General features: G+C 35.7%; 54 protein-coding genes and 1 pseudogene (1 of these 55 running past the window's edge). 11 read left to right on the forward strand and 44 right to left on the reverse strand.

What is annotated here, in order from left to right:
- Positions 1–224: 224 nt before the first annotated feature.
- The 4 genes from D8M03_RS08215 to ku form a co-directional block, all read right to left on the reverse strand.
- Positions 225–1,394 (reverse strand): endonuclease Q family protein, encoded by a 1,170-nt coding sequence (locus tag D8M03_RS08215; protein ID WP_121214346.1) that lies wholly within the window; start codon positions 1,392–1,394, stop codon positions 225–227.
- Between the two features lie 64 nt (positions 1,395–1,458).
- Entirely contained in the window at positions 1,459–1,833 is a 375-nt protein-coding gene (locus D8M03_RS08220) for a DUF423 domain-containing protein (RefSeq protein ID WP_121214288.1), read from the reverse strand.
- Between the two features lie 121 nt (positions 1,834–1,954).
- On the reverse strand, positions 1,955–2,455 hold the full coding sequence (locus D8M03_RS08225) for a YusW family protein (protein ID WP_121214289.1): 501 nt from the start codon (positions 2,453–2,455) through the stop codon (positions 1,955–1,957).
- A 125-nt stretch (positions 2,456–2,580) separates the two neighbouring features.
- A complete protein-coding gene (gene ku, locus D8M03_RS08230) occupies positions 2,581–3,420 on the reverse strand; it encodes a non-homologous end joining protein Ku (RefSeq protein ID WP_121214290.1) in 840 nt (279 codons plus the stop codon).
- Positions 3,421–3,523: 103 nt separating this feature from the next.
- Here ku and D8M03_RS08235 point away from each other — a divergent pair, with 103 nt between their 5' ends.
- Positions 3,524–5,347, forward strand: a complete 1,824-nt coding sequence (locus D8M03_RS08235) for a DNA ligase D (RefSeq protein WP_121214291.1) — start codon at positions 3,524–3,526, stop codon at positions 5,345–5,347.
- Between the two features lie 154 nt (positions 5,348–5,501).
- On the opposite strand, the gene D8M03_RS08240 is transcribed toward D8M03_RS08235, so the two are convergent.
- From D8M03_RS08240 to D8M03_RS08275, 8 genes are all read right to left on the reverse strand, one after another.
- Positions 5,502–6,296, reverse strand: a complete 795-nt coding sequence (locus tag D8M03_RS08240) for a cytochrome c oxidase assembly protein (RefSeq protein WP_121214292.1) — start codon at positions 6,294–6,296, stop codon at positions 5,502–5,504.
- The gene (locus tag D8M03_RS08245; RefSeq protein ID WP_121214293.1) at positions 6,280–6,735 is read right to left on the reverse strand and encodes a DUF2243 domain-containing protein; all 456 of its coding nucleotides are present in this window, start codon (positions 6,733–6,735) and stop codon (positions 6,280–6,282) included. Before D8M03_RS08245 ends, D8M03_RS08240 begins: the two co-directional genes overlap by 17 nt.
- 131 nt (positions 6,736–6,866) lie before the next feature.
- The gene (locus tag D8M03_RS08250; RefSeq protein WP_121214294.1) at positions 6,867–7,826 is read right to left on the reverse strand and encodes a cation diffusion facilitator family transporter; all 960 of its coding nucleotides are present in this window, start codon (positions 7,824–7,826) and stop codon (positions 6,867–6,869) included.
- A gap of 60 nt (positions 7,827–7,886) precedes the next feature.
- Positions 7,887–8,207: an ArsR/SmtB family transcription factor gene (locus D8M03_RS08255; protein ID WP_121214295.1), complete on the reverse strand. Its 321-nt coding sequence runs from the start codon at positions 8,205–8,207 to the stop codon at positions 7,887–7,889.
- Positions 8,208–8,339: 132 nt separating this feature from the next.
- Positions 8,340–10,565 carry a YcdB/YcdC domain-containing protein gene (locus D8M03_RS08260; RefSeq protein ID WP_170148406.1) on the reverse strand — a complete coding sequence of 742 codons (2,226 nt, stop codon included), beginning with the start codon at positions 10,563–10,565 and terminating at the stop codon, positions 8,340–8,342.
- 160 nt (positions 10,566–10,725) lie between these two features.
- Positions 10,726–12,015: a glycoside hydrolase family 18 protein gene (locus D8M03_RS08265; protein WP_121214297.1), complete on the reverse strand. Its 1,290-nt coding sequence runs from the start codon at positions 12,013–12,015 to the stop codon at positions 10,726–10,728.
- Positions 12,016–12,144: 129 nt separating this feature from the next.
- Complete coding sequence (locus D8M03_RS08270) at positions 12,145–13,356, reverse strand: EAL domain-containing protein (RefSeq protein WP_121214298.1); 1,212 nt, start codon at positions 13,354–13,356, stop codon at positions 12,145–12,147.
- Between the two features lie 235 nt (positions 13,357–13,591).
- A complete protein-coding gene (locus D8M03_RS08275) occupies positions 13,592–15,076 on the reverse strand; it encodes a DHA2 family efflux MFS transporter permease subunit (protein WP_121214299.1) in 1,485 nt (494 codons plus the stop codon).
- Positions 15,077–15,242: 166 nt separating this feature from the next.
- Here D8M03_RS08275 and D8M03_RS08280 point away from each other — a divergent pair, with 166 nt between their 5' ends.
- Together D8M03_RS08280 and D8M03_RS08285 are read left to right on the forward strand one after the other, a co-directional pair.
- Positions 15,243–16,139 carry a TetR/AcrR family transcriptional regulator gene (locus D8M03_RS08280; RefSeq protein WP_121214300.1) on the forward strand — a complete coding sequence of 299 codons (897 nt, stop codon included), beginning with the start codon at positions 15,243–15,245 and terminating at the stop codon, positions 16,137–16,139.
- A 60-nt stretch (positions 16,140–16,199) separates the two neighbouring features.
- Positions 16,200–17,282 carry a DUF4236 domain-containing protein gene (locus tag D8M03_RS08285; protein WP_121214301.1) on the forward strand — a complete coding sequence of 361 codons (1,083 nt, stop codon included), beginning with the start codon at positions 16,200–16,202 and terminating at the stop codon, positions 17,280–17,282.
- Positions 17,283–17,328: 46 nt separating this feature from the next.
- On the opposite strand, the gene D8M03_RS08290 is transcribed toward D8M03_RS08285, so the two are convergent.
- Entirely contained in the window at positions 17,329–17,784 is a 456-nt protein-coding gene (locus D8M03_RS08290) for a DUF2512 family protein (protein WP_170148407.1), read from the reverse strand.
- Positions 17,785–17,966: 182 nt separating this feature from the next.
- Here D8M03_RS08290 and D8M03_RS08295 point away from each other — a divergent pair, with 182 nt between their 5' ends.
- Positions 17,967–18,386 carry a PaaI family thioesterase gene (locus D8M03_RS08295; protein ID WP_211330880.1) on the forward strand — a complete coding sequence of 140 codons (420 nt, stop codon included), beginning with the start codon at positions 17,967–17,969 and terminating at the stop codon, positions 18,384–18,386.
- 59 nt (positions 18,387–18,445) lie between these two features.
- On the opposite strand, the gene D8M03_RS08300 is transcribed toward D8M03_RS08295, so the two are convergent.
- From D8M03_RS08300 to D8M03_RS08315, 4 genes are all read right to left on the reverse strand, one after another.
- Complete coding sequence (locus D8M03_RS08300; RefSeq protein ID WP_121214303.1) at positions 18,446–19,657, reverse strand: dihydrolipoamide acetyltransferase family protein; 1,212 nt, start codon at positions 19,655–19,657, stop codon at positions 18,446–18,448.
- 11 nt (positions 19,658–19,668) lie between these two features.
- Entirely contained in the window at positions 19,669–20,646 is a 978-nt protein-coding gene (locus D8M03_RS08305) for an alpha-ketoacid dehydrogenase subunit beta (RefSeq protein WP_121214304.1), read from the reverse strand.
- Positions 20,634–21,716 carry a pyruvate dehydrogenase (acetyl-transferring) E1 component subunit alpha gene (gene pdhA / locus D8M03_RS08310; RefSeq protein WP_121214305.1) on the reverse strand — a complete coding sequence of 361 codons (1,083 nt, stop codon included), beginning with the start codon at positions 21,714–21,716 and terminating at the stop codon, positions 20,634–20,636. Before pdhA ends, D8M03_RS08305 begins: the two co-directional genes overlap by 13 nt.
- A gap of 207 nt (positions 21,717–21,923) precedes the next feature.
- Entirely contained in the window at positions 21,924–22,376 is a 453-nt protein-coding gene (locus tag D8M03_RS08315) for an Lrp/AsnC family transcriptional regulator (protein WP_121214306.1), read from the reverse strand.
- Positions 22,377–22,736: 360 nt separating this feature from the next.
- Here D8M03_RS08315 and D8M03_RS08320 point away from each other — a divergent pair, with 360 nt between their 5' ends.
- Complete coding sequence (locus D8M03_RS08320; RefSeq protein WP_245987512.1) at positions 22,737–24,173, forward strand: MDR family MFS transporter; 1,437 nt, start codon at positions 22,737–22,739, stop codon at positions 24,171–24,173.
- Between the two features lie 102 nt (positions 24,174–24,275).
- Here D8M03_RS08320 and D8M03_RS08325 read toward each other — a convergent pair.
- Positions 24,276–24,614: pseudogene (locus D8M03_RS08325) on the reverse strand (MFS transporter); the annotation flags it as partial.
- Between the two features lie 262 nt (positions 24,615–24,876).
- Between D8M03_RS08325 and D8M03_RS08330 the strand changes: the two are divergent.
- Complete coding sequence (locus D8M03_RS08330; protein ID WP_121214308.1) at positions 24,877–25,791, forward strand: Na/Pi symporter; 915 nt, start codon at positions 24,877–24,879, stop codon at positions 25,789–25,791.
- Positions 25,792–25,841: 50 nt separating this feature from the next.
- On the opposite strand, the gene D8M03_RS08335 is transcribed toward D8M03_RS08330, so the two are convergent.
- From D8M03_RS08335 to D8M03_RS08355, 5 genes are all read right to left on the reverse strand, one after another.
- Entirely contained in the window at positions 25,842–26,204 is a 363-nt protein-coding gene (locus tag D8M03_RS08335) for a Na-translocating system protein MpsC family protein (RefSeq protein WP_121214309.1), read from the reverse strand.
- Positions 26,205–26,295: 91 nt separating this feature from the next.
- The gene (locus tag D8M03_RS08340; RefSeq protein WP_121214310.1) at positions 26,296–28,908 is read right to left on the reverse strand and encodes a DUF2309 domain-containing protein; all 2,613 of its coding nucleotides are present in this window, start codon (positions 28,906–28,908) and stop codon (positions 26,296–26,298) included.
- Positions 28,905–30,428, reverse strand: coding sequence for an NADH dehydrogenase subunit 5 (locus D8M03_RS08345; RefSeq protein WP_121214311.1), 1,524 nt, complete (start codon positions 30,426–30,428; stop codon positions 28,905–28,907). Before D8M03_RS08345 ends, D8M03_RS08340 begins: the two co-directional genes overlap by 4 nt.
- Before the next feature lie 453 nt (positions 30,429–30,881).
- Positions 30,882–31,556, reverse strand: a complete 675-nt coding sequence (locus D8M03_RS08350; RefSeq protein WP_121214312.1) for a metal-dependent hydrolase — start codon at positions 31,554–31,556, stop codon at positions 30,882–30,884.
- Positions 31,557–31,709: 153 nt separating this feature from the next.
- The gene (locus D8M03_RS08355; RefSeq protein ID WP_245987510.1) at positions 31,710–34,823 is read right to left on the reverse strand and encodes an MMPL family transporter; all 3,114 of its coding nucleotides are present in this window, start codon (positions 34,821–34,823) and stop codon (positions 31,710–31,712) included.
- Between the two features lie 122 nt (positions 34,824–34,945).
- On the opposite strand from D8M03_RS08355, the gene D8M03_RS08360 reads away from it, so the two are divergent.
- The gene (locus D8M03_RS08360) at positions 34,946–35,515 is read left to right on the forward strand and encodes a TetR-like C-terminal domain-containing protein (protein ID WP_121214313.1); all 570 of its coding nucleotides are present in this window, start codon (positions 34,946–34,948) and stop codon (positions 35,513–35,515) included.
- Positions 35,516–35,690: 175 nt separating this feature from the next.
- On the opposite strand, the gene groL is transcribed toward D8M03_RS08360, so the two are convergent.
- Together groL and groES are read right to left on the reverse strand one after the other, a co-directional pair.
- Positions 35,691–37,322 carry a chaperonin GroEL gene (gene groL / locus D8M03_RS08365; protein ID WP_121214314.1) on the reverse strand — a complete coding sequence of 544 codons (1,632 nt, stop codon included), beginning with the start codon at positions 37,320–37,322 and terminating at the stop codon, positions 35,691–35,693.
- A gap of 114 nt (positions 37,323–37,436) precedes the next feature.
- Complete coding sequence (gene groES, locus D8M03_RS08370; protein ID WP_121214315.1) at positions 37,437–37,721, reverse strand: co-chaperone GroES; 285 nt, start codon at positions 37,719–37,721, stop codon at positions 37,437–37,439.
- A gap of 246 nt (positions 37,722–37,967) precedes the next feature.
- Here groES and D8M03_RS08375 point away from each other — a divergent pair, with 246 nt between their 5' ends.
- Both D8M03_RS08375 and paaX read left to right on the forward strand, forming a co-directional pair.
- Entirely contained in the window at positions 37,968–38,705 is a 738-nt protein-coding gene (locus D8M03_RS08375; RefSeq protein ID WP_121214316.1) for a CPBP family intramembrane glutamic endopeptidase, read from the forward strand.
- Between the two features lie 696 nt (positions 38,706–39,401).
- Positions 39,402–40,271: a phenylacetic acid degradation operon negative regulatory protein PaaX gene (paaX, locus tag D8M03_RS08380; protein WP_121214349.1), complete on the forward strand. Its 870-nt coding sequence runs from the start codon at positions 39,402–39,404 to the stop codon at positions 40,269–40,271.
- 18 nt (positions 40,272–40,289) lie between these two features.
- Here paaX and D8M03_RS08385 read toward each other — a convergent pair whose 3' ends face one another.
- Positions 40,290–41,279, reverse strand: coding sequence for an NAD(P)H-dependent flavin oxidoreductase (locus D8M03_RS08385; protein ID WP_281272151.1), 990 nt, complete (start codon positions 41,277–41,279; stop codon positions 40,290–40,292).
- A 52-nt stretch (positions 41,280–41,331) separates the two neighbouring features.
- Here D8M03_RS08385 and D8M03_RS08390 point away from each other — a divergent pair, with 52 nt between their 5' ends.
- Entirely contained in the window at positions 41,332–41,847 is a 516-nt protein-coding gene (locus D8M03_RS08390; RefSeq protein WP_121214318.1) for a gamma carbonic anhydrase family protein, read from the forward strand.
- 88 nt (positions 41,848–41,935) lie between these two features.
- Here the strand turns inward: D8M03_RS08390 and D8M03_RS08395 are convergent, their stop codons facing one another.
- The 14 genes from D8M03_RS08395 to D8M03_RS08460 all read right to left on the reverse strand — a co-directional run bounded on the left by D8M03_RS08395 (position 41,936) and on the right by D8M03_RS08460 (position 53,666).
- Positions 41,936–42,712 carry an enoyl-CoA hydratase-related protein gene (locus D8M03_RS08395; RefSeq protein WP_121214319.1) on the reverse strand — a complete coding sequence of 259 codons (777 nt, stop codon included), beginning with the start codon at positions 42,710–42,712 and terminating at the stop codon, positions 41,936–41,938.
- A 78-nt stretch (positions 42,713–42,790) separates the two neighbouring features.
- Positions 42,791–43,996 (reverse strand): 3-oxoadipyl-CoA thiolase, encoded by a 1,206-nt coding sequence (gene pcaF, locus D8M03_RS08400; RefSeq protein WP_121214320.1) that lies wholly within the window; start codon positions 43,994–43,996, stop codon positions 42,791–42,793.
- On the reverse strand, positions 43,993–44,868 hold the full coding sequence (locus D8M03_RS08405; protein WP_121214321.1) for a 3-hydroxyacyl-CoA dehydrogenase: 876 nt from the start codon (positions 44,866–44,868) through the stop codon (positions 43,993–43,995). Before D8M03_RS08405 ends, pcaF begins: the two co-directional genes overlap by 4 nt.
- A 119-nt stretch (positions 44,869–44,987) precedes the next feature.
- Positions 44,988–46,493 carry an aldehyde dehydrogenase family protein gene (locus D8M03_RS08410; protein WP_121214322.1) on the reverse strand — a complete coding sequence of 502 codons (1,506 nt, stop codon included), beginning with the start codon at positions 46,491–46,493 and terminating at the stop codon, positions 44,988–44,990.
- A 12-nt stretch (positions 46,494–46,505) separates the two neighbouring features.
- Entirely contained in the window at positions 46,506–47,279 is a 774-nt protein-coding gene (locus D8M03_RS08415; RefSeq protein ID WP_121214323.1) for an enoyl-CoA hydratase-related protein, read from the reverse strand.
- Position 47,280: 1 nt separating this feature from the next.
- On the reverse strand, positions 47,281–48,054 hold the full coding sequence (locus tag D8M03_RS08420; RefSeq protein ID WP_121214324.1) for an enoyl-CoA hydratase/isomerase family protein: 774 nt from the start codon (positions 48,052–48,054) through the stop codon (positions 47,281–47,283).
- Positions 48,054–48,356 carry an EthD family reductase gene (locus D8M03_RS08425; RefSeq protein ID WP_121214325.1) on the reverse strand — a complete coding sequence of 101 codons (303 nt, stop codon included), beginning with the start codon at positions 48,354–48,356 and terminating at the stop codon, positions 48,054–48,056. The genes D8M03_RS08420 and D8M03_RS08425 overlap by 1 nt, the downstream gene beginning before the upstream one ends.
- A 17-nt stretch (positions 48,357–48,373) precedes the next feature.
- On the reverse strand, positions 48,374–48,868 hold the full coding sequence (gene paaD / locus D8M03_RS08430) for a 1,2-phenylacetyl-CoA epoxidase subunit PaaD (protein ID WP_121214326.1): 495 nt from the start codon (positions 48,866–48,868) through the stop codon (positions 48,374–48,376).
- Between the two features lie 15 nt (positions 48,869–48,883).
- Entirely contained in the window at positions 48,884–49,672 is a 789-nt protein-coding gene (gene paaC, locus D8M03_RS08435) for a 1,2-phenylacetyl-CoA epoxidase subunit PaaC (protein ID WP_121214327.1), read from the reverse strand.
- Positions 49,669–50,016: a 1,2-phenylacetyl-CoA epoxidase subunit PaaB gene (paaB, locus tag D8M03_RS08440; RefSeq protein WP_121214328.1), complete on the reverse strand. Its 348-nt coding sequence runs from the start codon at positions 50,014–50,016 to the stop codon at positions 49,669–49,671. Before paaB ends, paaC begins: the two co-directional genes overlap by 4 nt.
- Before the next feature lie 13 nt (positions 50,017–50,029).
- Positions 50,030–50,980, reverse strand: a complete 951-nt coding sequence (paaA, locus tag D8M03_RS08445; protein ID WP_121214329.1) for a 1,2-phenylacetyl-CoA epoxidase subunit PaaA — start codon at positions 50,978–50,980, stop codon at positions 50,030–50,032.
- A 77-nt stretch (positions 50,981–51,057) separates the two neighbouring features.
- Positions 51,058–51,297: a ferredoxin gene (locus tag D8M03_RS08450; RefSeq protein WP_121214330.1), complete on the reverse strand. Its 240-nt coding sequence runs from the start codon at positions 51,295–51,297 to the stop codon at positions 51,058–51,060.
- 27 nt (positions 51,298–51,324) lie between these two features.
- The gene (locus tag D8M03_RS08455; protein ID WP_121214331.1) at positions 51,325–52,335 is read right to left on the reverse strand and encodes an NAD(P)/FAD-dependent oxidoreductase; all 1,011 of its coding nucleotides are present in this window, start codon (positions 52,333–52,335) and stop codon (positions 51,325–51,327) included.
- A complete protein-coding gene (locus D8M03_RS08460) occupies positions 52,332–53,666 on the reverse strand; it encodes a phenylacetate--CoA ligase family protein (protein ID WP_121214332.1) in 1,335 nt (444 codons plus the stop codon). Before D8M03_RS08460 ends, D8M03_RS08455 begins: the two co-directional genes overlap by 4 nt.
- A gap of 424 nt (positions 53,667–54,090) precedes the next feature.
- On the opposite strand from D8M03_RS08460, the gene D8M03_RS08465 reads away from it, so the two are divergent.
- Positions 54,091–54,516 (forward strand): PaaI family thioesterase, encoded by a 426-nt coding sequence (locus tag D8M03_RS08465; protein ID WP_121214333.1) that lies wholly within the window; start codon positions 54,091–54,093, stop codon positions 54,514–54,516.
- Positions 54,517–54,671: 155 nt separating this feature from the next.
- On the opposite strand, the gene D8M03_RS08470 is transcribed toward D8M03_RS08465, so the two are convergent.
- The 4 genes in view from D8M03_RS08470 to D8M03_RS08485 are tightly spaced (at most 11 nt apart) and all read right to left on the reverse strand, a layout consistent with a single transcriptional unit that may run on beyond the window.
- Entirely contained in the window at positions 54,672–55,403 is a 732-nt protein-coding gene (locus tag D8M03_RS08470) for an ABC transporter ATP-binding protein (protein ID WP_121214334.1), read from the reverse strand.
- A complete protein-coding gene (locus D8M03_RS08475) occupies positions 55,396–56,193 on the reverse strand; it encodes an ABC transporter ATP-binding protein (protein WP_121214335.1) in 798 nt (265 codons plus the stop codon). Before D8M03_RS08475 ends, D8M03_RS08470 begins: the two co-directional genes overlap by 8 nt.
- The gene (locus D8M03_RS08480) at positions 56,190–57,245 is read right to left on the reverse strand and encodes a branched-chain amino acid ABC transporter permease (protein ID WP_121214336.1); all 1,056 of its coding nucleotides are present in this window, start codon (positions 57,243–57,245) and stop codon (positions 56,190–56,192) included. The genes D8M03_RS08475 and D8M03_RS08480 overlap by 4 nt, the downstream gene beginning before the upstream one ends.
- A gap of 11 nt (positions 57,246–57,256) precedes the next feature.
- Positions 57,257–57,671 carry the 3' end of a branched-chain amino acid ABC transporter permease gene (locus D8M03_RS08485; RefSeq protein WP_121214337.1) on the reverse strand. It continues 467 nt past the right edge of the window, so 415 of the gene's 882 nt are visible here — the last part of the coding sequence; its start codon lies beyond the right edge, outside the window; its stop codon occupies positions 57,257–57,259.

Consider the following 57,671-nt stretch of genomic DNA (forward strand, 5'->3'; position numbering starts at 1 on the left):
CAAAAACAAGGCGCAACCTTTTCGGAATGTTTGTCAAGAGCGATTGTCACCTCGTGCGGAGAGTACTTTCCGCCCTGAACGCTTGTGATTTTCAGTTTTTCATAGAAGTTTTGACACTACCCTATAGAATTCCATCACCCTATATATATAGTAAATTAGTCTCTTAATATGTATCAATTTAAAAATTTAATAGAATTAAAAAAGATGTCGGCATTAATCGACATCTACTGTTTTTCTATTTTTCCGTAAACACCGCCACCACCAACTGTAATACCGAGTTTTCCGTTTCTTGCCAGATCTATCGTAGTAGCAATTTTTAGTGGTATCACTTGTGCTAGTTCCTCCACACTTACATGGTGCAAAATATTCATTTCTGTTCCAAAGACATTTAATAATTTTTCAATTGTTTTCGGTCCAATTCCCGGAATAAAATCAAGGGGAATTTGATGAATGTACGGCGGTCGCTGACGTGTATGATATTCTGTATCAGATAATTCTTTAATTCTCTTTGAAACGCCTTTTATTAATTGGGATTGCCCACAGTACGGGCAATGAATTAACCCTTCTTCTTCAACAGATTCACCACAATTTGCACATACTGTTTCATGATATTTTCCAAGTAACGGATTTAACCCATAATTTGAGAGAACTCCCCTTCCCTCTTGTTCATGAAGTGCGAGTTTTAACTCTTGAAAATTGACATCACCCAGCTGTAACTTTTGATATTCTCTCGCTAACTTACCAAGAGAATGAGCATCTGAATTCGTCACGAAAGTATATGGATTTAATTCACTAATATCTTTGACCATATACGTATCAGAACTAAGTCCAAGTTCAATACCATCAATAAGTTGGGGATCAAATACTTCCTTTAAACTTTTTACTACACCTTTTCCATAAAGACTTTTAAAAGGTGTAAACACATGAGCAGGGATAAAGAGTCCGCCTAACTCACGAACTTTATTCTGCAATGTAAGTCCATCACAATATATTCGTTGAGAGCTTAAATGAATGTTTTTCAGATGATGACTCATCCATTTCGAAAATTCCTTCATTATTTCAATTGTTGGAAAGAAGGCGAGGACATGAATTGGGCCATGACAATGCTCATCATATATTTCAATTTCAGAGCCTAATATCAAAGTCGTTCCTTCATATCGTACTCCACCAAGTGGTAGTTCCTGCGCTTTCTCCTCCATAATCAGTTGCTCTATCTCCCCAATAACTTCTGGAGAATGGCAATCAATAATTCCGATTAAATCTAACCCTTTTTTACTACTTGCTACATCCAAAATATTTTGTAGCGTTAAATTTTTGCTTCCAGTAATTTTTACAGCTCTACCGCTTTGTGTTCGGCCTATATGTATATGTAAGTCCGAAAAATAACTTTGCAACATTTGAAAATCACATCCCTTCTTCTCATATAGAATGGATTACATTTCATAAAATATCCCTTGATTAGCTCATCACTTCAATCATGACTAAAATCCACGCTACTAAAAATAAAACTCCTCCAATCGGTGTAATTGCACCTAATTTCTTTATACCTGTGACAGATAATACATATAGACTTCCAGAAAAGAAGATTACTCCTGCCAACATTAAATATCCAGCCCACATTAAAAGACTTGTTTCCCCTAACAAAACATCATTTGATAAAGTACCTAGAATAATTAGCCCTAAAGCATGATACATTTGATATTGCACTGCTGTGTTCCAATTTTGTGCATAACGCGGCTCTGCGAATTTATCTTTTAATGCATGAGCTCCAAAGGCACCCAGCGCAACTCCTAAAAATGAAAGCAATGCCCCTAAAAAGATTAATGTATTCAAAATATATCACTCCCTAAATGTAAACTTAGTTTTCTCATCTATTTTAGGATAACAATTTACTTATACAAAATAAAAACTGTATAATTAAGTAATTTCTTAATTATACAGTTCCCTGTTAGATTTAATTTTTAAACTTATAACGTTTTACATCGCCATTATTAAATTTCACTTCAAGTTCAATGTTTTGGTAATCCTTTTCTAAATTAAAAGCAGATAACACTTCGTTTAATACTTCATCATCACTTGTATTTTCATCAAATGTTAGTTTTGCTAATTGTGGAGCTATTTGTTCATTTGCAGCATCGCCTTTTAATTCGACATTGTTAATTTCATCATCAACTTCAACACCAACTACATCTTGGTTTTTTGTATATTCAACATCAAAAGAAATATCGTTCGGATAATCTACGTCTAAATCAAAGTGTGTAAAGTTATATTCACTATTCCCAGTATTTTGATTGTCTGTTGTTTGTTCAACTGTATCATTATCAGTATTTTCTGTTTGCCCAGCTTCATTATTACCCGTTACAACTTCATCTTGATCGATATCATTATTGTCATTGCATCCATACAATACGCCTACTAATAAAGGTATAATCAGAAATGATTTTATCGCATTCATGTCGTTTCTCTCCTTAGTTGAATTTTCACTCTCATATTTTTCCCATATAACTATTATTTATCCATTCAATTTAAAGTTTTCCTAAATTGAAAAAGCGCAGTTGAATACTTCAACTACGCTTATTTTTAAGCTTCTTTTTTCTCTTTTACTTTTCGTTTCCGAGTTACCGGTTTCTTAGTCGTAGTGGACGTTTTATCCAACGATGCTTGTAATGCAGCCATTAAGTCTGTCATATCGGAAGGAATTGCAGATGTTGGTTTATCCGTTGCAGTAACGGTTGCTTCTCCAGATTTCTTCTGTTCAATCAGTTCCATTAATGCTGTTCTGTATTCATCTGTATATTTTTCAGGCTCAAATTTTGTTGTTAATTGTTCGATTAACATAAGAGCCGTGTCCAATTCTTTTTGCGTGACTTTTTCGGTATCTGGAATATTTGGAACTTCTGCAGCATTTCGAACTTCATCTGGAAAATGGATTGTTTCCATCAATAATGTATCATTATAAACTCGAACAATTGCTAACTGCTCTTTCGAACGAATCGTAATTTTAGCTACGCCAATTTTCCCTGAGCTACTTAACGCTTCACGTAATAATGCATACGCCTTTCCACCTCCACTATCAGGAGCAAGGAAATAGCTTCGTTCAAAATAAATTGGATCAATCTCTTCAAGTTTTACAAACTCAAGGATTTCAACTGATTTATCTTCATTCTCTTTTTTAATTCTTTCAAGTTCCTCATCATCTAATACCACAAATTTATTTTTCGAGTATTCATAAGCTTTTACAATGTCTTCATTTTTCACTTCTCTATCGCAAACAGGACAAACCTTTTGATAATTAATCGGACTATTACATTCCTTATGTAATTGTCTTAACTTGATATCCTTATTTTCTGTTGCGGCGTGAAGCTTTACTGGAATATTAACAAGACCAAAACTAATGCTACCTTTCCAAACTGTATGCATTATGACTTCACCTCTCTTTTCGTTATTATGCTTATTTACATTCTTTCTATGTATAACGTGTTGTTTTATTGAAAAAATAAAGGGAAAAAGAAGGTTTATATCAATGAAACCAATGCTCCTTACTTCAACCGAAAGCACACCGACCGGCAAGGACTGGATTTACGAAACGAAATATGATGGCTTTCGATGTCTTGTTATTTGGGAACAAAAAACACCGAAACTCATTAGCAGAAACGGAAAAGAGCTCAATACCTACTTCCCTGAGTTGATTCAATATTGTGAGGATATATACGAAGATATCGTCTCTCATTTACCATTAATTTTTGATGGTGAAATTGTATATTTGACAAATAACTTTAAAAGTGAATTTTCAATTGTTCAAAAACGCGGAAAGACAAAAACTGAAAAAACGATACAAGAACTCGCAAAACAATTTCCATGTAACATTATTGTTTTTGATTTGATACTGTATAAAGGAAACTTATTAGAAGGGTTGCCTTTAAACGAAAGAAAATCACTACTACATAAACTTAAATTGTTTGAACAAGTAGAGTACCAAAATAAAGGTACAATCCAAATGATTAAAGAGTTTCACGATTCTGATAAGCTATGGAAAAAAGTAAAGAAATATCATGGGGAAGGAATTATTGCAAAGAAAACAACAAGCCAATGGGAAAGAGGAAAGCGTTCAAATCAATGGTTAAAAATTAAAAACTGGCGAATTGTTACGGTTATCCTTACTCAATATGATCAAGAAAACGGCTATTTCAATGGTGCAGTCTTTAAAGATGACCAATTAGAAGTTATTACAAATTTCCGTCATGGGTTTTCCGATGAAGAGATGGGGACCCTATCTACATTTTTTCTTTCAAAAGGAAAACAAACATCTGCAACCACTTGGGAATTACCACCCTCCATTTGTGTAGATGTAGCGTGTATTGATTACGATGGAAAAAAATTAAGAGAACCAAGATTTGAAGCTTTTCGATTCCACACTGTGCCAGGTGATGTTACTTGGGAAGGAATGCTTCGTCAATTAAATCCGTTACCAGAAACCATTACAATCACTCATCCAGATAAACCAATTTGGCCTGCATTGGGATTGGTAAAAGATGATTATATTTATTATTTACAACAAATCGCTCCATACATGCTTCCCTTTTTAAAGGAGCGTCTTTTAACAGCAATTCGTTTTCCCCATGGAGTACCTGGAGAAAGTTTTTACCAAAAGAATGCTCCAGAATATACACCGGAATTTATCAAAACAAAGGTACATGAAGATATTGAATATATAATTTGTCAGGATATCGAGTCCTTATTATGGCTCGGAAATCAACTGGCCATTGAATTTCATATACCTTTTCAAACGGTTTCAACAACTTATCCTACAGAAATTGTTTTCGATTTAGACCCACCTTCAGTAGACGAGTTTTCCCTCGCCATAGAGGCAGCAACTCGAATGAAAGCAATTTTTGATAATCTTAACTTAACTTGCTTTGTAAAAACATCTGGAGGAAAAGGGCTTCAACTCTATATCCCTTTACCAAAAGATACTTTCTCTTATGATGAATGTAGGGTCTTTACTGAATTTGTTTGTCGCTTTTTATGTGAACAAGAACCGAAATGGTTTACAACCGAACGTCTCAAAAAAAATCGCAACAATAAACTGTACTTAGATTATGTACAACATGCGGAAGGAAAAACGATTATCGCCCCGTATTCTGCAAGGGGCAATGAGTTCGGCTATGTTGCAACCCCACTGAATTGGAATGAAGTCAATAGTAAACTAACCCCAAAACTTTTTCCGATTCCTGCTGTTCTTGAGAGAATCACTACAATTGGCGATCCATTTCAAAACTATTTTAAAACACAACAAGAAGAAGAATTTCGAGCAGTATTATCAACTTTAAATAAGCTTAAAAAATAACCTGGAGGTGTCCAAAAAGTAATAATTTTTTGGACACCTCTTTTCTTTCTTGATAAATATCTCTTATGAATTATTGTTCCTGCGGTGGTTGTCACTATCCTCGTCGCAATTTATCTGTGACGAAAGCGGTAGCGTCAGTTACAAAGGAGCTGTCTCAAAATGACTTTTCAGACAACTCCTTTTTTCTTATACCCATTTGAGTTCTTCTAAAATATTGAGCACATAATACAATCACGATAATCAAATCAATAAAATCTCCACCATAATACATGATAATTCCACCCATTTCCGCATCAAATTTATCAATTCCTTGTGGAGGATTTGCATAAATCCATTTTGATAAAATACTGTGGGATGCCATTGCCAAAACTAATACAATCGAGCGGTAGATAAAACTATATCGGTGGGGTGAAGGATCAAAAGATATCATCGAAGCCGTAAACACATATCCTGCTAAAAACACATGGAAATGAATTAAACTATAAAGCAAGATGGACGAATGCATTGCGTTATAAAGTGGAGTTACATATAACACCCAAAGTCCACCCATATTTAAAACCGTTGCTATTATTGGGTGAGAGACAATTTCAACATACTTACTTTTTAATATTCGACTCACTATTCTTGCATGCTGAACCTTTAAACATCTTAATAAAAGGGTGATTGGTGCCGAAAATACGAGTAATAATGGTCCAAGCATCCCTAAAAGCAAATGAGTCATCATATGAGATTGGAAACTGTTATGGGCCTTTTCAGCAATAGGTCCGACTAAACTTATCGCAATACAGATTATTCCAAGACTCCATAATACAATTCGGTACAATGGCCACTGGGAGTATTTTTTATTTGATATCATGACGCCGACTATATAAATTGCAATTAGTAATAAAAACACAATACTACCGAATATTGTCCCAAACCAGTGAACAGGTTCATGATGATGATGCATTTAACTCACCTGTACTTGAGGATTTTCTAAGTAAGATTACCCCGATGATAATCAAAATAACAGCTATTACATTCCAAGAAAGGTCATAATAGAAAATCTCAACATTATAACGGATTTGATGGATTTTCATTAATTTATGTTGAATCGTCCCATCATATAGTTGAAATACACCTGCCCCAACAAAGATACCGCCTACCCACTTCTTTTTTTTCCAAATTTTCCGCTTTCGCATATCAGCTAACATAAATAATCCAGCTACTGTTGAAAACCAACTAAACGCATGGAACAATCCATCTGAAATTAGACCAACACTTAATGTAGCCTTATCGTAAAAGTGATGCCAATGAAGCAATTGATGGAATACTGCTTCATCGAAGAACGCAACTAACCCGATTCCGAAAAAAATCCCAGACCAAATATTATATTTATTATGATTCATATTTCACCCTCAAATAAGTTTGTATTTACCACCCCATTTTATCCAACAATTGTAAATTCTATAAGTTTGTTTAAACCTAACTAAAAACAGGTATCTCCTAATATTTGAGATACCTGTTCCACTACTTTATATTAATGACTATGCGCATGATGATGGTGGTGCTCATGTTTTAGTTTACATAAAATTGAGTCCTCATGTTTATGTTGATTGTCTTCTATTTGCAAGGTTACATGATTAATACCAAAGTGAGCTAGTTCATGTTCGATGTGTTTCAGTATTTGTTGACTTTCCCGAAGTGTTATGTGTTCATCTACTACAACATGACAAGAAAAAGCATTTTGACCACTTGTAATGGACCATAAATGTAGATCATGAATATCGATAACGCCTTGAGTAGATTTTAATAAATCAATAATCTCTTCTATTTTTATATTACTTGGTGTCCCTTCCATTAATACGTGAATTGAATCCTTCGTAACTCGGTATCCACTTACTAGAACAAGTAAAGCAACAATTACACTTGCAAGCGGATCTGCCCAACCCCAACCAAAAAACATTATTAGTAAAGCTGCTACAACTGCACCGACAGATCCTAGCATATCACCAATTACATGTAAAAATGCAGCACGTAAGTTCAAGTTTTCCTTTGTATCGCCACCGTGCATGATTATCCATGCAACTAAGATATTTACGAGCAATCCAATAATCGCAATCATTAACATACCTGTTGAAGCTACTTCTGGTGGATTTGCAAATCGTTCAATTGCTTCATAAAAAATAAACAGAGCAATAATCACTAATGTAACACCATTAAAAACGGCTGCTAATATTTCAAAACGTTTATACCCATATGTTTTACTGTAACTCGCAACTTGTTCCCCTAGTTTAAAAGCTAAAACACCGACACCTAGAGAGACTGCATCACTTAACATATGTCCTGCATCCGAAAGAAGGGCAAGACTATTTGTAAGAAATCCCCCAATAACTTCTATTATCATAAATGCACTTATTATAAAGAATGCAATGGTTAATGTTTTTTTATTCGCACCATGTGTATGGTTATGATGCGCATGATCATGTCCGTGTCCCATAATTAATCACCCTTCCCTTTATATTAGTATATGTTCATATAGAAATATTGTAACTACAACTTAACTATGATTAGCATGTTCAATCGTTTGCTTTAACATGTTCATTACGTGTTCATCATCTTGAGAGTAAAATAATGTTGTTCCTTCTCGACGATATTTTACTAAACGAAGATTTTTTAAAAACCGTAATTGGTGAGAAACCGTAGATTGTTTAAGTTCTAATGTTTCAGCTATTTCATTAACGGAATATTCCTTCTTAAAAAGTAAATTCAAAATTCGAATACGTGTTGGGTCACTTAATGCTTTGAAAGTTTGGGACACTAAAAAAAGCGTCTCCTCATCTAAATCGTCCTGGTATGCTACTTTCATTTCTTGATCCATATACATCCCCCTAAAATCTTAAATATGAATATATAATCATATATGAATATTATATGCTGACGATTACTTTTTGTACAGAATTTTCGGACAGAAAAAGGCAGTACCCGAAAAACGGGAACTGCCCTTCTTCTTTTAATAATATTGTAATTCTCTTCCAGACTCGTTAACTTTATGTGCTAAACGGATTGTTGATACCGCAATGTCTGCATAAGATACTTCTTTTTTAGGACTAAATAGGTCATTTTCTGTTGGTAGAAGTTCTAATGCAACAGCTAATGCAACATGTCCAGTATTTGTAACATCTGCAGCATCTTTCACATTTACTTTATAAATGTCTTTATGTTTTGCTGCCTGTTCTAAACCTAGAGCACGAATATACCAAACAGCTAATTCTTCACGAGTTAGCTTTGCTTCTGGATTAAAAGTATCGTTTGATGCATCTAGAATTCCGATTGCAACCGCTCTTTCAATCACACCAAAGTATGGGTGATCTGGTCCAATATTTTCGAAGGTTTGTGTTGTTTCTTCTTGTTGAGGATACATACCCTCATAGAAGTAAGTAAGTGATTTTACTAAAACTTTGATTGCCTCACCTTTAGTAATTGCACTATTTGCATTGAAAGTACTAGAATCTTTTACTTCTAAAATATTTTTTTCAATTAAGTAATTTAACTCTTTTTCAGCAGTTGGATGTGTTACTGTAGACGTTTCTTTCTTTCCAAACAAGCTCGCCCATTCACCTGTTGTTGCATCAAGTGAACTAATTTGTTGTTCGTTATAAGTTGGTACATAAACTAATGAATAATGTTTCTCTTCTTCATTTTGTTTCGTGTAAAGTAATTCTAGATTCATTGATTCTTTGAAACGATCAGTTGCTTCATTTACAGATAATATTCCTTCCGTTGAAGGCCACTCATCAATATTTTGATCGTTCACATATAAATTCGTTACTTCGCCTTTGTCTGTAATACTAACGTTTATATCATCACCAGTAACAGCGATACCATTTACAATTCTAGGGAATGTGAAGTTATATACTCCTCGTTGCTTATCATAATATGGCTCGTTAATTGGTTTTGCATATTGATTTAAATAAGATGGTACCCACTCTCTTAAGAAAGCAGTAGCTTTTGATAGAGCTTCAGCTTTTGATAGTGTAGCCTTTGTATCTTCTTCTTTTTTCGTTTCAGTTAACACTTCATTTTTTAAATTATGATACTGAATAAGTTCTCCTGTTGCCTTATCAATTTCGATACTAGTACCATATCCACCATTTTTATATTCATATGAATAGTTAATCATAATGACTTCTTTGCCATTGTAATTTGTCGTTTCTTCAACACTGTGAATTGTTAACTTAACATCTTCTGAATCAATCTTTAAAAGATCGTTTGCAATTGTTTTTGCTTGTTCAGTAGTAATTCCAGGTTGTCTAGGTGATAGTTTTTGATTAACTATTGGTTCTACTGTTTTTCTAGCAGGTAGTGATTGAGAAATACCATCCGCTGTAAACCAATTACCACTTAGAGCATGTACTCCACTGAATTGAGAAGTTGGATTATAAACTAGCTGTACAGTACGTTCACCACTTAGGTAATCATAATTGATTTGGTATTGTAATTGAACAGATAGGTTGTCCTTAATTTTTTTCAAAACATCAGCTTGTAATTTTAACTGACCTTTCTCATCAAATGTTGATTTTTGTGCTGTCGTATTACGATAGAAATCTGTTATCTCACCATTTCCTAGCACTGTAACATTAATTTGTTGATCTGCAACTTTTACATCTGAGTGTGTTTTCGCAAACGTAAACGCATAGCGAATCGGCTCTGTTAATAGTTGGTTCCCATATAAGTAGTAATAGTTACTATCATTTGTAATTAATTTGTATTCATTGCTGTTTGGGAATTTTTTTATAAAGTTTAAGGCAATTTGTTTCGCCTCATCCTCAGTTACTTTTGCAGGGAACAACGCATCGGATTGATTAATAGGTTGGAAATAGAAATTTTCAACTTCCAAATTATCTCCAGCAAATGTAATACTACCGTAAACATATTTCCCTTTAATATTTTTATTAAAATTTAAATTGTAACGAATTGTATCGTCCCAAGGGTATTCCTGCCCAGAACTCATGTAAAAATCGTTGTTTGATAAAAAATCAAACTTATTTGGGAAAAGCTCTTTTAATTTTTTTATTAAATCTTCTTTTGCAACTTGAGCTTCTGTTGATGCAACCTGAATTAGTATTTTTTCAGCTTGTCCACCCACAGGAGTTTGAGCACTTGCAACAGAAGCCAATAGACCTAGAGATAGCGCGGCTGTTGTAACAGGAATTCCAATTTTTTTAAACTTAACCAAAATACCCCTCCTCACTTTATACATACCATTTTATTACATAATAGGAAATTAAAAAATAGACTTTTGTCTCTATTAACCTTACATTTATGTCACAAAGTGGTTTACAAAAAAATAGCCTCAAATCTACTAGTAATTCGTAGTTTCGAGGCACAGAATATAGTTAACGTTTTGTTACATTGAAATTCTCACCTATTAATAACCAGTTTTGTGGGAATGGGAACCCTAGCTTCCAATAACTAATTCCTCTTAAATTGAGTCTCTTCATCAGATTAAACTTTGCCTGAATGGATCTTGCATCTTCAAACCAAACTTTGTGAGCTTTTCCCGCGCTATCTACATAATTAAAGTGTGGTGCTTGTGCTGTGTAGTCATATTGAATGGCAACATTATTATCCCTAGCAATTTCAATCGCTCTTTGTGGACTTACTGCTCGTGCATATTGGCCACCTGGAACAAATGGTAGTGTCCAATCATAACCATATAAATTTTGACCCATCATGATTTTACTAGCAGGCATTTCTGTTAAGGCATAACGTAATACTTTTTCTACTTCTTGAATTGGTGAAACTGCCATCGGAGGTCCTCCAGAATACCCCCATTCATAGGTCATTAATACAACAAAGTCAACTATCTCTCCATGTGCCCGGTAATCATGCGCTTCATACCATTGACCTGCTTGATCCGCACTTGTTTTAGGAGCAAGAGCGCTTGAGATTAAGAACCCTTCATTGTGTAAATAATTAGCTGCTTTTCTTAAAAAGTTATTGTATGCTTCTCGTTGATCGCCTGGTAAAAACTCAAAATCAAAATGAATATCGGATACTCCACCAATTCTACGTGCTTCGTCTACAATGTTTTCAAGCAATACATCTTGAACTGCTGAACTTTGTAAGATAGCTCTGCCTAGTTCACCACTAAATTGACCATTTTCTAAATTGGTAACAACTAGCATTAAAGTTGCACCTGTGGATTGTGCCACCTCTGGAATTCCTACAGTTGGGATTGGATCTAGGCTACCATCCCGTCTAGCTTCATAACTAAAAGGTGCTAAGTATGTTAAGTATCTTCCTATCTCTCTCGCTTCAGTTAATAATTCTTCACTAACTGTATCCCCCATTGGTTCGATATAAATATTCACTTCTGCATCTCGTTTTGGCATAGGTGGAATATAGAGACGTGTTCCAACAGCTAATGGTGCATTTGGATTGATGCCGTTGATTTGTGCTAACGTCGTATAATTTATTCCAAAACGTTGTGCTATTGAAAATAACGTGTCCCCTGGTTGAACCCAATAAAAGCTTCCGTAAATTGGAATGACCAAAGCTTGACCGATTACTAAAGTTTCAGCACCCTCTATCTGGTTAGCACGGGCGATATTTTCTACCGTACTTCCGTAGGCTTGTGCTATCCCATATAACGATTGACCCGGTTGAACAACATGTATTTGAATTGTATTTCCTCCCCTTTACGTTGTTCGAAACAATACACCAATAAATTTTATGTTTTTACTGAGGAGAAAATCACAACAATAAATAAAATGGGCTACTAATGTTCAATTGTTCCATTAGTAGCCCATTTGTTAATTCACAATATTATGTTCGTAAAGGTAATCATACGTAACGTCCACAAATAAATATTCATGGTCATTAAGTGCCATCGAGTACGTACGCGTTAATTCGCCTGTCACAATGTCACTATAGATACTAGAAAGTTCACCTTTTCCATCATTTCTCAATTTAATAATATTGAATAAGAAATACGGACGCCAACTCCAGTTTTTCCCTACAGCCTCTTGATCCACTATCCAATTTCCGTTTTGACGAACGATATTCGGCGAGATTTGGAACCCTTCCTCATTACAAATATAAAAACGGAATGCAATATTCTCCAATTGTTTTGCAAGCTGCAATAATTTCTCATCATTATTTCGTTCAGGTTTTGTATTCTCAACAATTGTGGCAATCTTCTTTTTTAATTGAAGCATTTCACCGTATTTCACTTCCAATAACCGCTTTTCAGTTGAAATAAACTGTTGGCATTCATTACGGAAACGTTCTTTTAATGTATCTTTCGGAATAAACTGATTCGATGGTTTTTGCAAATACCCACCTTTAAAATAGCGTGCACCATTTTTCCATGCATGGTGTAATTGATAATCTGTTGATATATTATCAAACATTAAAGTAGCACCAATTTTCACTGCTAATGCTTGAATTGTCGTAAACACGTGGTTTTGTGCTCCCCACGCATTGTAATTTAATTGGCTAACATTAATTTTTAAGACTGCTGGTTCAAACATCAATATTTGATCCAAATTACTTTCAGAACCAATTTGATCTAATGCAATTTTTACACCATATGTTTTTATATATCGAATTGGATGTTGTAACTGTTCAAGATCTCCAACATACTTATGTTCTGGAATTACTAAATAAATGTATGGAAATTGACTTTCTTCAACCAATTCTTTTAACATTTCGAAATATCTATCACCAAAATCAATCATAAGTAAATTAGGATTACAAGGTAAATAGAGGGCAATCTGTTTTTGTAAAACTTCTTCCTTTGAAAATGTAATCGCTTTCTTTATAAGATTTAACTCCATTTCAGATCGTAAATCTTCTGGAATCGTTTCATCATATGTAAGTTCAGTAACGTTTACCGTTTTCCCTTCAATTGTAAATTGTCCAATTACTTCATATGCTACGATTACATGCTCATCGGCACTGTAAATTGGTTCAAAAGAGACGTTCATATCATCTACTTTGTCTAAAATATTCAGAACATCCATTTGTCTAACCCCCCACCAAAATCTTATAAAACAATAATTACTACCATAATGATTATACACTATTTTTCATGTTAGAAAAGATAACACAACGAAAAGAATACTTTTAATATAATAAAAATAAAAAGAACACACCGTTAATAAGTGTATTCTTGTTGAAGTGGAAATATTACATTATTAAATTTAAAGTTAAATAAAAAACGAGTATAAAACTCGTTTTTTATGATTTTATAAAGCTTTATTTCATTTGTGGTTGTTCTGGATTAACGGCGCGTTTTAGGAAGAACGATAGTATTAGGGCAACTAATGAAATAATTGTTGCCACAAAGAATGCGAATTCGATTCCTTCTAAAAGTGCTTGTTGTGTAATTTGAGTTTTTAACTCTAACATCTGTGCTTCTGTCATTTGTCCAGTTGCATTTGCAGCAGCATCTTTTGCCAAATCCTCCCCAACAGAAGTTGTACGAGCATTCATCACTGCGATTAAGATAGCAGTACCAATTGAACCTGCAATTTGTTGAATCGTATTGTTTGTCGCAGTTCCATGTGGATTTAAACGTCTTGGTAGTGAGTTTAACCCATTTGTTGTAATTGGCATCATTACAAGAGACATACCAAACATTCGTAATGAGTAAACCATAATAATGTATAATTTTGTTGATTCTAAATCCAACTGTGACAATAAGTAAGTAGAAACAGTAGTGATTGTAAGACCAACAACTGCTAAAATTCGAGGACCCATTTTATCAAACAATTTCCCTGTAATTGGTGACATGAGTCCCATAACGATGGCACCTGGTAACATCATTAAACCAGATTCTAACGGATCAATACCACGAACATTTTGTACATAGGCTGGTGTTAAAATCATACCACCCATTAATGCCATTGCAATGACTGTGTTAATTATTGCAGCATATGCAAATGGTCTTGCTTTGAAAATTTCCATACTTAGTAATGGCGTTTCTAATCTTAACTGACGTAATACAAAAAGAACGACTCCTATTACACCAATTACAATGGTTGTAATAACGATTGGATCTGACCAACCATCATTACCTGCAGTACTGAAACCATAAAGAATTCCACCAAAACCGATTGTTGAAAGTACTAATGAAAAATAATCTAATGTTACTTTTTTAGTAGGTAAAATATTTTTTAACTTCCAAATACTTAAAAGCAAACTTATTAACGCAAATGGTAAAATCATACCAAATAATACGCGCCAATCATAATGCTCTACAATATATCCTGATAACGTTGGTCCAATTGCTGGGGCTGAAATCATAACTAAACCAAACACACCCATAGCTGCACCACGTTTTTCAATTGGAAAACTAATTAACATTACGTTCATTAATAATGGACCCATTACCGATGAACCAACAGCTTGAAGCATTCTTCCTATTAATAGGATACTAAATGTTGGAGAATATGCTGCTAATGCTGTACCCACTGTAAAAATAACAGTTGCTACAATAAATAACGGTCTAGTATTAAATCGTGTAATTAAAAAGGCTGACGCTGGAATTAATACACCACTCACAAGCATGTATCCAGTTACAAGCCATTGTACTGTTGCGTACGTCACTTTAAAATCTTCCATCATTGTTGGAAGTGCCACATTTAATAATGTGTTATTTAAAAATGACACAAAAGCTCCGACAAATAATATTGCTATCATTAAATACGGAGGCTTTTTCGTTGTTTGCTCATTGTTCATATTTTAACGTTCACTCTCTCCCATTTTATTCACGTAGCTAATTTTATACTCATGGTCTAATTTTTTCAATAAAAATTATAAATTATTTAAAATCATTGATATGAAAGTGTTTACAATTTAGACTAGTGGTATAATTAAATTAATAATTATAAAAAAAGGTGGAACTATGAATAAAAGAAAAAGACAAATTATCCATGCAGCACGTCACCTTTTCATTGAAAAAGGGTTTAATGATACTTCTATTATTGACATTATTACTGCAGCTAACGTATCAAAAGGTACTTTTTATAACCATTTCAGTTCTAAAATTGAATGTTTGATTTCAATATTAGAAGAGACAAGAGAAGAAATAATTAATCAGCGTTCTGAAGTGGCTTTAAATGAAGATCCCTCAAATAAAGAGGTACTAATAAAACAAATTGCGCTACTTGCCTATATACATCGCAAAAGAAACCTAGCACAAATCTTTGAGTCACTTTCAGGGAATACAGACAAGGAATTAAAAGAGGTTATCCAAAAATATTTAATATCAGAGCTAACCTGGCTATCTAGCCGGTTCGTTGATATTTATGGTGAGAAAATTAAGGAGTTCTCTTTTGAATGTGCAGTTCAAGCAATGGGAATGATGCAACAATCTTTACGAATTTTTGCAATGGCGACAACCCAATTAGCGTCTCCCGAAATCGTTGTACAGGTCATCATGGAGCATATTGATGCGATAATTGAACGACAGTTGGAATCAAGAAATATCATTTTTACCAGAGATATTTATCAATCATTTTTACAAAAAGTTGATGAAAAAATCATAACGAAAGAAATATTACTTGAGCAACTGCATGGATTTAAAGAAAAATTAACACAACATGACCGGGTAGATGGAATTGAATATACAAACTTCCTAATTAAAGAGCTCAATATTGATGATGATAAGTTTTTTGTATTAGAATCCATCAGCCAAGCATTTACGAAATCATTCGCCAATACACCCCATGAAGCTGAAGCTCATGAAATTGCAGCTTCCCTATGGAGATATTTACAAGGAAAAAGACAACGCAAAAATTAATTTTCTCCCTTTCTTTTGAGGATACTTAATGATAAGAGATTCCTTTTTGGAGGTGGATAGATGGGATTTAATTTTAGAAAGAGCATAAAGATTGCTCCCGGTGTGCGACTCAATGTCGGAAAGAAAAGTTCCAGCCTTAGCTTTGGCGGAAAAGGACTCCGCTATTCAATTAACACAAGTGGTAAACGTCGTGCTACGGTTGGAATACCGGGCTCAGGTATTTCTTATTCCACAACAAGTGGTGGGAAAACATATAAATCTCCCGCCTACCAAAAAAGACAAACTTTAAAGCAGCAACAAATGCAAGAAAAGAAAGAGCTTGCACGATTTGAAGTGGAGACGTATTTAAATACTTGTGAAATATTAAAATCTATCCATATTGAAGCAGATGATCAAGTAAATTGGAATGAGTTAGCTACTTGTCCTCCACCATTTCAAAAAAATGAAGTTGGGCCAAATGAACAGGTAGCCCTTGAAGCCCTTCACAGCTATAAACCGAGTTTCTTTGGAAGGCTATTAAAAAACGATAAAAGAAAATTATTGGAGAAAGCCGTTTTACTTGCAAGAAAAGAAGATGAAGAAGCATATGAAGATTGGCAAAAACTAAAAGGATTGGTTGAACGAATTCTTGCTGGTGACTTGGATACATATATGCAAGTCATTGAAGAGATGGAGCCATTAAATGATTTAAGCGAATATGGAAGTGGTTTCGAAATCGGTTGTAACGATCCGACCACTCTAGTTGTTACCTTTGATGTCCATTCAAAAAGTATTATTCCTACAATGGAGAAAACCTTAACAAAGGCTGGAAATTTGTCTGTTAAAAAGCTAACAAAAACTAAGTATTTTGATTTGCAACAGGATTATGTGTGTAGTTGTACGATTCGAATTGCTCGCGACCTATTTGCACTTTTGCCAATTGAAACCGCATATGTTCATGCTTATGATGAGCAGCTTAATACTGAGAATGGTCATGTAGAAAGATTTTGTATTCTATCGATAAAGTTCGATCGAGCTATTCTTGAAACACTGAACTTTCAATATATCGATCCATCTGATGCTTTAAATAATTTTATGCACCATATGAAGTTTCGTAAGACATTAGGCTTCAGTGAAGTAGAAGAGATTGCTGATATACAGTAAAAAAACCATTTTCAAGATACTCACTTGAAAATGGTTTTCCTTATATTTAACTCATATTATTTTTACTTTTTTGTAATTCAGGATCAATAAACTCTTTTACATATTCAGTTTGTATTTTCCTTGCTCTCGTAATATTATTTGGCTGATCCACATTCACAAATACATGGTCTCTTAAGTATCTGTGGTAATATAACTCTACACCAAATACAAAAAGCGCTGCTAGAAATGACGCGGACATGATTGAAACATTTTGGTCTTGTTCAAATAAAAGTGAACCCATCGCCCATATTCCTAAAAACGCTATGACAAAGTCTGCAAAGGCAGCCCAAATGTTTCCGATATTCGGTAATATAAACATATCCCCGAGGAATGCAATAATTGTTAGCACTGTTCCGATAATAAGAATGTCCACTAATTGAGCATTAAAGAACAATCCTAATACGAGAATTAATGCAGCTAACGTTACACCATACTTAATAAAAAATGCTTTTGTATATTGCATGAATGAATTCTCCTTTCCTTCCATCTTACGTTTTAATCTTTCCAGTTCGTTATGGTTCATACATAAGAATATTCTAGAAAAAAGGAGCATTTTTAATTGAAAAAAATATAGTTTCCTATGCCATTCTATAAGAATAAGTGTTAGAATTTTCAGTAATAGGAAGTTTTAAGGGGGAACATCTTATGGGAAACTTGTTTAAAGGGGCAGATTTATTAGAGGTTGTTACATTGGGGAAAAAACCACCTAACTGTGATATAACTTTACAAATCGAAGCAACCTATGCATCAGATGGTGTTGCACGAGGCGTATGGAAAGTTGATGAAAAATTTTTAAATGGCATTGGTGTCACAATGGGAGGTTTCGTCGCTTCTGCTGCAGATATTATCATGGCTTACGCTGTTTCATCGAAGCTCAACTCTAATCAATCCTTCGCTTCGATTGACCTTCATACAACGTTTCATCGACCTGTTTTACCTGGTGAAGTCACGATAGAAGCGAAAGTTGAGCGAATGGGAACTAAAACAGCCTACCTTGTTGCTGAACTATTCCAAAATGGCAAAAAAGTATCTAGTGTTGTATCCTCAGTGATCATTCTATCTTAATAAAAACGAAAATAAGCTCAATTCCTCAAATGAAAACCTTTGAGAAATTGAGCTTTTCATTATGTTAATTCCAAGAATAATAAACTTGGTGTTTCAATTAATTCTTTAAATTTATTAGTAAATGCCACAGCTGTACCGCCATCAGCTACACGATGGTCAAAAGACATGGAGATATTCATCATCGAACGGATGACAATTTCATCCTTATCATTTACTACTGGCATTTTCTTTGTTTTATGAAATGCCATCAATCCCGTTTCTGGATAATTGATTATAGGTGTTGCCCCAACACTACCTAATGGACCAACATTACTTATCGTAAATGTGCTACCTGTCATTTCAGATACAGATAACTTCCCTTCTTGTGCCTTCTTTGTTAACGTTTTCATTTCTTCATGAATTTGCTTTAATGATTTTTGAGTTACATCCTTTAATACCGGTACAATTAGTCCCTGCTCTGTATCAGTAGCAAGCCCCATATGAATCGCTTTTTCTAAACGAATGACTTCATTATCTTCATCTACTTTCGCATTGAATATCGGGAAGTCTTTTAATGCAATTGCCAATGCCTTAATGAAAAATGCAACAACAGAAACATTCGTATTTGTTCGCTTTAATTCTTCGCGGAAAGCTAATAAATTCGTCATATCGATTTCTTCAAAATGTGTGACATGTGGAATTGTAAATAAAGACTTTGTCATTTTTTTTGCGATTTGTTTTCGGATACCCTTAAACGGAATAACATCCGCTTCTTCTTCAACCACTTTAACAATTTTTTCTTCTACTACAGGAACTATATTCGGTTCTTTTTGCGCTTTTAGATATTGATAGATGTCTTCTTCTAGTACTCGACCAGCTGGACCTGTTCCCTTTACTAGAGTGATATCTACATCGTTTTCTCTTGCAATTTTCCGTGTATATGGAGTAGCAATGATAACGCCAATTCTACTTTTGGGTTCACTTTGAGTTACAGTACTTTCTTTTTCCAGTGGTATTTTAATAGGTTGAATTTCTTTTGTTTCTACCTTCTTTGCTCCCACTTCTTCGATGATTAATATCGTTGTCCCTACTGTAATTGTTGATCCTTCCTCAACTAGAATATCCTTTACTATACCGGCTGAAGGTGATGGTAATTCCGTAACCATCTTCTCTGTTTGTACTTCCAACAAAGGTTGATCTACTGCAACTTGGTCACCCTTTTTTACAAAAAAGGTGAGAATTTCCCCTTCATGAATCCCTTCACCTACATCGTGAAATTTCATTTCAACCATCTTTACACCCCCTAGAAATAAATTGCCTTTTCAATCGCTTCCATTACACGATCAGGCGTTGGTAAATAATGATCTTCTAAAGCAAAGAATGGGACGTGTACATCCGCACCAGTTACACGCTGAATTGGTGCTTTCATATATAAGAATGAAGTATCGTTAATAATTGAAATAATATCGTTGCCTAAACCACCTGTCGCATGTGCTTCATGGACAATAACACAACGACCTGTTTTTTGAACAGACTCTGCAATAATGTCTTTATCAATTGGATATAGTGTACGTAAATCGATAATTTCACAACTAATTAGTTTCTTTTCGGCTTCCATTGCTGCCTTTTCAAGTACCGGCATCATTGCACCCCAACCAATTAATGTGATGTCTTCTCCTTCTTTACGTTTAACGCCCTTTCCAATCTCCACTGAATATTTTCCTTCCGGCACTTCACCGCGCACAGAACGATATAGTCTTAAAGATTCCATAAACAACACCGGATCTGGATCTTCAATTGCTGAAATTAACAATCCCTTTGCATCATATGGAGTTGAAGGACAAACTACTTTTATCCCTGGCATATGTGTAAATAATGCCTCTGTACTGTCTGAATGAATTTCCGGAGCACGAACACCCGCTCCATATGGCGCACGAATCACTAACGGAACTGAGTATGCTCCCATTGTTCGATATCGCATACGAGTAGCATGCGTCATGATTTGTTCATAGGCAGGATAAATGAATCCCATAAATTGAATTTCTGCAATTGGCAATAAACCATTCATCGCCATCCCTACTGAAGAGCCAATAATACCCGCTTCACTTAATGGTGTATCAATCACTCGGCTTTCTCCAAACTCTTCTTGTAAACCGTCTGTTGCACGGAATACTCCACCATTTTTTCCAACATCTTCACCGAGAACAAGTACTTCATCTCGTTCTCTTAGCATTGTACGCATACCATCTGTGATTGCTTGAATTAATGTTAATGATTGCATGATGCTTCACCTCGCAAATGTGTCAGATAGGCATTTTTTTGTTCTTGAATAGTCCATGTAGGTTCAGCAAAGATATGATCAAATAAATCGCTTACATTTGGACTTGGCATAGCTTCCATTTCGATAACTGCTTGATTTATTTCTTCCTCTACTAATTGCTTTTGATTTTCAACCCATTCATCGTCCCAGTACCCGTAATTTTTCATAAACTTTTCAACTCGAGTAACTGGATCAAATTCACGGCGCTTTTCACTTTCTTCTTGATTTCGATATTTTGTAGGGTCATCTGCTGTTGTATGTGCACCATATCTCCACGTCACAGCTTCAATTAATGTTGGACCATGACCATTTCGAGCTCGTTCTAACGCCTTTAACGTTTCAAAATAAACGACAAAAATATCATTTCCATCAATTCTTACACCTGGAATAGCATATGCAGCGGATTTTTGTGCGATTGTTTTGGAGTTCATTTGCTTTTCAATCGGAACTGAGATGGCATAGCTATTGTTTTGGTTAAAAAATACAACTGGCGCTTTAAACACACTAGCAAAGTTCATCCCTTCATGGAAATCCCCCTCAGATGTCGCACCATCCCCGAAATAACAAATGACTGCATTATTAGTACCTTTATATTTCTCTGCCATGGCAGTTCCTGCAGCTAATGGAAGTTGAGTTGCAATTGGAACCGATGGAGGAACAATATGTTTCCCTTTCGGAGGAACCCCACCTTCAACTCTTCCTTTCCAGTAAGCTAAAATTGTTGGTAAAGAATGACCAAACGTTATACTTGCCGCGTGATCACGGTAAGTTGGATACATCCAATCATTTTCTTTTAATGCCATTGCACTTCCTACTTGAGCCCCTTCTTGCCCTTCAAACATTGCATACGTTCCAATTCGACCTTGTCGCTGTAAGTTTTTTGCTTTGCGGTCAAACGTTCTCACTCTAATTAAATGACGATAAAAAGTTAAAACTAAATCACGAGTTATTTTATCTTTATAGTCTTCTAAAATTAAAAAGCCATCCTTATCAACAATCTGTTGCATTGGAAAATCTTTTTCATATCCCATATAAGATCACCTCATTAATTTGAGATTTAAGTCAATTTTTAGATAATTATAAATCTTTAGTGGAATCTTCTATATAACAAAAAGAACGATTTTAAGAGCAATATTTTACATGATGTAGAATTTTTACAAATATTTTATACATTTTGTTTTTTGTTTATTTTCATAAAAAAACGACTTTCAACATATGCGAAAGTCGACTCTTTTATGTTATTCAAATTTGTTATCAACAGAAGGGAGAATATTCTTTCCAGTTATCGGTGATTTAAGAACGATAGATGAATTAATATTTCCATATTTTAATAGTTCGTCACTTACCTTACGTAGGTGCTCCATATCATTAACTGCAACTTTTAATAAATAATCCACTACTCCTGTAATTCTGTGACATTCAATGATATCAGGGTGGTCGACTATAAAACTCTCAAATTCAGAATATGGCACCTTCACTTGACTTACTTGAATAAATAACAGCAATTCACGCCCTACTTTAGGTGGAGGAACAATGGCACTGATTTTAGAAATAATGCCTTTTTCCATTAATCTTGTTAGTCGCTCGGTCACACTCGGACGGCTTAAGGATAATGCCTTCGATAGCTCACTCACTGTTATTCTACCGTCATTTTGGAGAATCTCTAATAATTGTATGTCAATACTATCCATCATTTTCCCTCCCTTCTGTTACCTTTATATTGAAGAAAAAATTAATTTAGAACCACCGCTCTATTGTAAGCGCATTCAAAAACACTCTAAAATCAATAATAACATTCCTATATAGAACTAGTAAACTTTTGCTTCATATTAGCAATTTATTTCTGTATAATAACCATTTGTCAGCGCATTTTTTCGGTTTCATCACAATAATCTATTTTTGGTGAATTATTTGCTCGAAGTCTTTGCAAAATAATTGAAGTGATGCTGTTTTTGTTATTTAATAGAAAAGGTAATTTATAGAAGAATCATATGATTGTTTCTTCTGGATTTTAAAAAAATAGGAGGCAAAAAATGAATATTGAAGCTCAAATGAGTCGAACTAAGGACGAAGCAACGGAGCAATATAAAGTGTTTCCTATTATCGTCTCTTTTTTGATTGCCGGATTTATCGGATTATTTAGCGAAACTGCTTTGAATATGGCTTTAGGTACTCTAATAGTGGATTTTAATATCCATGAAACGACCGTACAATGGCTTACAACCGGCTTTTTATTAACACTGGGAATTCTTGTTCCTGTATCTGGTTTAATTTTGCAGTGGTTCACAACGAGGCAATTGTTTATTGTTTCCATTAGTTTATCCATTGTAGGTACTTTTATCGCTGCGATTGCTCCTTCCTTCGCATTCTTAATGATTGCACGTGTCGTTCAAGCAATGGGAACTGCATTAATGTTACCGCTTATGTTTAACACCATTCTATTAATTGTTCCTCCATATAAAAGAGGAAAAATTATGGGATTAATGGGTCTTGTCATTTCCTTTTCTCCAGCTGTCGGACCAACATTTTCTGGTCTAATCCTTAAAACACTAACTTGGCATTATATTTTCTGGTTCTCTTTACCGGTGCTTGTGATTGCTCTTGTATTTGGCATTATCTACATGCAAAATGTCTCAACACCTACAAAACCTAAAATTGATATTTTATCGATTATTTTATCTACAATTGGTTTTGGTGGTGTAGTTTACGGCTTCAGTATTGCTGGTGAAGGTGGTTGGGGAGATTCAATTGTAATTACTTCTATTATCGTGGGAGTAATTGGACTACTTCTTTTTGGCATTCGACAAACAAAAATGAAACAGCCAATGTTAAATTTAGGTGCATTCAAGTACCCAATGTTTGTGATTGGTTTAATTCTCGTTTTAATTTGTATGATGGTTATTCTTTCTTCCATGATTGTTTTACCATTATACTTACAAAACTCACTGGCACTAAGTACCTTTGCAGCAGGTTTATTATTATTACCTGGTGGAATTGTAAACGGATTGCTATCTCCTGTAATGGGAAATCTATTTGATAAGTTTGGACCAAAATGGCTTGTTATTCCTGGTATTATCATTGTTACAGGTTCATTAGTTGGTTTTTCAACAATTGATTTAGATACATCTTCTGGATTTTTGATTGCTATGCATATCTTAATGATGGTGGGTGTTTCAATGATTATGATGCCAGCTCAAACAAATGGCTTAAACCAATTACCTCGTGAGCTATATCCAGATGGAACTGCAATCATGAACACACTTCAACAAGTTTCAGGAGCGATTGGTACAGCTGTAGCCATTTCGATTTTATCTTCTGGTACTGAAAGATATTTAAAATCTGTTACAGATGCAACAAACCCACTAAATCAACTACTTGCCTTTACTTCAGGTGTTCAAGATGCCTTTATCTTCGCAATTATCGTTGCAATTGTTGGTTTAATTGTTAGTATCTTTATTAAAAGAGTTCATGTAGAAGGTCATCATTAAAGGAGTCGACTGAAAAAGTCTTTTGAGACGACTACTTTTCGCTATCACTTTCATCGCAGAAGTAACCCCCCAAGAATGTGAAAAATTCTTGGGGGGTTCATTTTACATTTTTTCATATGGCACTGGCTTTTTTAATGGTGTAAACAAAGTAATAACCAACGCAACAATCGCTAATATCATCATAAAATAATAGGATTTCCCCGAAGCAAAGATTGAAGCAAGTGCCTTCAAATTTTCTGTTACACCTTGATTAACTAAATTCCCAGCATAATCAGTGGCTTGTGCTGTATAAATAGTTACAACAACTGCCGTCCCAATAGCCCCAGCAATTTGACGTACCGTATTGTTTACAGCAGTCCCATGCGTAACAAGTTCCTTTGGCAATGCATTTAATCCTGCTGTGTTCAAAGGCATTGTAATAAAACTTAATCCAATACGTAACTTAGGGAGGAATTTATACCTACCTTTTTATTATCTATCACCTAAGAAAACTTCCCCAATCAATGTGCTAGTCCACATTAAACTGCCGTAATAGGCATACACTGAACTATCTATTTGGACAATCTATTAGTATTTAAGGACAACCCCCACGCAAATACACCATTATCCCATTTAACTAATTTCAAACAAACTACTCTAAAAAGTTGGGAGTTACCTCGATAATTAGCATTCTTCAAGTTAAAAAAAAGAAAGGAATTATTAAATGTTTCAATTATCGTTATTTACCCTCCTAGTAGGCTTGTTTTTATTTGGGATGTTTTTATTAAGAAAGGGGCTTTTTAATCTATCATCCAAAAGACTAGAAAAGGCGCTCGTCACTTTAACGAATAAACCATGGAAGGGACTTTTACTTGGAATCTTTGTAACAGCTATTCTACAAAGCAGTTCTGCTGTTTCGATCATCACAATTGGATTAGTTGCTGCAAAGGTTATTAGTTTCTCACAATCTATCGGCGTTATATTAGGAGCGAATATTGGCACTACGGTAACGGCTGAACTAATTACATTAAATATCGATTCATTAATCATCCCATTAGCAATATTCGGCATACATCTCTTGCTATTTAAGAAACTACGTAACTCCGGTTTAGCGTTAATCGGAATAGCTGCCATTTTTGGAGCTATGTGGGGATTTGAAAAACTAGCCACACCTTTAAGAGAATTGGAATATATCGATAAAATCTTCCTCATGCTTGATGGAAACCTCTTTTATGCGGTATTAGCAGGAGCAATACTTACTGCCTTAATTCAATCAAGTACAGCAACAACTGGCATAATGATGGGGTTTCTTGCTGCTGGAACTTTGAATTTAGATACAGGTGTTGCCATTGTTCTTGGCGCAAATATCGGTACTTGTTTTGATTCATGGCTTGCTTCATTAGGTTCTGGTAGAGAGGGTAAACTTACGGCATATTCACATATATGGCTAAATGTTATAGGCGTTGCGCTTTTCTATCCGTTCATAGGAGTATTGGCGTCGATTGGTTCCAATTTATCTCGATACCCTGACGTACAACTAGCACACATAAGTGTGATTTTTAATGTAGTAAGTTCATTAATGGTACTCCCATTCACCAAACAGTTTGCCAATTTCATCGAAAAAGCTCATGGCAGATAATAAAAAAAGTCTTAATCTCCCGGGTCGGAAGAATTAAGACTTTTTATTCGTTACAATTTGCTTTGTAGATCACTGGCTAGTTTAAAAATGATTACTCGTTCTCCCGTTTGTGTACTAAGATCCGTGTGAAAACTTAATACTTCTTCCCCTGTTATCGTTAGGATAATTTCTTTTAACTCATCCAAACCGGATTCAACTAAACTGTTACGATGTTCTTTTACAGATAACAATCCATCTTTATCCTGACATACTGTATATTCTGCAGCAGTTAGTATCCCTTGAAGATTGACAATGATCATATCTCGTAAAATATCCGATTTAACAGATACAGAACCTCGTCCAAGATAACTTTTCTCCCAATGTGTTAAAGCTTTGCTTATTTCAGCTTCGACTGTTCCTTTTGTTTTATCCATACCGATTCCTTTTCCTTTTTTATATTACATTCAGAGTTGGCCAAATTTAGCCTGAAGTATTCAATCTTTTCCTGAAAACGACACCCTATCGTTAATACCAACTCACCCAACTGCCTTCAGTATCAATCGATGCTAACCGAATCCAACCATTTTTCACTTTTTGATGGAATACATGGTTTTGCTCTAGCACCCGTTTTACATAACTCGTTGGCGCTTGAATGACTACCAACAAACGGAGCGGCTCATGATATGCCTCTTCATCTGATTTCATAACAGATTGAAACGGAAGTCCAGACAACAAGTCACTGGCGTTACCTTGCATGACCCCATGACCTGCTGTAATAGTTTGGGTTGTTTTATTGCCACTGCCGTAATAATGTGGAGCAACTGTGGATGCATAATATTGTAGGTTAATCCATTGAGTTACTATTGCCGGCCCAGCAATAATATTAGCAAGAATAGCACCATCCTTATCTTTTTTCCAGTTATAATTATTAAGAAAAACTCTTCCATCCAAATTACAATCTTGAGTTAAATGACGTCCCCCGATGATAAACGCAGCATTACGTGCTAACCCCCATTCAGGACGAACCTCACTCCAGTCTTCTGAAAGACGCTGTGCTTCACCTTTTGCATTCTTTAAATGGCTTTTGAGATTTGGTAACTGCGGAATTCGTTCAGCATTCACTTCCTCACTCACCATTGGTAACACATCTTGAACCTGTTTAAATGATTCCTTTGCTTTATCTGATAGTTCCGGAACATAAAGCCATTGTAATTCATTCAGCGTGGTAATATGTTCAGCTGCTACAAAAACAGTATCCTTTGGGATTATAATACCTTCAGATGCAAGACTCTCTCTTACATTCGGAAGATTACACAATGCTGCAAGTACCCGCGCATTGAATCCACTTGATTTCCCCCCACATGCACCGCAATCTAGAGCTGAATTGTATGGATTGTTCGTGCTATGACTTCCATGTCCACAAATAACAACTAGCGGTGCAAATTGATTCGTGAGTCCCATCATTTTTAGCGCCTGACGTACAAAGTGTACTTTTTCATTATTTGAAAAACCAATTGGTAACTCACTATCTGATAGTTGTTGTTTATCAAGAGAAAGTTCCGTAGATGGTTTTTGTACCCAAGTATTAAGCATTTTACTTATAGTTCGGCCAGTACTTCTAGGCATAAAGCTTCGTGCTAATGTTTGTAGACTAAGCCATGGACCACTAATTTCCGGAAGCACTAAGCTGGAAAATAAATTATGTTTCATCGTTTTAAATGTATTCCCAAGCGAACTGACTACCTGATTTCGTTGTTCAAAGGGTTTAGACTCTTTTGCAATCTCTTTCACTTTATATTGTGGATTAAACATTACTGGTAACGAGTTATGCGTGTGATTACTACCAAGCTCGCAAGTTTCAATCGGAAGACCAAAAAATCCTGCTGTTCCATGGGTTTCAAAATCTCCTGCCTTTTCGAGCTTACGGCGAAAAGGCTCTGAACGAACATCAATACAAAAAACAAATTGTGCAAGGGCTGGCTTTACATCTGGAATAACAATATTATTCTGTTGAGATGTAATCATCTTTTTCAGATGTTCTTCGTAGGTCTTTTCCCACGCTTCAAGCAATATTCGATTGCGTACAATTTTATCAAAACGATATGCAAGGATTAGATGTTTCTTGATCTCAGCAGAAGATAGCTTTAACCAACCATCGATTGGCATGTTCCCCCATTCTGTCCAAGCTGCAATTAAAGGTTCCAGATTCACTTTTTCATTTCTATTTTCAGGCAATGGAAGATAAGGTTTAACGAAAGCCCATTCCATTGAAACTCTCACAGCTAAATAATCTAACAGTAATGATGCTTCTTCTTCTGATTGTTGTGAACGCCATAGCATCATTCCTGCCCAACCCGGCAATGCAAGGAAATGTGCTTCTAAATATTCTTGAATGTCAGAGTTAGAAACCCCTAATTCAATCAAAACTTTCTTTAAAGCACCCTCCGCATCAATTGGCAACTCACTTAATTGTGTACGTACTTTACGACTAAGTGACGAGTCATGCTGTACTAGTTTACGCCAAGCATGATAAAACCCTTCTTCCCGATGAGGCATTAACCAAACCGCTTGGGACTTATCTAAAAATAATTTACACCACTTAATCATATGAGAGTTTAATACTTGGGCTGCATTTGCTTTTCCCAGTTGTTCCAAACTTTGACTATACGTTTTTATTGATAGAGATTTAATTATATAGTTTGTAAAGTTAGTAAGTTTTTTTGCAACACTTTTCAACTCTAGATTTTCTATATCACTTGGATATTGATCATCTTGTAAAATAGCAGCTCGGCAAAATTGTTCGGCTCTTTCACGTGGTAACTCAAAAGCTTGTGAATTTAACCATTCTTGAATTCCCTTTTCTATAAAATCCTGACGAATCTCACCATGATCTATGGCTGACTGAAACATGGAATGATTAGGATACATATCTACTTCACAAGTATCTTTAAGTCTGCGTGCCGTTTGTTCGAATGATTGTCCCTCTAAGCCTACCCATGGGTTGCGTGCTGCAAATGTGTCAAGTGGTCCAAGCGGTACAATGACATGACTAGCACATTTCACTAAGGCATTTATATCAACTTCGAGGATATCCGTATTCTTTTCTATATATAACGTACTTTCTTGTAGCATTTTCATCGTAAATGACCTCCTCTAACGAATCGTTGTATTAAATACTTAGGATGACTTTCAATCAAATCATGTTGAGGCTCGCCTAGTCGTACAAGCCAAAGATAGATGCGAACATACATAGTTGAAGAACGATGACGGGCTAGCCATACCCCTACAATACTTCCAACTAATATAATAGCTAGTAATAATGTGGCTACTGGTCCTGGTGTTTGAATTCCTTTTGGGATGATTTCTTGTAACACACTGTAAAAAGCATCATGTACGAAGCTGTATATAATTGCAGCTCCTATAAACAATACAAATCCTGCTATGCGACCGATACGTCCTGAGCCAAAAACTACGAGTTGTGTCCAGGCAATTGAAACGGACCACCCTAAGATAAGAGCGCTTATCAATTGATAGTCTTCTTGAGTTGAAGACATCCAAAGACCTATAGCTACTAGGAGACCAAAAATTCCACCCGTAATAGACCATAAGATTGATGTTGGTTTATTCTTCCGTGAAGGTTTCTCCGCGGAGTGATGTAAAACAGAACCGGACTGTAAGAAAAGAGTTGATTTAAATAGACCATGTAAGACAGCATGAATGATAGCTGCCAAATAAGCACCTAATGCACATTGAATTAACATGAACCCCATTTGTGCAATTGTAGATCCAACAAGCTGTCGCTTATAATCAACATGGACTAGCATAATACCTGTTCCGATGATGACTGAAACACTAGACAATAGAAGTAAAATTATTTGAGCTATATCACCACTAAAAATTGGTGAAAAACGAGTTAAAATAATCCCACCTGCATTGACTAATCCCGCATGCATTACCGCAGAAACTGGAGTTGGAGCTACTACTGAATCTAATAGCCAACGTTGGAATGGCCATTGTGCTGCCGGAATTATTACAGCTAAAATTAGTAGAAGATTAATACCAGTCTTTTCCCAGGAATCTAGCTGCGAAAGGCTACTTTCACTTAAAACAGTTGATAACTGCCATTGACCTGTCGCTTGGGTTACCCAGATAAAAGCCCCTAACAGGAAAAGCCAACCAAGGGCAAAATGAAGACCAGATTGCTTTGAAGCGTTTCTAGCAACCACCCACTCTTTGTTTAAAGCGATAAGTAAGGTCAATCCCAATAGTGTGATTCCCCAGCAAACAAGAAGCAGACGAAGGTCATTACTTAACCAAACAGCTGCATCAGCAGAAGTCGTAATTGTTAATAGAGCAAAATATTTTCGATAAGAATGTTCGCCAAGTAAGTAACGAACAGAATAGCGCTGTACGATAAATCCAATCGTTAGAACAAACAACGCAAGTAGCCATGATAAGGAATCAAAACGCCATGGTCCATAGATTACCGTCTCCGTACTCGTAACAAGCGCTATTAATGCAACTAGCGGGGACAGCAATGTAACACCAACGTGAAACTGAACAAAAGATAGGGGAACTTTTGGATATAACAAAAGTAGACCGCTAAGCACAGATAGGCAAAGTAACGCTAAAAATATTACTGGCAACGATATTACCATTTTGCTTCCCCCCGTATATGGACCATTGTGAATAGTTGACTTTGAACGATTCTATTCATTTCGCTACATTCCTTTCGTTTTTTTATCAAATAAAAAAACCGACAATTTTTAAGCATAATGGTTGTGTCCATTAAACTTTGAAAATTGTCGGTTTACTTTTAACTAGCCATCTTGGCCTTTTAATCGTCTACCTGAATATGTAATTTTTCTTCCAATAAAGGAAGATCAACGTTATCCTCTTTGTGATAGATTTAGCTTTTTCATATAGTCAATAAAAAACTATTTACTCTATGCTAAAGCAACCTATTTTTTAGAGAAGTAAATTCAATTAATAATTGTTACCGATTTTACTATTAATCAAACATTCTGTCAAATTGAAATTTATATTTAAAGAAGAATATAACCAAACTTCTATAAAACTAGACTATATTTGATACTTTAATCTAGTTTGTTTTAAAAACGTATTCTGAATACTTTCTTAGTAAGAGGATATAGAAATTTTACTCCTTTTTTCGTTAACATATCTCCTACAATATGTGAAAGATAAGCTAACGTTGAAATAAATGCTAAACTACTTACCCCAGTACTAACTTGTAACAGGTAGGACATATACCACCAATAAGCTAATGCCCAAATTGTATGTGTTGTGCCTCTATGTGAAAACCATCCTGCTCCCCCTAAGTATATAGCTAACATTACCAACCACCACAACTCATCCGTAAATGCATAATATAGCAGGAATAAACTCATTATGGTCATTAAAATATTCTTTAAAGTTTCCAAGTTTTTCACTGAAAGACCGATTATGATTGCTCCCAAACCAAATAGTAGAAGTTTACTTTGTTGTGTAAACCATTTTCCATCTAGGAAAGACAAGAAATTCACATCGAAAAAGAATGTATACAAAGCCAGAGCCATTAATGCCACACCAATAAAAATCCCGCGCTTCTTTATTAGTTTAGCTGTCTTCGTTACATGTTTATTTAACAGATTATTACCATCTAAATCAGGAGCAAGGGAAGCTATGCCTGTTGCAACTAAGATGACAGGCATCACTTCAGGTGACTGGCTAACTGACGCCACTACTCCTATTCCTAACCCAATTGCTAAATGCGTTCGACCTTGCATGTTGCCACCTCTTTGTTGTTATTTTACCGGAAGTAATCATGAACCTTAAAGGCTAATTGTATAATCTCTCCACATAGATTACTATACTTATCCAATTTATTTCTCTCCTAACCGAAATAAAAATGACTCCTAAAAATAGGAGCCATTCTCATTCTATTTATCTTTTTTCTTTATAAATAAATTTTTTAATTTATTCGTTAATCCTAATATTGCTGGTAAGAAAACCGGTAGCATGATAAAGCTCAACAATACTAGCCCTATTAAAACTAATATCGCCATTTGCATTAATGTTACGATACCAGATGGGATTAAGGCTGCAAAAGTACCACCTAAAATTAAGGCCGCTGATAATACGACGCCACCAATATGTTTTGCAGCATCAATAATTCCCACACTTCCCTGATCTTTTACTTCAGCATATCGCATCATTAAGAAGATACTGTAATCCACCCCTAGCGTAATAATCATAATGAAGCTAAAGAATGGTACATTCCAACTCAATATATTTTGATCTAGAAGTACATCACTTAGTAACTCCGTAATACCAAGGGATGTATAGTAGGCTAAAATTAATGAAGCGATAATAATCATAGTTTGCCAAATTGAACGTGTGATAATCACTAACACAATCGCAATACCAATCATCATAATGACAATTGTACGTGTAAAGTCACCAGTAGAAATCTCTTGTAAGTCAACATTTGCTGAAGATTTACCACCTAATGCGATTTCTGCATCAGCAAGACTTGAACTTTTTGCAGTTGCTTTAATTTGTTCATCGATATCTTCAATAATAGACATTGCTTCTTTTGAATATGGATTCACATCTAAAATAATCGTCATCTTAGTTATTGTCCGATCTTCAGACATGTACATATTTAAGCTTTTTTCAAATTCTTCTCCATCCAATACTTCTTGAGGTATGTAGAAAATATTATTTGAATCTGAACTACTAACTTCACCAAGATATTTTTGTGCCTCTAATAAACCATCACTAATTTCAGTTAAACCATCTGTACTTTTACCTAAACCATCTTGCAATAGTTTAATTTTATCTTGAAGCTCGGCTAAGCCATTTTGTAATTGTTTTTGTCCGTCATTAACAGTCGATAATCCTGTTTCAAGTTCTCCTGTTTTTGAAATAATTTGATTAACACCGGCTTCACCTGATTCAAGCCCAGTAGCTAATGTACTAGCACCAGTTTGTAATTGCCCTACTCCCGATTCTACCTGTTGTAAGCCGCTATTAATTTGCAAAAATGCTTTATTTGCTTCTTTTAAAGAAGTAACTGCAACTTCATATTGTGGTGTAAGCTCTTGTAATTTTGCCGCTAATTGTGAAAGTTGCTGCTGAGCACCTTGAGCAGTAGCAAGTACGGTTTGTACATTACTATCGGAAGCTAACTCTGGATTTGATTGGACTAAGGCATTCATCGATTGTTCAATTGCGATATATCCTTGATTTGCACTCATGATTGCATTTTCCATGGTAATGAACAATTCACTAAATGCGCTAAATCCATTTTCAATTTCTTTGTAGCCTTGTTGTAATTGTGATGCTCCATCACTTAGGGCACCCACGCTTTGTTTTAAAGTACTTAAGCTAGTCGATAATTGAGATACACCATTTGCTCCATCTTTAAATCCTTTAGCGACTTGATTTAAAGCGTCATCTAGTTGGCCAACACCTTGCTCCATGGAAGATGTACCATCGATTAATTGTTGTATACCGTCAAAGCGACTTTGATCGACTTTTCCTAGTTGTTTTTCAGCATCTGAAAGTCCGTCATTAATAGTTCCTAAACCTTCTTGAGCAGAATCAAGTCCGTTATTTAACGTTTCCGTTTGATCTTGTATATATAATTCTTGAATTTTCTCCCCGGAAGGACGAGTAACAGAAAGAACTTGTGAAACTCCATCTACTTTTGAAATGACATCAGCTAACTTGTCGATATCTTGTAATGCTTTTTGAGTTGCTAACGATTCATCAGCCTTAATGACTAGAGAAGCAGGTGAAGAAAATCCTGCTGGGAAATGCTCTTCAATTACTGTAATGGCTTGTTTCGATTCATATTCATCACTAATTTCAACTAAATCGTTATAGTTTAGGTCACCTGTATATTTTAAGATAAATGGAATTGCTATAACCAATACAATAGCTAATGCTGCAATTGGTCTAAAGAAAGAATGCTTTGATAAAAATAACCAAGTTTTATTTTCACTATGCCCATTAATAGACTTAATTGGCCAGAACATCTTGATCCCAAGCACTGCCATAAAGAATGGGTTTAGCGTAATCAATACTAGTAATAATACAGCTACCCCAATCGCAACCGCTGATGTTGCTTGATACAATTTAAATTCAGCTAAATAAAGCGCCATAAATCCGATAAATACGGCAATACCGCTATAGATAACGGTTCTACCTGCTGTTCGATAGGTTTCAGTAATAGCTTTTAAAATATGTCCGCCCTTACCAAGTTCCTCTTTAAAGCGATTATAAAGTAAAATATTATAATCTGTTCCAATCCCAAACAAAATTACAATCAAGAAGATCTGAGTAAAGTTAGAGAATGGGAAGTCAAACTTATCAACCAGATGTGTCACAATACCAAGTGAAACAATATATGATACACCTACTGTAATAAGTGAAATTAAAGGAACGATTGGTGAACGGAATACTAATACTAACACCAATAGTATAAAGATAATCGCAATAACTTCTGTTTTCTTAATTCCTTCTTGTGAGGATTTTGCAAAGTCATCTAATACGATATCTGTCCCCGTATAATATGAATCAACAGATGCTACTTTCGTTTTCTCGCGCAAGCTTTGTGCTACTTCTTCAACTGTCCCTTGATTATGGTCAACAGAAATTTGCGTCAAAATCGTTGTTCCATCTTCAGATACAAGTTGTTTTTCAGCTTCTTCACTATCAGAGTAAGTAAGCATATCAGTAATTCCAAGTTCTTCACTATCATCTTTTAGTGTTTGAATGGCTGTGTCGATATCAGTTAACTGATTTTCATTTAAAGCCTCGTCATTACCACTTGTGAACACAGCGATAAACTGATAATTTTCAGTTTCCTCATTTGCCATTTCTATTAATAAATCCGATGCTATTTGACTTTGAGTATAGTCCGGGATTTCTGTTTGACCTTTTTCACGTACCAATGTATCTAGGTTTGGCATTGTAAGAATCATAATAAGCGAAATAACTACCCAGAACACGAATGACGCAGTACGTATATTTAGCCAATTCTTCAAAATGGATCACCTTTCTTCTAAAATTACAATTTTAACTTTACTTTAGCACGATAAAAGAGGTTAAAATATAGACAATTAGGGTTGCTCTGTTTAAAAATATAACTTAATCTGGAGTGGAAAAAATGAAACATGGTGATGAAACAAAACGACTACTCGCTACATCCTTAAAGACGTTAATGAAAAATAAACCCCTCGAAAAAATATCAATTCGTGAATTAACAGACCATGCGAATATGAATCGGCAAACTTTTTATTACCATTTTGAAGATATTTACGATTTACTAAAATGGACATTCCAACAAGAAGCTCTTCAATTTTTAGACCTTCCTGAAAGTACATCTGTTTGGAAAGAAGGATTACTACAACTTTTCAATTATTTAGATGAGAACAGGGAATTTTGTATATGTGCATTGCGTTCTTTAGGACGAGGACATTTAAAACGTTTCTTTTATTCAGATATTCATCGGATTTTTGGCAGAGTCATTAATGAATTTGGAGAAAAAACGAATGCAGCGGAAGAATATATGGCTTTCCTAACACACTTTTATACATTGTCCCTGGCAGGATTAGTGGAGAGTTGGTTACTGGAAGAAATGGATCAATCCCCTGAGGAGATTATCGAAATGATTAATATGTTTATACAAGATCAAATCCTTGGCGCAGAACGGAGAATCAAAGGTCAGCATAACTAAATTTGAGTTGACCTGAAGCTATTAATTTACTATAAATTCCAATGGGAAAAACATAAGGCTTCTCAAAAGTTAACTTTTGAGAAGCCTCTTTTTAAATTCTCTATGTGAGCAAATGATAACATTACGCTTCAGTTTGCTCAGTAACCCGTATTATATCAAAGGTTCAGAGCGCTTATTACATCATGCCGCCCATACCGCCCATGCCACTCATATCTGGCATTGCTGGAGCTGGTTCTGGAATGTCTGCTACTACTGCTTCAGTTGTTAAGAATAGAGCAGCTACAGATGCAGCGTTTTGAAGAGCTGAACGAGTAACTTTCGCTGGGTCAACAATACCAGCTTCAATCATGCTTACCCATTCACCGTTAGCAGCGTTGAAACCAACACCTGCTTCTTCGCGTTTTAAGCGGTCAACGATAATTGAACCTTCAAGACCTGCGTTGTTAGCGATTTGACGAACTGGTTCTTCAAGGGCACGTAATACGATTTTCACACCAGTCGCAACATCGCCTTCTACAGTATCAAGTACTTTTTCAACTGCACCATAAACGTTTAGAAGTGCAGTACCACCACCTGATACAATACCTTCTTCTACTGCAGCACGAGTTGAGTTTAATGCGTCTTCGATACGTAATTTACGTTCTTTTAATTCAGTTTCTGTTGCAGCACCAACTTTGATTACTGCTACACCACCAGCTAATTTAGCAAGGCGTTCTTGTAATTTTTCTTTATCAAATTCAGAAGTAGTTTCTGCGATTTGAGCACGGATTTGGTTTACGCGATTTTCAATTGCATCGCTGTTTCCTGTACCTTCAACAATTGTTGTATTGTCTTTAGATACTACAACTTTACCAGCACGTCCTAAAGAAGTTACGTCAGCTGTTTTTAAATCTAAACCAAGGTCAGCAGTGATTACTTGACCACCAGTTAAGATTGCAATATCTTCAAGCATTGCTTTACGACGATCACCGAATCCTGGAGCTTTAACAGCTACTACGTTGAATGTACCACGTAATTTGTTTAATACTAATGTAGCAAGAGCTTCACCTTCAACGTCTTCCGCAATAATTAATAATGGACGGCTTTGTTGAACAACTTGCTCTAATAATGGAAGAATTTCTTGAATTGAAGAAATCTTTTTATCTGTAATTAGAATGTAAGGGTTGTCTAATACAGCTTCCATTTTATCTGTATCAGTTACCATGTAGTGAGATGCATAACCACGGTCAAATTGCATACCTTCTACTACATCTAATTCAGTTGTGAAACCTTTAGATTCTTCAATTGTAATAACTCCATCAGTACCAACACGTTCCATTGCATCCGCGATAAAAGCACCTACTTCTTCATCAGCAGCAGAAATTGCAGCAACTTGTGCAATTGCTTCTTTGTTTTCTACTGGACGAGAGATAGCTTGTAATTCTTCAATAGCAGCTGCAACAGCCTTGTCCATACCTTTACGGATACCAACTGGGTTTGCACCAGCAGTTACGTTTTTAAGACCTTCACGAATCATCGCTTGAGCTAAAACAGTTGCAGTTGTTGTACCGTCACCAGCGATTTCGTTTGTTTTAGATGCAACTTCAGCAACTAATTTTGCACCCATGTTTTCGTATGGGTTTTCAAGTTCGATTTCTTTCGCAATTGTTACACCGTCATTTGTAATTAAAGGTGAACCAAATTTTTTCTCTAAAACTACGTTACGACCTTTTGGCCCTAATGTAACTTTTACAGCATTTGCTAATTTATCAACACCTTGAAGCATTAATGTACGTGCTTCTTCAGAGAATTTAATATCTTTTGCCATTGTTGCTTACCTCCAGTTTTATTCTATTGAAAAATCAAAAGTAGCATGCAAGCGCCAAACAATTCATATATATGTAGAGGCGCTCTTTTTGATGAATAATTTAAATTTTAAAGATTAGCCAAGGATAGCTAATACGTCAGATTCACGTAAGATTAAATATTCTTTACCTTCATATTTCACTTCTGTACCTGAGTATTTAGAGAAGATGATAGTATCGCCTTCTTTTACTTCAAGTTCGACACGTGTGCCGTTATCTAGTACACGACCAGTTCCCACAGCAACAACTTTTCCTTCTTGTGGTTTTTCTTTTGCTGAATCTGGAAGTACAATTCCGAATTGTGTTTTTTCTTCCACCTCAACTAGTTCGATAATGATACGATCACCTAATGGTCTTAACAAGTGAAACAACCTCCTACGAATTTTAGTTTAAATATCTTTATTAGCACTCCCTTAACCTGAGTGCTAACACATCTATAATAATAAAGAATTAGTTTTAGTTTTGCAAGTATCATGCATTAAAAAATTTTGTTTTCTTACCAATTTCAACTACAATAGAATATAGTTGGATATCTTTAGACACCTGATTAAGTTTGTCTACATAACCTATGTTTTAAACTCTATTTTTAGAAAGAGGGATTTTTTCTATTGAGTACTCCTAAAAAATTTCAAACGCAAAAAACGGCCTTTTACGTTTTACTGACCTACATTCTCTTTCAACTATCTAGTTTTATATTATTAATTCCACCAATAAGGGAGTTTTTCCTTCAATTTATTAGTAAAGATGGAGTAAATGCTGGGATTACATTAGCAGCTTGGTGGTCATCAGTCACTGCAGCGATTGCTTTTGTTGTTTGTATCATTTTAATGAGTAAAAATAAAAACTTCTGGAATGTATTTAATGGAGAGAAAGCATCTATTCCCGTATCAATCGGTTGGGGGATAATGGGTTTCTTCTTAGTGTATTTAGGGCAGACAATAGGTGCGTATATTGAATTGGCGCTCGGAATAGAATTTGGATCAGAAAACACTGAAACAATTATGTTAGTTACTGAAATTGCTCCAATCATGATTATTACGACTGTATTATTTGGTCCAATATTAGAGGAATTGGTTTTTCGTCGTGTTGTGTTTGGGTCAATCATTCAAACCCAAAATTTTTGGGTAGCTGGTATTGTTAGTTCAATCATCTTTGCTGCAATCCATATAGACTTTACCCATATTATCTTATATACAATTAGCGGTTTCGTTTTTGCATTCTTATACTACAAAACAAAACGCATTCTAACATCGATTATTTCACATATGATGTTAAATGGATTCGTCACATTCATTCAACTAAACGCAGACAAAATCCAACAAATATCAGATCAACTAAATAAGTAGAAAAGCGAAGGCGGCTCTCCCAGGCTCGACACGCGCTGGCCGACAAAAACGCCACATCGTGTGGCATTGTCGGCACTTGTACATCCGTGTACTTCGGAGACTTAGACAAGAAGGCGCTTTTTGCCTACGAAGAAGAAGTCGAAGCGTCGCGAGAGCCTAGCCGCCGCAGCTGGACAATAAAGAAAAGCGGAGCGCGTTCGTTCAGCTCCGACAGCAACTGGAAGAATCGACAAAAGGGCGCTTTTTGCCCTTGAAGACGATTCTGAAGTTGCCGAGGAGCTAACGCGCGAAGCTGGACATTCGAAAAGCGGAGGCGGCTCGTTCAGGCTCGACATGCGCTGGAAACTCTTCCTGCGAAGGCGCTTTTTGCCTTCGCAGGAAGAGTTGAAGCGTCGCAAGAGCCTAGCCGCCGCAGCTAGACATTAGAAAAATGGAGAACGCTCGTTCAGCTGCGAAAACAACGAAATCATATACACCTATTTAATAGTACAAACTAAATGGTTTGTACTTCTTTTTTACAAGAAATCCTAGCTTAATGATAAAAAATATACATTTTGATTCATTTTTCAGAAAATGGTATCCTAGTAATAAGTATATTCTTTACTACTTTTACTAATAAACTAGCCCCTTTTATATAGATTCATTATAATAACGACTTTCCAAAGAAAGGAGTACTTTTATTTGAAAGCACAATCAATGATATTTACACTCTTTGGTGATTATATTTGTCACTACGGTTCAAAAATATGGATCGGCAGCTTAATTCGATTATTAAAGGAATTTGGACATAATGAACAAACTGTTCGCGTAGCTGTTTCACGTATGGTGAAACAAGGATGGCTAAGTTCTGAAAAGAAAAGTAATAAAAGCTATTACTTCTTAACAAAACGCGGAGAACAACGGATTCAAGAAGCAGGTAATCGTATTTTTAAATTGAAATCGACTAAATGGGATGGCAAATGGCTTATCTTAATGTATACAATTCCAGAAGAGGATCGTCATATTCGTGATGAACTACGACGCGAATTACATTGGAGTGGTTTTGGTTCATTTTCTAACGGTTGTTGGATAACACCAAATAATCTTGTAAATGAAGTAAAAATCCTTATTCAAAAATACGGCATTGAAGATTATGTTGAATTTTTTGTCGCTGATTATTTTGGACCTAAAGATGAGCAATTACTAGTTAGGAAAAGTTGGGATTTAGAAAGTATTGAAAAGCGTTACGAAGAATTTATTGATGAATACAGTAAAAAATTTATTATTCATCAGAGTATTATTGCTCAAGGTGAAATGACAGATGCAGAATGTTTTGTAGAACGTTCTAAACTTGTTCATGAATACCGTAAATTCCTCTTTATTGACCCTGGCCTCCCAAATGAATTACTCCCTCAAATGTGGAGTGGTAACCACGCTGCTTTATTATTCAAACAGTATTACAAAATTTTAGCGGAACCAGCTAGTCGCTTTTTCGAACAGATTTTCGAAAAAGATAATGATTTACAGAAAAAAGATTCTTTATATGATGTTCAACATCATCCATATATGACAGACTTAAAAAGTTAACGAAAAAAAGAGGCTTCTTTAAATGGAAGCCTCTTCTACATTATATTCATTATACACAACTGCTAACTGTTCGCGCATTTCTTTCATTATATCTTGTATTAATTCTTCAACTGTTGGCAAATGGTTAATTAAACCGGCTATTTGACCACTATTCATATAACCTTCTTCACCATTTCCTTCAATTGCCCCTTTAATGTGATAAGGTTCACTTGTTTTTTCATTATACTCTTCTAAGGTGATACCAGCTTTTTCTTGTTCCAAAATATTTTTAGCATAAGTATCTCGTAACACTCTACGCACCTGGTTTACTGAACGACCTAGAACCATCGTCTCCTGATCACTTGCTTTTAATAGTCTTTCTTTATAATAAGCATGTACTGGCATTTCTTGAGTTGCGATAAACCGTGTGCCCATTTGTACACCTGAAGCACCTAACATCAATGCAGCTGCCAAACCACGACCATCTCCCACTCCCCCAGCGGCAACAACAGGGATAGAGACCGCTTTTGTAATTTGAGGAATAAGTGTCATCGTTGTAAGTTCTAAATTTGAATTGATACCTGCAGCTTCAAATCCTTCTGCCACAAGTACATCTGCACCTGCTGCCTCCGCTTTTTGTGCATGCTTAACTGCAGCCACTACTACAATCACTTTAATCCCAGCATCATGTAGTTTATCAATAAATGCTGCTGGATTGCCTGCTGATAGTGAAACAACTGGTACCTGTTGTTTGATTGCTAAATCTACTAATTCTTTCGAATGTGGATTCACGTTTATTGGAATATTAATAGCAAATGGTTTTGATGTTTTACTTTTAGTCTCAACGATTAATTTTTCTACTTCTTCTGGTGTCATTACGCCACTACCAATTGTTCCAAGACCACCAGCGTTACTAACAGCGGATGTAATTGTTGCATTACTTATATTACCCATACCGCCTTGAATAATAGGATACTCGATATTTAGTAATCTACATAAACGTTTCATAGAATGCACCTCACTTAAAATTATGATATACTATTTTTGGAATAATTAAAATATTAAAAAAGGGGATGTTGAAATGCTTGTACCTTATCTAGACAAAAAACCAATTGTGGATGAAACAGTATTTGTTGCACCTGGAGCCTATATTATTGGGGATGTAAAAATAGGCGCTCAATCTACAATTTGGTTCAATGCCGTCCTTCGCGGTGATGAAGATCTCATTCAAATAGGCGAAAGATGCAGTATACAAGATAATTCAACAATCCACCATTTTGAAGGTGCACCTGTCATCATTGGGGATGAAGTAACAGTTGGTCACCAAGTCGTATTACATGGTTGTAAAATTGGAAATCGCTCTATCATTGGAATGGGTTCTGTTATTTTAGATCATGTTGAAATTGGTGAAGAATGCATCATTGGGGCAAATACATTACTTACACAAGGAACTAAAATACCACCTAGTTCCCTCGTTGTTGGATCTCCAGGTAAAGTCGTGCGTCAAATAAATGAAAAAGATTTAGAGCTTATTCAACTTTCAATTGATACATATGTACAAAAAGGAATTCAATATAAACAAGTATTTAATAAGTAAATATGTATCAGGTTAGAATCAGAAACACGCTATTTAGTTTCTGATTCTATTATTTTTATATTAGTTTCTACTATTATAATAGCGTGTTTTATTCACCTAAAAATTTCGGCTCTCTTTTTTCATTAAACGCCTGTAAAGCTTCTATTCGATCTTTTGTCGGTATTACCACTTCATAAGCTTCCGTTTCAATTTTTAAACCTGTAGCTAAATCCGTATTCATACCCTTTGTAATCGCATATTTTGCTTGTCGCACAGCAATAGGACCATTTTTCATAATTGCCTTTGCCAATTCTTCACTTGCTGAAATTACTTCTTCCGCTGGCACTACTTTTAACACAATGCCCTCTGCTAGTGCTTCTTCAGCAGTTAATTTTTTCGCTGTAAATATCATTTCTTTTGCTTTCATTTCACCAATTAAGCGTGGCAAACGCTGTGTTCCACCTGCGCCTGGAATAATCGCCCAACTTGTTTCAGTAAGGCCCAGTTTCGCATGCTCAGCAGCAATCGCAAAATCACATGCCAATAACCATTCAAAACCACCACCAAGCGCATGCCCATTTACTGCAGCAATCGTTGGTTGAGGTAATTCAGCAATGCTATTAAACACATCACGAATCGCTTTTACGTTACGTCTTACTTGTTCATCATTTAACGTTTTTCGTTCCTTTAAATCTGCACCTGCACTAAATGCTTTCGACCCAGCACCTGTGAAGATAACTACTCGAACATCATTATTTTTCGCAATTTCATCCACTGTTTCTTGTAAACTTGATAACGTTTCGTAATTAAAACAGTTTAATACTTCGGGACGATTGACCGTCACGTAAGCAATATGATTTTTAACTTCGAATAAGACAACTGACATTAAAATCCTCCCTACTAATACTGACTTATGCGGAAAAGAGCTGTCTCAAAAATTTACCTTTTGGGACAACTCTTACAATTATTGTTCAACCTTTTCGATAATTGTTGCAATGCCTTGTCCAACACCGATACACATTGTCGCTAATCCGTATTGTACGTCACGTTTTTGCATTTCATAGATTAATGTCGTCAAAATACGAGCCCCACTTGCACCTAATGGATGGCCAAAAGCAATTGCCCCACCATTTACGTTAACCTTAGAACTATCTAATTCTAGTTGTTTAACACATTCGATTGATTGAGATGCAAAAGCTTCATTAATTTCAACTAATCCAATATCTGCTACGGAAAGTCCTGCACGTTTTAATGCTTTACGTGAAGCGTCAATTGGACCTAATCCCATTACTGCAGGTTCCAAACCAGCAATTGCACCCGTTACATATTTCGCTAATGGTTTAAGCCCTAACTCTTTCGCTTTGGATGCACTCATGAGTAATAATGCAGAGGCACCATCGTTTACACCTGATGCATTCCCTGCTGTAACCGTGCCACCATCAAAAATTGGACGTAATTGCGCCAATTTTTCAAGGGTTGTGTCAGGACGTGGATGTTCATCTTTATCCACAATTGTTACATTGCCTTTTCTATCTTTAATTTCAACAGGTACGATTTCCTCTTTGAAACGATTTTCTTCAATCGCCCTTTTTGCACGTTGTTGGCTTTCAAAGGCGAATTGATCCTGTTCTTCACGACTAATTTGATATCTTTGTGCTACATTTTCAGCTGTTTGTGGCATTGAGTCAGAACCATACATCTCATGCAATTTTGGATTTGTAAAGCGCCAGCCAATTGTTGTATCAAACATTTTTAAATCGCCTCGTGGAAAATCACTTTCCGCCTTTGCCATTACAAAAGGTGCACGAGTCATACTTTCCGTACCACCCGCAATGAAAATTTCCCCTTCACCAGCCATAATGGCACGTGCTGCATAATGAACAGCATCCATACCAGAACCACAAAGTCGATTTATCGTTGTACCACCCACTTCAATAGGTAACCCTGCAAGTAAAGCAGACATCCTCGCTACGTCACGGTTATCTTCACCGGCTTGGTTGGCATTTCCTAACACAACATCTTCTATTTGATCCACTGGAACATTCGGATTACGTTCAATTAACGCCTTAATAACAATTGCACCTAAATCATCTGGTCTTACAGATTTTAACGCACCTTTATATCGACCTATTGGAGTTCTAACTGCATCAACAATAACTACTTCATTCATTTTTTCACCAACTCTTTATCGTCTGTATAGTCATAAACACCACGTCCACTTTTACGGCCAAGTCGACCTGCTTGTACATACTGCTCTAAAAGCGGTGCTGGTCTATATTTTTCTCCTAATTTTTCGTGTAAGTAACGTAAGTTATTTAAGCGAACATCTAACCCTACTAAATCTACTAATTCAAATGGACCCATTGGATAATTTAATCCTAATTTAATCGCTTTATCGATTTCCTCAGGTGTTCCTAGGCCTTCTTGTAGCATATAAAATGCTTCATTTCCAACAAGTGCGCTAATACGACTTGTTACAAAACCAGGGAATTCATTAATAACCACAGTTTCTTTCCCCATTTGTTCAGCAACTTCTCGAATAAGTTGTGCAGTTTCATCGTTTGTTTCTAATCCGCGCACAATTTCAACTAGCTTCATTCGATGAACAGGGTTAAAGAAATGCATTGCAATCGTACGTTCCGGACGCCCTGCATAAGAAGCGATTTCAGTAGGGCTCATAGTAGATGTATTCGTTGCAAAATAGCAAGTAGATGGAGCATACTTTTCCATCTGCTCAAAAACAGACTTCTTTATGTCCCTTTTTTCAGGCACCGCTTCGATAATTAAATCTGCGTTACTTACCCCTTCAGCAAGGTTCGTAGTATAAGATAGTTTCGCTTGTCCTAAAGCAGCTTCTTGCTCAGTCAATTTTCCGCGTTTAAGTCCTTTTTCAAAAATACTGTTAATCTCTTTTTCTGCACTTTGCAATGCTTGACCATTTACATCAATTAACGTAGTTGTAAATCCACCCATTGCGGAAACATACGCAATTCCTCGACCCATAACACCAGAACCAATTATTGATATATGTTTTACTTTCATAATAATCCTCCCACTAGTTGGAAAACTTATAGTAAATGTTTTGGAGATAAGTCTTTGATACACTTAGCAAATGAAAAAATAGAAGAATAGGAGAACAATCCCCTATTCTTTTTCATTTTTTATAGGCCAAGTGGATTTAATGGACGATTACCGTAATAAGAGATAATACTCTTTGTTTCTGTATATAGATCTAGAGTTTCAATACAAAGTTCACGTCCAAATCCTGATTGTTTGTAACCACCAAATGGTGTACCTGGCATTGCAGAGAATGGACAGTTTACCATTACAATACCTGCTTCGATTGCGTTTGCTACTCGTGTCGCACGTGCGCCGTCTTTAGACCAAACAGCAGAACCTAGTCCGAATTCTGTATCATTTGCTAGATGAATAGCTTCTTTTTCATCTTTAAATTTACTTACGACAACAACTGGTCCAAAAATCTCTTCTTGAACTACTTTCATTTCTTGTGTTACATCTGTAATGATTGTAGGCTCGTACCAGAAACCATTTTCGTAACCTTCAACATTTGCTACTTTACCACCAAGTAGAATTGTTGCTCCTTCTTCTTTAGCAGATTGCACATATCCATCAATTACATCAACTTGAGCTTGGTCGATGATTGCACCCATATGTGTTTCTTTACTAAATGGATCACCAAGTTTAATTTGCTTTGCTTTTGCAACAAATTTCTCCATGAACTCATCATAAATGCTTTCTTGAATATATAAGCGTGAACGAGCTTCACATGATTGACCTGAATTATAGAAAATTCCATATAATGAACCATCTACTGCAGCATCAATATCAGCATCTTCAAATACTAGATTTGGAGATTTACCACCTAGCTCTAATGTAACGCGTTTTAATGTATCAGAAGCTTTTCTCATAATATCTTTACCAATAGGCGTAGATCCTGTGAATGCCACTTTATCTACTAGTTTATGTTCTACTAAGTAGTTACCAACTTCTGAACCTGAACCAGGTACAATATTTACAACCCCAGCTGGAACACCTGCTTCAAGGCAAATTTCACCTAGGATGATTGCTGTTAATGGTGTTAATGATGCAGGTTTTACGACTACAGAACAACCTACTGCAATCGCTGGAGCAATTTTCCAAGCTGCCATCATTAAAGGATAGTTCCAAGGAATAATTTGAGCACATACACCAACCGCTTCTTTTTCAGTATAGTTACTGAATTGGCCAGGTAAGTTGTTTACTACACCTCTATGTCCAACTGCAGCTGCTGCATAAAACTCAAAGTCTTCAATCGCTTGATGTACTTGACCTTGTGCTGCACTTAAAGATTTCCCAGTATCTAAAACTTCAAGTTCTACAAGCTCATTAAAACGAGAACGCATAATTGCAGCAATTTTATTTAATACTTGTGCACGACGAGATACTGGATACTTTCTCCACTTCCCATTATCAAAAGCCTCGCGTGCCGCTTGTACTGCACGTTCCGCATCTTCTTTCGTCGCTTTAGCAACTTTTGCAATTAATTCACCTGTTGCAGGATTAAAAGTTTCAATTGTTCCACCATTACTACTTTCTACTTTTTCTCCATTAATAATTAGATGGTAATATTCACGTTTTAATGTAACCTTCTCTTCTACAGTTGACATACTATCTCTCCTTTATTCGCCTACAAAAATAGGTTTTCTTTTTTCTGTGAACGCTTGAACACCTTCTCGATGGTCTCTTGTTAAACCTGCAATTCGTTGTCCTTGTGCTTCATATGCTAAAAATTCTTCAAAAGGTAACTCTTCTGCCGCACGTAATGTGCGTTTCATTAATGAAATAGCCTTCGTTGGAAGATTGGCAATATTCTCAGCAAATAAAGCAACCTCTTCATCAAACTTGTCATTTGCAACAACTTTTGTAGCTAAACCTAAAGCTAAAGCATCATGTGGTAAAATGCGCTCTCCCAAAACTGAGATTTCTAATGCTTTTGCGTTACCAACAAGTTGTTTTAAGAAGTATAGATTTCCAGAGTCCGGTATCAGTCCCACATGAACAAAGGCATTTAAGAAAAAGGATTTCTCTGCCATAATTCTAAAATCACATGCAAGGGCTAAACTAAAACCTGCTCCTGCTGCTGCCCCATGTACACCAGCTACAATAGGTTTTTCGCAATTGTAGATTTGTTTCATCATTGGACCATATAAAGTAGTTAACACTTCTCCGTGATCCATGGATTCATCTACAACGGATAAATCTTGTCCAGAACAAAAACCTTTCCCTGCTCCTTTTATAACGATACAACGTACATTTGAATCTTTTTCAGCTTGCTTTATAGCCTTTGTAATTTCTCGATTCATGTCCGCTGTAAAAGCGTTTAGAGAATCTGGACGATTTAATAGAATCGTACAGACATTGTTAGCTACCACATATTCGATTGTTTCGTACATGTTATCGCCCCTTAAACTGTGGTTTGCGCTTTTCTACAAAGGCTTGCATACCTTCTTTTTGATCTTCTGATGAGAATAGTAAATAGAAGTTTTTCCGTTCGTACTGCATACCTTCATATAATGAATAATCAACCGCTTTACTTACCGATTCTTTAATTAAACGTATAGAAAGTGGTGGTTGATTACTAATTGAGCTTGCAATTTTCAACGTTTCTTCCATCAATACTTCTCGTTGTACGATTTTATTGATGACACCATATTGAAGCGCTTCTTTTGCTTTAATTCGATTTCCAGTCCAAATCCATTCTAAAGCTTTTGTACGTCCAACAAGTTTTGTAAGTCTCTGAGTTCCCCCTGCACCCGGCATAACACCAAGAGTCACTTCAGGAAAACTAAACTCAGTTCCCTCTGCAGCGATTAGCATGTCACAACTTAATGCAAGTTCAAAACCACCGCCAAATACAAAACCTTGAACTGCTCCAATAATTGGTTTTTTGATTAAAGAAATTCGATCCCAATCTGCAAATTGATTTAATAGTTCAAGTTTAACCGTGTCATCATACGCCATCTCATCAATATCGGCTCCAGCTGAAAAAGCATTCCCACGACCTGACAATACGATGACACGGATATCTTCATCACGATCAAAACTTTCTAATGCTTCAACAATTTCGCGCACCATTGTACGATTCAATGCATTATATTGTTTTGGTCGATTTAACTCTATTAAACCAATAGTAGATTGCTTGGAAGTTTCAATGAATTCAAATGCCATTAAGCATCTTCACCAATCATTAATGTAACGATATCCCCAGCAAAGCTCATTAAATCTTTACCAGAAGCTTTCCCTTCTTCCGAGCGCATACCATTTTTTAGATCTTCCATGCTGTCATAAATCATTTCACACATTAGATAATAAGGGGATTCTTTTCCCATAGGTGTTCCTGAAAACTTTGTTACTTTCATTTCACGTAGCCCAGGAATTTTTTTAGTAATTGGTGCATGTACCTCGAAATAGTGTTGATCAAATGCCGCCGGGTCTTGTGGCTGTCTATAAAGTGCGATTAATTTAGCCATAATTAACTCTCCTTTTTTTACATTAATGTTGATATAGGCTTCATAGCTTCAAATGGGTTCTTACAACTTTTGCAATATAAAATACTACGACATGCAGTAGGTCCGAATAAGTTTTCCATCGTTACATATTCGGAATTACAATATGGACAGTTTACGTGCCATGAGCCGTCTTCTTCTAAGTATTTTGGTGGTGGAGCAATACCAAATTGCTTCAGTCCTTCTTTTCCCTTTTCAGTGATTCTGTCGGAAGTCCAAGGAGGGTTGAAAATAAATTGAACTTCCACAGAATCTACATTCTCAACCGTTTTGACAGCACGTTCGATATTTCCTTGGATTATGTTTAGTGCAGGACAGCCAGAAAACGTTGGTAGCATTTTTATCGTGACATGCTGACCATCTATTTCTACTTGCTCTACCATCCCTAAATCAAGAACACTCACCGTATCAATTTCGGGATCTTTTATCGTGTCAAGCACTTGATAGATTCGATCTTTAGTATCTACAGCTGTCATTCTTTCCCCTCCTCCTTACCAAGCTGCTGTTAAGTCTGTTCGATATACCTCGGACATTGTGTTAATAGCATCTTGTAGTTCTTTTGTATGTTCTCCGTTACGCCCATTACGTTCTGGCTTACCGAATGTTGGAACAGCAACTTTAATAGTTTCAAACACTGGTTTAACATATTCAGTCCAACGATTTAATAGAACTTGTTCTGATTCAATTAAACTAGCATTTGTAATTTCCGTAGCTGCATCACCATATGAGAATAAATCGCCGCAATCAGCAATTACTTTTTCTAGAGCTTTTGTCATACGATTGCGAGCATCTTCTGTTGAATTAAATAATTGTACAAACCAAGTTTTCCAGTGAAGTAAGTGATAGTATAATTCCATACTAATTTTCACTGCTGCTTCTGCTAAAGATTGGTCAGAACTTGATTTTAGAGAATCTATCTTAATCTTTTTAGCTGTTGTATAAATATAGCTTCTCGCCACTGCGTATGCCCAATCATAGCGTGGAGTTTCCATATAAACCCCTTCACCATTTGGACGCTCTACTAAAATACTATTTTTACGTTCAGTTGCAGGACGCATATGTGCAAGTGTATCAGCTACACCTAAACCTAAACCTTCAAGTAAACGATAGTATACTGTTGCGTGACCCATTGTATCTTGTGTAATAGAAGAAAATGCTACGTCTTCTTCAATATGTGGCGCTAATCCTAACCATTCTGAACCACGATATGAAAATAGATAATCATCATCTGCTAATTGGAATAATAGTTCCACTACTGGATTCTCATATTTTTGTGTCATTTTTTCTGACCCCCAGCCCAAGATAAAATTTCTTTTTCGTCAAACATACCTTGTTCATATTGGCGCCACTTTTTACGTAAATAACCATAACCTTTTGTTAATCGATAGTCTTTGTTATCTAAACGCTCAACCATTTGACGTTCTTCTTGGTTTAATCCGCGGATGTTATCACGTTTAACTACCCATATATCAGCAACCGGTTCACGGCGCATAAAGTTCTCTTGTGCCATTACAATCGCAATGTCTTCATTTGGTGCTAACAAGCTAAATTGATGTTGGAACGGTGATGTTTTTGTACGACGACTAAACACTTCAAATTCTTGATAGAATGATTCGTTACCCATCTTTATTTCCCCCTTATCCGATTCGAGCACTTAATGCTTCTCTTACCCATGCATTATCATCATAAGAAGTACGGCGAAGTTTTAAGCGTTCTTGTGATTTTGGTCCTTCATTACGTTGAATTTTCTTGAAGTTCTCCCAATTTGGTTGTTGATAAATCCATTTTTCAGTTTCTTCATCAAAACGTAATGTTGGATCTGGAATTGTTAAACCGATTGATTTAATACGTGGAACATATTTTGATAAGAACCCTTGACGTAATTCTTCGTTTGTATTAATTCGGATTTTATATTTGATTGTAATATCTTGCTTTGTAGAACCAGTTGTATCGCTTGATGGTGGTCCGAAGAAGAATAATAATGCTTCCCACCAACGATTTAAGGCATCTTGAACCATCTCTTTTTGCTCCGGTGTACCTTCTGCAAGAGCTAAAATAATCGCTTCACCATGTTGAGCATGGAATACTTCTTCTGCACAAATACGTTGAAGTGCACGTGCATAAGGAGCATAGGATGCATTTAACATATTTGTTTGTGTGATGATTGCTGCACCATCTACTAACCAACCAATTAGTCCTGCATCACCCCATGATTTTGTTGCCATATGGAATACGTTATGGAATTTTAAACGTCCAGCAAATAGGTCTTGCATTAAGTCCTCACGATTTTTACCTAAAGGCTTAATTAAATCTTCTGCTACACGAAGTAATAGCTGACCGTGACCCATTTCATCTTGCACTTTCGCCATGATTCCTAGCTTACGATAAAGCGTTGGTGCTTTTGGTACCCATTCTTTTTCAGGTAATGCACCCATAATCTCACTAATACCGTGCATTGAAATTAATTTAATCAATGCTAAACGGTACTCTTCTGGCATCCAATCATCTGCCTCGATTTTGTCACCTCTAGCAATTCGCTCTTCAAATTGAGCTTGTAAATCTTTTTCCAACAATACATCAGCTGTCATTTTTACACCCTCCTATATAACATATTTATCAACAAACACTTAATTTCAGTTATATTAATGACCAAAAAAATATTTAACTAAATTTCTTGTAATTCAATCGGTTGACTAGATACTTTAATAGAATCTGTTGGGCAACCGCTCACTGCATCCTCTAAGTCATCATAAAGGTCTTCTGGTACTTCTTCGATTCCTTGATTATCATCTAGCAGTACGAACGCAATACCTTCATCATTATAGTCAAAGATTTCTGGCGCACAGGCACCACAAGAACCACATGCGATACATGTCTCTTGATTAATTCGAGTGTATTTTGCCATTTGATCCCCTCCTAATATATGAATCAATTACACGAATTGTTTTTTATTTTCCATTATGCTAGTGCTGTGTAAAGGCTGCACTTTTGAGGATGGGTCAATGTATACTTTTGCATTACTTATTGCTGCTGGTGCTTCACCAAATCCAGTTGCAATTAATTTAATTTTTCCTTCATACGTACAAATATCTCCTGCTGCAAATATACCTGCTATATTCGTTTCCATCCGTGAATTAACAACAATAGAATTTTTCTCAATTTTTAGACCCCAATCCTTAATTGGTCCTAATGTTGAAACAAAACCAAAATTAACAATTACATCATCAACATCTTTTAATAATGTTTGGCTTTCATCTTTCGCATGGTTTAAAACCACTTGGTCAATTTTATCTGTACCAATCAATTTGCTTGGAACGTAAGGCGTTAACACTTCAACTTTTGAAGCAAGTAATTTTTCCACACTATGTTCATGGGCACGGAACTTATCACGGCGATGAACTAATGTTACTTTACTTGCGACTGGTTCTAGCATTAAGGCCCAATCCACTGCTGAGTCTCCTCCACCTAGGATCATGACATTTTTATTACGGAATTTTTCTAAATCATTTACGAAATAATGTAAATTCTTATTTTTGAATTCATCTTCACGCTCTATTCCAAGAGGACGTGGATTAAAAGCACCATTTCCTGCAGTAATTAAAATAGTTTTTGAATAATGTGTATTTACGTTCGTTTTTATAACAAAAATGCCCTCTTCATTTTTTTCTACTGTTTGAACACTTTCACCTAAACAAACGTCTACTGGAAACGTCTTCATTTGTTTTTCTAAGTTATCAATTAACTGTTGAGCTTTTACTTCTGGGAAACCAGCAATATCATAAATATATTTTTCAGGATAGAGGGCAGACAACTGTCCACCCAATTGCGGTAAGCTTTCAATAATCTTAACGCTCATTCCGCGCATTCCACCATAGAATGCCGAAAACATCCCGACAGGTCCACCACCAATAATTGTAACGTCTATTATTGGTAGATTTGTCATCTTACCGCCTCCTCAACAAGTTCCTTACGATGATCAACAACACGAACAGCTTTCCCTTCTGATCTAGGTACACTTAATGGTTGTTGAATTGTTACTTCTACCGAAACTAAACAAGCATTTTTCAAATCATGCTGAACTTGTTTTTTCAGTTTCTTAACTGCATCGCTTTCTAAATTTCCTTCAATAGATTGATAGATGCTTGGTGTAAGCTCTACTCTTACTTCAAGAGCATCCATATTTCCTTTTTTCCATAGGTGAATTTGGTAATATGGTGCAAATTCATTCACTTTTAGTAGCTCACGCTCAATTTCAGAAGGGAATACGTTTACCCCACGAATAATGATCATATCGTCTGTACGTCCCTTTACTCGCGCCATTCTTGCTGTAGTACGACCACATTTACATTTTTCTCTAGTAATTGAAGTAATATCACCTGTACGATAACGAAGTAATGGCAATGCTTCTTTTGTTATACATGTAATTACTAATTCTCCATCTTCCCCATCAGCTACAGGTTGTAAAGTATCCGGATTGATTACTTCAAAGATGAAATGATCCTCAGCTAGGTGCAGACCATCCTGTGCTTCGTAACACTCAATTCCAACACCTGGACCCATCACTTCACTTAATCCGTAAACATCCATCGCTTTAATGCCAAGTTTTTTCTCTATATTTTTACGCATTTCTTCTGACCATGGTTCTGCACCAAAAATACCGTATTCTAAACCATTATCTTCTGGCGCAATTCCTAGTTCTTCTAGTTTTTCTGCGATGTTTAAAATGTAAGAAGGTGTTCCACCAATACCCCTAGGTTTAAAGTCATTTATTAATGTAACTTGACGGTCTGTGTTCCCACCGGAAATCGGTACAACCGCAGCACCTAACTTTTCAACTCCATGATGGAATCCTATACCTCCTGTAAATAATCCATATCCATATGCATTATGGAATATATCTTCTGGAGAACCGCCAGCCGTTACAACAGCACGTGCAATTAGATCTGACCAATTCTCAATATCATTTTTTGTATAACCTACAACTGTTGGTTTGCCACTTGTTCCGGACGAACCATGTATTCGTACAATATCCTTTTGTGGCACTGCAAATAATCCAAATGGATATTGATCCCTTAAATCTTTTTTCACTGTAAACGGCAATTTTCTGACATCTTCAATTGTTTTAATGTCTGAAGGTTTTATCCCCAGTTCATCTAACTTTTCCTTGTAAAATGGCACGTTATTGTAAACCCTTTCAACAGTACCTTTAAGACGAGAAAGTTGAAGTTCTTGCATTTTCTCCCTAGACAATGTTTCGATTTCAGGTGAATACATCATTGCCCCCCCTTTGATTTTTAAAGTGTTTACCCCTTTATATAACACTTTTATTGCGGAACGTATTTTTTTCGTTCTGTTCTCAAAGAATAAAATATTTACATAGAGTTGTCAATAAATTTTGAATATTTTTCTTCAAAATTACGAAAATTTTCTCTTATAAGTTATTTTTTTAGATATTTTCATAATTTTATGCAAAATCAATTATTATACAATACATCTTAGTACAGGCATAATACTAATAATGTATAGATTCTTTATGTAATTTATATATATCCTATACTCTCTAACTCAAAACAAAGAAACCTTACTATTCTTTTATTTTTCTTTGCGCCTAGATATGATCAATGATACATTTAAAATGTATTTCATATTTATCCACCACCGTATTATTTTTTATATACTTTTACAAAGGGGGATTTTGATGGCAAATAACTTGAGTACGCGTAAAGAAATAATCTTTAAAACACTTCAAGCTGAGCCGTATGCAAATTTTTTAGGATTCAAATTAATTTCAGCTGAAGATGGTTGTGCTGTTGCAGAGGTTATGCCTACGGAGAATATGTTAAATTCGCACGGCACTGTACATGGAGGGGTTATTTTTTCAATAGCAGACTTCGTATTTGCTGCTGCAAGTAACTCTTACGGTCAAATTGCTGTTGGCGTTAATAATAATATTAACTATCTCTCAGCTGCATTCCCAAATAAACTGTTACGAGCCGAGGCAAAGGAAGTTAGACGTACAAGAAAGTTGGCATGGTATTCGATTAAAGTGTTTAGTGAAGATGAGTTAGTCGCTACAATGGAGGCAATGGTTTACGTTAAAAGCGAGTATTTTGTGAAAGAATAATTGCTTTAGGATGGTATGGAATACAAAGGGGATAAAATTACAAATAATTATAATTAAATTCATATGATGGCTTTCCCCATTGGAAAGTCATCTTTTTTATTACACTCATTAAAAATAAAAAATGAACTTAGCGTCGACTAAGTTCATTTTTATATTTATACTTTTGCAGCTTCCATTTTACCAAAGTATGCTTCTTGTACTTTCGGGTCGTTTAATAACTCCTGAGAAGTTCCAGAAATCACAATTTGACCATGAGCTAATACACAGCCTCGATCTGCTACTTTTAGAGCAGCCTTTACATTTTGTTCTACTAGAATAATTGTCGCTCCACGTTCATCGCAAAGTTTTCTCAAAATCTGCATAATATCTTTCACAATTAGTGGTGCTAATCCTAGGGAAGGCTCATCTAACATAAGTACTTTTGGATTCGCCATTAATCCACGACCAATTGCTAACATTTGCTGCTCTCCACCTGATAATAATCCACCCGGTCGATTTAACATCGTTTTCAAACGTGGAAATAGTTCTAATACTTCTTCGTATTCATCGTGAACTTTCTTATGGTCACGACGATAACGATGATATGCTCCAAGCATTAAATTATCTTTTACGGAAAGTGAAGAGAAAATTTGTCTACGTTCTGGTACCAAGCATATACCGGAAGATACCATTTTTTGAACGTTCTGCTTCGTAATGTCTTTCCCCTTATACTCTATTGATCCACTACTTGGTCGATATACACCTGCTAACGTTCCAAGCAGTGTACTTTTTCCGGCTCCATTCGAACCGACAATTGCTAATAACTCCCCTTCAGAAAGCTCAAAATTGATACCATTTAACACGTGTAAATAGCCATGATGTGTGTGTAAATCAGTAACTTTAAGCATATGCTTCTACACCTTCTTCCTCTTCATCCCCTAGGTAGGCAGCAACAACTTGTGGATTTTGGTAGATTTCTTCTGGTGTTCCTTCACCAATCTTTACCCCATTATCAATAACAACGATAGAGTCAGAAATAGACATAACAGTTTCCATATCGTGCTCAACAAATAAGAAGGTCATTCCTTGCTCTCTCATTTTTAAAATAACTTCAACTAATTGTCTAGATTCTTCCGAGTTTAAACCTGCCATTGGTTCATCAAGTAGTATTAACTTTGGATTTGAGATTGCTGCACGTGCAATTTCAAGAAGGCGTTGACTACCATAAGGTAAACGATCTGCTATTTCATAAGCTAAATCACTTATCCCAACAGCTTCTAATGCCTCCATTGCACGTTCCATTGTTTTAACCTCTTCATTTCTAACACTTGGTAACCTTAATCCCGCGGTCAAAATATTTGTTTTCATTGTTATATGAGCGCCTGTCATAACGTTTTCAATCACCGTCATGTTGTCAAATACTTCTAAGTTTTGAAAAGTACGTGTAATTCCCATTTGAGCTATTTGATAAGGCTTTTTTCGATTTAAACGCTTCTCCTGGAAGTAAATATTGCCTGAAGAACTTGGCAACACCCCAGTAATCATATTAAACAGGGTTGACTTCCCTGCACCATTCGGCCCGATAACTGCAAAAATTTCTCCTTCTTCTACTGTAAAGGAGACATTATCTACGGCAACAACACCACCAAAAACCTTTGTTAAATTTTCTACACTTAGAATTGGTCTTTTGTTACTCATTTGTTGTCGCCTCCAGTCGCATTTACTGAAATAGTAGATTGTAATGCGCCATTTGTTGGCGTCTTTTTCTTAAATTTAGACATCAGTTTTTCAAATCTCGGTACTAAACCATCAGGCATATAGATTAATGTCAACACTAACAAAATACCAAAGAATACAATTTCAAATTGTCCACCTACATTCGGTAAAAGCAAAGGTACATAATGTTTTAAAATTTCATCAAGTAATACATACATAGCTGCTCCTACAATGGAACCCCATATATTTCCTTTTCCACCCATGATAACCATGATTAAGAAGAAAATAGATGTATTCGCTACAAATAAATCTGGATTAATAAATGATACGTAATGAGCAAGCAGTGAACCAGAAACGGATGCAAAAATAGCACTTAATACAAAGATTTGTAGTTTATAATTCATTAAATTAACACCTACAGCATCTGCTGCTATTTCGCTACCTTCGATTGATCTTAATCCACGTCCGATTCGAGAATGAATAATATTACGTGTAAATAATATTGCAAAGAAAACAAAGACCCAAATTAAATAAAAATAACTTTTATCCGTAATAAACTCATAGCCAAAGAGACTAATTGGTGGAATTCCAAAGAAACCATTAGAGCCTCCTGTAATAGAACTAAACTCTTTAAATAATGTATAAACGATGATACCAAACCCAAGAGTAGCAAGCGCTAGATAGTAACCCTTTAATTTAAATGTTGGAATACCTACAATTAAAGCTACTACTGCTGAGATTAAGGCACCTATAATAATTGCAATCCATGGATTTAACCCATAAGTACTTGTTAATACCGCTGAGGAATACGCCCCAATCCCATAAAATGCTGCATGCCCTAAAGATATTTGTCCTGCATATCCTGTTAAAGTTGTAAGACCAATACAAACAAGCGCATAAAAACCAATCATCGTTAAAATAGAAAATAAATAATTGGATGAAGAAACTAAGGGAATACAAAACAACACAGCAAATAAGATAATGGGACCCAAAATACTATTGTTATAAATTAACTTCAAACTTTTACTATTCATTATGAATCCCCCTATACACGTTTTCCAGAAGCCTTTGCAAATAGTCCCTCTGGCTTAACGAACAGAATAAGCAATAAGAATGTGAATGTGACAACATCTTTTAATCCTGAAGACCATAACCCTTCAGTAAACGCTTCAAGAATTCCAATTAAAAATGCTCCTGCTATTGCTGCTGGTGCGTTCGTTAAACCACCAATTACCGCTGCTACGAATGCCTTAATCCCTAGCATCATCCCCATATCATAAGTTGCACCTGAAATTGGCGCGATAACTGTTCCTGCTAATGCACCGACACCAGCACTTACGATAACCGCAAATAAAGACATCTTTTCAGGGTTAATCCCCATTAAACGTGCCGCAAATGGATTTACTACACAAGCAGTAAGAGATTTCCCTACAAATGTGTAATTGAAGAAATACATCATT

The sequence above is a fragment of the Ureibacillus endophyticus genome, assembly GCF_003628435.1.
GTDB lineage: Bacteria > Bacillota > Bacilli > Bacillales_A > Planococcaceae > Ureibacillus > Ureibacillus endophyticus.

Coding starts and splice junctions, on each gene's coding strand:
- D8M03_RS08405 (WP_121214321.1), bottom strand. CDS start 44,868: ATGAAAGTAAAACATATATCAATAATTGGTTCTGGTGTTATGGGTCGA.
- D8M03_RS08410 (WP_121214322.1), bottom strand. CDS start 46,493: ATGTCAACTGTAGAAGAGAAGGTTACATTAAAACGTGAATATTACCAT.
- D8M03_RS08465 (WP_121214333.1), top strand. CDS start 54,091: ATGGCAAATAACTTGAGTACGCGTAAAGAAATAATCTTTAAAACACTT.
- paaA (WP_121214329.1), bottom strand. CDS start 50,980: ATGACAGCTGATGTATTGTTGGAAAAAGATTTACAAGCTCAATTTGAA.
- paaB (WP_121214328.1), bottom strand. CDS start 50,016: ATGGGTAACGAATCATTCTATCAAGAATTTGAAGTGTTTAGTCGTCGT.
- pdhA (WP_121214305.1), bottom strand. CDS start 21,716: ATGGGATATGAAAAAGATTTTCCAATGCAACAGATTGTTGATAAGGAT.
- D8M03_RS08480 (WP_121214336.1), bottom strand. CDS start 57,245: ATGAATAGTAAAAGTTTGAAGTTAATTTATAACAATAGTATTTTGGGT.
- D8M03_RS08390 (WP_121214318.1), top strand. CDS start 41,332: ATGCTTGTACCTTATCTAGACAAAAAACCAATTGTGGATGAAACAGTA.
- D8M03_RS08240 (WP_121214292.1), bottom strand. CDS start 6,296: ATGCATCATCATCATGAACCTGTTCACTGGTTTGGGACAATATTCGGT.
- D8M03_RS08285 (WP_121214301.1), top strand. CDS start 16,200: ATGGGATTTAATTTTAGAAAGAGCATAAAGATTGCTCCCGGTGTGCGA.
- D8M03_RS08345 (WP_121214311.1), bottom strand. CDS start 30,428: ATGGTAATATCGTTGCCAGTAATATTTTTAGCGTTACTTTGCCTATCT.
- D8M03_RS08290 (WP_170148407.1), bottom strand. CDS start 17,784: ATGCAATATACAAAAGCATTTTTTATTAAGTATGGTGTAACGTTAGCT.
- ku (WP_121214290.1), bottom strand. CDS start 3,420: ATGCATACAGTTTGGAAAGGTAGCATTAGTTTTGGTCTTGTTAATATT.
- D8M03_RS08295 (WP_211330880.1), top strand. CDS start 17,967: ATGGGAAACTTGTTTAAAGGGGCAGATTTATTAGAGGTTGTTACATTG.
- D8M03_RS08335 (WP_121214309.1), bottom strand. CDS start 26,204: ATGGATAAAACAAAAGGAACAGTCGAAGCTGAAATAAGCAAAGCTTTA.
- D8M03_RS08300 (WP_121214303.1), bottom strand. CDS start 19,657: ATGGTTGAAATGAAATTTCACGATGTAGGTGAAGGGATTCATGAAGGG.
- D8M03_RS08275 (WP_121214299.1), bottom strand. CDS start 15,076: ATGAACAATGAGCAAACAACGAAAAAGCCTCCGTATTTAATGATAGCA.
- D8M03_RS08280 (WP_121214300.1), top strand. CDS start 15,243: ATGAATAAAAGAAAAAGACAAATTATCCATGCAGCACGTCACCTTTTC.
- groL (WP_121214314.1), bottom strand. CDS start 37,322: ATGGCAAAAGATATTAAATTCTCTGAAGAAGCACGTACATTAATGCTT.
- paaD (WP_121214326.1), bottom strand. CDS start 48,868: ATGACAGCTGTAGATACTAAAGATCGAATCTATCAAGTGCTTGACACG.
- D8M03_RS08235 (WP_121214291.1), top strand. CDS start 3,524: ATGAAACCAATGCTCCTTACTTCAACCGAAAGCACACCGACCGGCAAG.
- D8M03_RS08360 (WP_121214313.1), top strand. CDS start 34,946: ATGAAACATGGTGATGAAACAAAACGACTACTCGCTACATCCTTAAAG.
- D8M03_RS08475 (WP_121214335.1), bottom strand. CDS start 56,193: ATGAGTAACAAAAGACCAATTCTAAGTGTAGAAAATTTAACAAAGGTT.
- paaC (WP_121214327.1), bottom strand. CDS start 49,672: ATGACACAAAAATATGAGAATCCAGTAGTGGAACTATTATTCCAATTA.
- D8M03_RS08425 (WP_121214325.1), bottom strand. CDS start 48,356: ATGGCTAAATTAATCGCACTTTATAGACAGCCACAAGACCCGGCGGCA.
- D8M03_RS08470 (WP_121214334.1), bottom strand. CDS start 55,403: ATGCTTAAAGTTACTGATTTACACACACATCATGGCTATTTACACGTG.
- D8M03_RS08460 (WP_121214332.1), bottom strand. CDS start 53,666: ATGTATTCACCTGAAATCGAAACATTGTCTAGGGAGAAAATGCAAGAA.
- D8M03_RS08225 (WP_121214289.1), bottom strand. CDS start 2,455: ATGAATGCGATAAAATCATTTCTGATTATACCTTTATTAGTAGGCGTA.
- D8M03_RS08420 (WP_121214324.1), bottom strand. CDS start 48,054: ATGGCATTTGAATTCATTGAAACTTCCAAGCAATCTACTATTGGTTTA.
- D8M03_RS08305 (WP_121214304.1), bottom strand. CDS start 20,646: ATGCAATCATTAACATTAATTCAAGCAATCACAGATGGTATGCGTACA.
- D8M03_RS08350 (WP_121214312.1), bottom strand. CDS start 31,556: ATGCAAGGTCGAACGCATTTAGCAATTGGGTTAGGAATAGGAGTAGTG.
- paaX (WP_121214349.1), top strand. CDS start 39,402: ATGATATTTACACTCTTTGGTGATTATATTTGTCACTACGGTTCAAAA.
- D8M03_RS08320 (WP_245987512.1), top strand. CDS start 22,737: ATGAGTCGAACTAAGGACGAAGCAACGGAGCAATATAAAGTGTTTCCT.
- D8M03_RS08455 (WP_121214331.1), bottom strand. CDS start 52,335: ATGACAAATCTACCAATAATAGACGTTACAATTATTGGTGGTGGACCT.
- D8M03_RS08315 (WP_121214306.1), bottom strand. CDS start 22,376: ATGGATAGTATTGACATACAATTATTAGAGATTCTCCAAAATGACGGT.
- D8M03_RS08340 (WP_121214310.1), bottom strand. CDS start 28,908: ATGAAAATGCTACAAGAAAGTACGTTATATATAGAAAAGAATACGGAT.
- D8M03_RS08415 (WP_121214323.1), bottom strand. CDS start 47,279: ATGTACGAAACAATCGAATATGTGGTAGCTAACAATGTCTGTACGATT.
- D8M03_RS08250 (WP_121214294.1), bottom strand. CDS start 7,826: ATGGGACACGGACATGATCATGCGCATCATAACCATACACATGGTGCG.
- D8M03_RS08450 (WP_121214330.1), bottom strand. CDS start 51,297: ATGGCAAAATACACTCGAATTAATCAAGAGACATGTATCGCATGTGGT.
- D8M03_RS08270 (WP_121214298.1), bottom strand. CDS start 13,356: ATGGATGTTCTGAATATTTTAGACAAAGTAGATGATATGAACGTCTCT.
- D8M03_RS08330 (WP_121214308.1), top strand. CDS start 24,877: ATGTTTCAATTATCGTTATTTACCCTCCTAGTAGGCTTGTTTTTATTT.
- D8M03_RS08395 (WP_121214319.1), bottom strand. CDS start 42,712: ATGTCAGTTGTCTTATTCGAAGTTAAAAATCATATTGCTTACGTGACG.
- D8M03_RS08255 (WP_121214295.1), bottom strand. CDS start 8,207: ATGGATCAAGAAATGAAAGTAGCATACCAGGACGATTTAGATGAGGAG.
- D8M03_RS08245 (WP_121214293.1), bottom strand. CDS start 6,735: ATGAATCATAATAAATATAATATTTGGTCTGGGATTTTTTTCGGAATC.
- pcaF (WP_121214320.1), bottom strand. CDS start 43,996: ATGAATGAAGTAGTTATTGTTGATGCAGTTAGAACTCCAATAGGTCGA.